The organism is Vibrio sp. 10N.261.51.F11 (genome assembly GCF_041471665.1).
GTDB lineage: Bacteria > Pseudomonadota > Gammaproteobacteria > Enterobacterales > Vibrionaceae > Vibrio > Vibrio crassostreae_C.
Genome location: NZ_JBFROW010000004.1, coordinates 110765 through 168435 on the forward strand (window position 1 = coordinate 110765; position 57671 = coordinate 168435).

Consider the following 57671-nt stretch of genomic DNA (forward strand, 5'->3'; position numbering starts at 1 on the left):
CGAGTAGCGAGTAGCGAGTAAATTTTGAAGGGTTGGCGTTTAACGTCAATCCTTTTTTATTGCCTATAACACGGCGCTAGTAGAGATTCCCTACTCCTTCCTTCGTCAGTCTAGGGAATGACGGTTAAATATGAGTTTCGTCTGGTTTGTCATCCTCAAGAGTGAGGTACGAGCGAATTGGGGATCTCTTACCTGCTAAGCTCCAAATAACAGACACAAAAAAGCGGAGCCAAATGGCTCCGCTTTTATCGATAGAATGCAAAAAGAATTACTTCTTAGTAAGCTTCTCTTTAATACGAGCTGACTTACCAGAACGCTCACGTAGGTAGTACAACTTGGCACGACGTACTGCACCACGGCGTTTAACTTCGATGCTATCAACCATTGGAGAGTGAGTTTGGAACGCACGCTCTACGCCTTCACCGTTCGAGATCTTACGAACTGTGAATGCAGAGTGTAGACCACGGTTACGAATAGCGATTACAACGCCTTCGAAAGCCTGTAGACGCTCACGGTCACCTTCTTTTACCTTAACCTGAACTACAACAGTGTCACCTGGTGCGAATTTAGGAAGGTCTGATTTTAGTTGCTCTTCTTCAAGAGCCTTGATGATGTTGCTCATTTGTATAAATTCCTAGAATAAACTGATACTAAATTTAATAGGTTACTGCTTGCTTTTCGTTAAGAGCGTTGCTCTTTAATGAATTCAGCCAGTAATTGTTCCTGTTCGTCAGTCAGAGCTAGGTTTTCCAGGAGTTCTGGTCTTCTTAGCCAAGTTCGGCCCAACGATTGTTTTAATCGCCAGCGACGAATGTCCTTATGGTTTCCAGACTTGAGTACCGATGGTACATCTTTATCGTCTAGCACCTCAGGGCGCGTATAATGGGGACAATCTAGCAAACCATTTGCAAAAGAATCTTCTTCTGCTGAAGCGAAATCTCCAAGTACACCCGGAACAAACCGAGATACTGAATCAATCAGCGTCATGGCTGGCAGTTCGCCACCCGTCATCACAAAATCTCCAATCGACCATTCTTCGTCAACTTCAGATTGAATGATGCGCTCATCTACCCCTTCGTAGCGACCACAAATAAGAAGTAAATTCTCGTTTGTTGCCAGCTCTTCAACACCTTTCTGGTCGAGTTTACGACCTTGAGGTGAAAGATAGATAACTTTCGTCTTTCCCGGTGCTGCTTGCTTGGCCGTTGTGATAGCGTCGCGCAAAGGCTGAACCATCATTAACATGCCAGGACCACCACCGTAAGGTCTGTCATCAACAGTGCGATGTTTATCATGAGTGAAATCACGAGGATTCCATGTCTCAATAGATAAAAGACCTTTTTTAACCGCTTGACCTGTTACTCCAAAATCAGTAACAGAACGGAACATTTCAGGAAAAAGGCTAATAATGCCAACCCACATGTGTTCTCTCGCTCTGTAATTTGGAGTTAGAATCCAGGATCCCAGTCAACTTCGATCCGGCGAGCTTCGCGATCAACTTTCTTGATCACTTGCTCTTCAAGGTACGGTACTAACCGTTCCTTTTGGCCAAAAGCATCTTTAAGATTTGCTTTGATTACTAGAACATCGTTCGAGCCAGTTTCTAATAGGTCAGTGACCTCACCAAGGTCGTAACCTTTAGTGGTAAAAACTTGCATACCGAACAATTCGCGCCAGTAGAATTCATCTTCTGACAATTCAGGTAACGAAGCAGGGTCAATAGCAATTTCAAAGTTAGTCATCAGTTGCGCGTCTTCACGAACATCTAATCCCGCTAGCTTACATACATAACCTTGGCCATGACGTTTCCAGCTCTCAACTTTGTACTCAACCCACTTACCCTTTAGGTTTAAATACCAAGGGCTGTAATCAAATATGCTTTCAGCATTGTCTGTGTAGGAGAACACTTTAAGCCAGCCACGAATACCATAGGTAGACCCAAGTTTACCCATGACAATTCTATTCTTTTGCTCGCTCATAGTTTCTTTACCCTTCATCGACATAAGCTATTTCTCTTTAAAAAAGAATTAAGCCGCTTTTTGAGCGTCTTTAACTAGCTTAGCTACACGATCAGATAGAGATGCGCCTTGACCAACCCAGTGGTTAACACGATCTAGGTCTAGACGTAGACCTTCTTCTTGACCTTGAGCTGTAGGGTTAAAGAAACCTACTTTCTCGATGAAACGGCCAGTTGCAGCGTTACGGCTATCCGCAACTACGATTTGATAAAATGGGCGCTTCTTTGCACCGTGACGTGCCAAACGAATGGTTACCATGTCGTCCTCTTTGCTTTCTTAATAAAATAATTAACCCCAAGTATAAGTAAATAGCTTGGGGTCTCGTGCCAAATTAAAGCCCCGGAATTTTACTCTTATTCCGGTGCAATGCAAGGGCTTTAGCTATTTTTTCACCAACATAGCTGCCGTACACTTTCTGTGACACGGCTAACACTATGAAAAGTAACGTAGCTAAAGCTTACATTTGTAGATTATCGACCAAACGGGTTAAAGCCACCACCCATTCCGCCCATACCTCCACCGCCGCCCATCATGCCTTGCATGTTGCGCATCATGCCTTTCATGCCACCTTTCTGCATCTTCTTCATCATCTTCTGCATTTGGGTGAACTGCTTAAGCATACGGTTTACATCTTGTACCTGTGTACCAGAACCAGCGGCAATACGCTTTTTGCGAGAGCCTTTGATTAGGTCAGGGCGTTGACGCTCTTTCATGGTCATAGAGTTGATGATCGCTTCCATTTGCTTGAACATCTTGTCATCAACTTTATCTTTAACGTTATCTGGTAGCTGAGACATGCCTGGAAGCTTATCCATCATGCCCATCATGCCGCCCATGTTTTGCATCTGACCTAGCTGTTCACGGAAGTCTTCAAGGTCAAAGCCTTTCTTCTCTTTGAACTTCTTAGCCAGTTTCTCTGCTTTCTCGGTATCAACGTTTTTCTGTAGGTCTTCAATAAGAGACAGTACGTCGCCCATACCTAAGATACGAGAAGCAACACGATCTGGGTGGAACGGTTCTAGTGCGTCAGTCTTTTCACCAACACCCAAGAATTTAATCGGCTTGCCTGTGATATGACGAACAGACAGAGCAGCACCACCACGCGCATCACCATCAACTTTCGTCAAGATAACACCGGTTAGTGGTAACGCATCACCAAAGGCTTTTGCAGTGTTCGCAGCATCTTGGCCTGTCATTGCATCAACAACGAACAGTGTCTCTACTGGTTTAATTGCAGTATGAAGCTCTTTGATCTCGCCCATCATCTCTTCATCGATAGCCAAACGACCCGCAGTATCGACAAGTAGCACGTCGTAGAATTTCTTCTTCGCGTGGTCGATTGCAGCGTTTGCAATATCAAGAGGCTTTTGATCAGCTGAAGATGGGAAGAAGTCTACGCCAACATCGCTTGCTAACGTTTCAAGCTGTTTGATCGCCGCTGGACGGTAAACGTCGGCAGACACAACCAAGACTTTCTTCTTGTCACGCTCAGTTAGAAGCTTAGATAGCTTACCTACCGATGTGGTTTTACCCGCACCTTGTAGACCCGCCATTAAGATAACGGCTGGCGGCTGCGCTGCTAGGTTAAGAGCCTCGTTAGACTCACCCATCACCGCTTCAAGTTCAGCTTGAACGATCTTAATGAATTCTTGACCAGGCGTTAGAGATTTAGAAACCTCAACACCCACAGCGCCTTCTTTTACGCGCTTAACAAAATCGCGGACAACGGGCAGTGCAACGTCGGCTTCAAGTAGCGCCATACGTACTTCACGCAGCGTCTCTTTAATATTGTCTTCGGTCAGACGACCTTTACCGCTGATGTTCTTCAGCGTTTTGGATAGACGATCCGTTAAATTATCAAACATAGTTTTCTCTTCGCTCAAAACTGCGACTATTACTGTGAGTATACATTAGCGCGGATTAGAGTCATACCCGTTGTAGAGCGTTAATCATCCGTGCTTGTGATGTGAGACATTATTCACTTGGAATTGAATGAGGTTCGCCATAGCCCCAAAGAGCGATGCGAGGTATAATTCGCCAATTAGTAATCATTAAAATGGATACCATGGACAGTCTTATTGCGATCGCAGCAGCCTTTCTTTATACAATGGCGATTTCCACGATCATTCCAGGTCTCGTGCACCAAACAGGAATCCGTGTAAAAACGGTGTTTATCAGCGCATTACTTGCTCTAGCTTTTCATGCTTGGTTGCTTGGCGATTTGATTTTTAATGCCAGTGGCCAAAACCTCAGTATCTTGAACGTTGCTTCATTAATCAGTTTAATCATATCTGTGGTAATGAGCGGTGCAATGCTCAAAACCCGCTTGTGGTTCATCTTGCCTGTTGTTTATAGTTTCGCAGCGCTTAACCTCATGGCAGCAACGTTTCTTCCAAGTACCTTCATCAAACATCTAGAGAATGACCCGAAACTGCTCGTACACATCTCTTTGGCCTTGTTCTCATACGCGACGCTGACTATCGGTGCGTTATACGCCTTGCAACTCGCGTGGCTTGATCACAAGCTTAAAAAGAAAAAAGCCTTAGTGATTAACCCTAACCTACCTCCTTTAATGATGGTAGAGAGACAGCTTTTCAAGATCATTCTGATTGGTAATGGTTTATTAACGGGTACTTTGCTGACTGGCCTTATCTTCGTACAAGATATGTTTGCTCAAGGAAAGGCGCACAAAGCGGTATTGTCTTTTATCGCTTGGGTTATCTACTCCATCCTTTTATGGGGTCACTACCAAAAAGGTTGGCGTGGACAGAAAGTCACTTGGTTCGCACTTGCCGGCGCCAGCATGCTCACATTGGCCTACTTCGGTAGCCGCTTCGTTCAGGAAATCATCCTGAACTAGTCTGTAAAATAAAGGCAAGGTCTCACACACCTTGCCTTTAAAATATTGAGTCCGTTAGATTCAATTGACATCTCGACCATGTTCGGTCATAAATTAATCAAGATACACAAATAGGAAAAGAATAGTTTTGGACGACATATCAACGGGTATCTTATTTGCGCTACTCGCGTGTCTCATTGTAATTTCTGGTTATTTCTCTGGTTCCGAAACGGGCATGATGTCCTTGAACCGCTACCGTTTAAAGCACTTGGCCAATACGGGTCATAAAGGTGCCAAACGCGTAGAAAAACTTCTGAACCGCCCAGACAGATTGATTGGCCTCATTCTCATCGGCAACAATCTCGTCAACATTCTTGCATCTGCGATCGCTACTATTCTTGGTATGCGCATCTACGGGGATATCGGTGTGGCTATCGCTACTGGTACCCTGACTCTCGTGATCCTCGTATTCGCCGAGGTAACCCCAAAGACCATCGCTTCTCTATTTCCTGAACGTGTCTCTTACGCGAGTAGTATCCTTTTGATGATACTGATGAAGGTGCTATCACCATTGGTGATCTTAGTGAACTTCATTACCAACGGCTTCATTCGTATCTTAGGCGTTAAAGCCAGCCATGATGCAACCGACCACTTGAGCTCCGAAGAGCTTAGAACCGTGGTAAATGAAGCCGGTAGCTTAATCCCTCAACGTCACCAAGATATGTTGGTGTCTATTCTGGATTTAGAGCACGTCACCGTGAACGACATCATGGTGCCGCGTAATGAGATTACTGGTATCGACATCAATGACGACTGGAAATCGATCGTTCGTCAACTTACCCACTCGCCTCATGGTCGCGTAGTGCTGTACCGTGACCAAATAGATGAAGTGGTCGGCATGCTTAGGCTGCGTGAAGCTTACCGTCTGATGCTTGAAAAGAACGAATTCAATAAAGAAACCCTGTTGCGTGCCGCGGATGAGATCTACTTTATTCCTGAAGCGACACCACTCAATATTCAACTGCTTAAGTTTCAACGCAATAAGCAGCGCATCGGTTTGATTGTTGATGAGTATGGCGACATCAATGGTTTGGTTACATTAGAAGATATTCTAGAAGAGATCGTAGGTGAGTTTACCACCTCAATCACCCCAAGCTTATCTGAAGAGATTACTCCGCAAAGCGATGGCAGCTTCTTGATTGAAGGCAGTGCCAATATCCGAGATATCAACAAAGGCTTACAGTGGGCACTGCCTACCGATGGCCCAAGAACGCTGAATGGTTTGATACTGGAACATCTTGAAGATATTCCTGAGAGTCACCTGAGTGTTCAGGTTGCCAGCCACCCAATGGAAATTGTTGAGCTTGAAGAGAACCGCATCAAACTGGTTCGCGTGTTCCCACAGATCGTGAACGGCTAACTGAGTTATCACTGAATCTCTGTCTCGCCCTAAAATACGTTGACGAAAAAGGCCCGGTTCATTGAACCGGGCCTTTTAGTATCTAACTCGCCCTATCTAGGGTAGCTATCAATGACTAGTCGATCTTAAGCTCTTGCAGCATAGACTCTGGCAGTGCCAGTTCATCATTCTTGTTTACAGAGATGCCTGCAGCGATGATCGCATTCGCGATCTCTTTCGCTTCATCCAAAGAGTGCATTGCCGCGGTACCACATTGGTATTCGTTCAGCTCAGGGATCTTATTCTGGTTCCCAACTTTCAGTACGTCTTGCATCGCTGCCAACCAACCGTCAGCCACTTGTTGTTCTGTAGGCGTACCAATCAGGCTCATGTAGAAACCAGTGCGACAGCCCATCGGTGAGATATCGATGATCTCTACATCTGAACCGTTCAATTGATTACGCATGAAACCAGCATATAGGTGCTCTAGAGTATGGATACCTTTCTCAGATAGGATGTCTTTGTTTGGCGCAGTAAAACGCAGGTCAAACACAGTGATGGTATCCCCTTTTGGGGTTTGCATTGTTTTAGCAACACGAACGGCAGGTGCGTTCATGCGTGTGTGATCAACAGTGAAACTATCTAATAAAGGCATTGCTCTTCTCCATGACGGCTGGCTTTAGAAAAACCAGCTTCGATTGTCTTCTAGTTCTTTGCGGCACTGTTTCAGCTGCCATCCATAATCTTTTGCTTGCTGTTCGACTTTGCGCGCCACCTTAATTAGCGATGGCTTGCTGTTGTATGACTTGCGCTTATAACCACCACGGCCTTCATGATAAGCCAGGTATTGGTTATATGGGTCCCATAGTGAGATGCCCAATTGACGACGCGTCTCGCTGGTATACCAACCGATGAACATCAATGCATCATCAAAGTTGGTTCTTGAACCACCGTTATTGGTCGCCTTTTGGAAGTCTTCCCAAGCAGGATCTTGAGCTTGTGCATAACCGTAGGCACTGCTTACACGCCCCCACGGTATAAAGCCAAGAATGTAATCTTTAGGTGGGCGCGCATCATGACGATAGCTACTCTCTTGTTTCACAAAAGCCATCGCAACGTTAATCGGCGTTCCCCATTCTTCTTGCATATCCAAGGCATCTTCATACCATGAAGGGTGCTCTCGAAAGATGCTACACAAATTATCTTGCTGCTTTGGCGGTGGCGTTGCACATCCAACCAACAGGCTAGAGACAACACCAACAGTCACTACAGGTAACCATTTACTACTCACTCGAGTAGGCTGACCTAATAAGGCTTGCTTCCTTTCCACCAAAGTCTCGCTATGCTTTTAAATACGAAAAATAATCCGCTAAGAAGCTATCAAAATCTTGAGTGCTTGCTTCTTCACTTTGTTGCTGAGCAATCACAGAACGTTGAACTTCTGCTTCCATCAACTCAGCTGAATATACTTTGTATTGGTGCGCTTTGTGTTGCTGAGCGTACGTTTTACCTAACGCGCAACCCACTTTACCTAAGCCGCCCAATTTTTTAGTCTCTTCTAGCAACTGGCCAGAAATAGTTAGCTCAGGGTTATCAATCCAAGCCTCAAGCGTATCGCATGTTTCTTGGTATGCACGACCACCTTGTTCAGCGTCCATCATCTCGGCAATAGAGCGCAGATCTTTGAAGACACGCTTCGCCCAATCTTGCAGAGACAATCGCTCACCATGACAACCGATTTGCAGCTCTAGACCAACCTGACGACCTTGTAGGATCACCTTGTTCCAGTTATCGCGCCAGCATTCAAGCTCGCAGTTATCCATCTCAGCAGAGTCCGTTAGCACACTCCACGTTAGGAATAAGTCTAGGAAGCGAACCTGCTGCTCATTGATACCAATTGAGCTGAATGGGTTTACATCTAAAGAACGAACCTCAATGTACTCAACACCACCGCGTGCCAATGCTTCAGATGGTTTCTCACCACTCTTCGCCACACGCTTAGGGCGGATTGGAGCGTAAAGCTCATTTTCAATTTGCAGTACGTTGCTATTCAACTGACGGTATTCACCATCAACCTTAGTGCCAATCTCGGCAAATTCTTCTGATGGTGTGCGAATCGCTTGATTCAAACCTTCAAGGTATTGGTCTAGGCTGTTGAAACCAATCTTCAACACACTTTGCGCACTGTTCGTGTAGCCAAGGTCGCTCAGGCGCAGTGCCGTTGCTTTTGGCAGATACAGTGTCTCGCCAATCTTTTCAAAAGGCAGGTTTGTCTCTCTTCCTTTGATGAAAGAAGAACATAGCGCAGGTGAAGCACCGAAGAAGTATGGGATTAACCAACCAAAGCGGTAGTAGTTACGAATCAAACCAAAGTAAGCATCTGACTTAGATTCACAACGCGCTTCTTCAGTTTGCTCTCCAAACAGGCTATCCCAAAAGCTTTCTGGGAAAGAGAAGTTGAAGTGAACACCAGAGATAATCTGCATCAGGCTACCGTAACGACGTTTTAGGCCTTCACGATATAGGGTCTTCATCTTACCGTTATTCGAGGTGCCGTATTGCGCTAGCTGAATGTAATCTTCACTGCCAACGTAACAAGGCATAGAAAGCGGCCATAGTTTTTCGCCGTCTAACTTGGTTTGCGTGAAGTGGTGGATATCAGACAACTGATTCAAAAGCGTCGGAACGTCGTTAGAAACAGGCGTGATAAATTCCAGTAGCGACTCAGAGAAATCGGTCGTTACCCATTCGTTCATCAACGCAGATCCCAAAGCCTCAGGGTGCGGCCCAGTAGCAAGGTGCCCATCTTCCGTGTAGCGTAATGTTTCCCTTTCAACACCACGACCAAATTGAGAGAAGGTCTTAGGGTTGGTTGCAACTTGCTTTAGTCGCGCAGCAAAATCAGTCAAAATTCAGTTCACTTATCTTATATTGTTCTGATTAGAACTATCATAAATTAGGTTGGAGGAGAAAAGTAGAGTCTCTTCCCTCCCCCTTTAATGTGTACTCTAACGAATGATTTCAAGCTCTTCTATTGGAATATCTAACTTTTCTAATTGCGGGCGAAGCGAAGTCGCGTCACCAACAACGATTATTTGATAATCATTCGGGTCAAACCATTTCTTAGATAGCTCGTTTAAGGTCTCTTTTGAAACCGTTTCAACTATCTGATTACGCTGTTGTAGGTAATCTTCATCAAGGCTCAATGCAACAATATTACTCAACAACCCCGCCTTTTGACTTGGCGTTTCGTATTTAAGTGCATCTTGTTGACCGACGGCAAGGCGCATAAATTTCACCTCTTCGTCAGTTAATCCACTTTGGCTAAACTCATTCAGCTCATTAATAAACTCTTGAATCGATGGAACCGTCGCATTCGCCCTTACCTGCGCGCTAAATACCACTGCGCCAGTTTCACGAGTACTTGCGAAGTAACCGCTTGCACCGTAAGTGTAGGCTTTGTCTTCACGTAGGTTCTGGTTGATACGGCTATTGAAGTTGCCCGCTAAGTTAAAGTTAGCTAACTGGCTCAAATACAATTCGCCCGTCGCATCAAACGGCAGGCCCTTACGAACCAAGCGAACAATGCTTTGCGGCGCACCCGGTTTATCAACTAAGTACAGGTGCTGACCAGAAAGCTCTTTAACGATCTGTGGACGCGTTAATGGTGCCGCATCGCCTTGCCACTCTTCAAAGAATTGTAGCTGTTTCCCTACCTCTTTCTTCGAGATGTCTCCCACCACAACAATATTGGCACCTTCTGGTGTGTAATGTTGCGCATAGAATTTTTTCACATCGTCTAAGGTCAATTTCGATAGAGATTCCTTAGTACCATCACTTGCACGAGCAAAAACAGTGTCACCAAACAGCACTTCACGGGTTGCTTGAGAAGCCATCCAGCTTGGCTGCTGATGCTGATACACAACGCCTTCTAGCATCTGTTTCTTAACGCGCTCAAAATCTTGCTCATCGAACTTAGGATCGAATAGAACCTCTTGCACAATCGCTAAGGTTTGAGGCAAGTTTTTCTCTAGCGTCGAGACTGAAATATCTGTGGTGTAGCTGCCCGCACTAATGCTCACGCTGCTACCAAGTTTATCTAAGGTCGCTTGTAACTCTTCAACGGTTCGTTTAGTTGAGCCTTCTTCCATCATCGAAGCCGTTAGGTTCGCTAGGCCTTCTTGCCCTTTGCGAACATAGCGTTCGCCTGCAGGCAATTGAATTTGCAGCTGTACTGTCGGCGTTTCACTGGTCACGGTACCAATTAAGTCAGTGCCATTTGCAAAGTGCATGCGGTACAACTCAGGCATGGTCGCCTCAACACCAAAGTTCACTTCTGGCATCACACTGCGATCAAAGGTATCCGGTGCCTTTCTGAAATCCAGTTGATCTTCCGTCACCTTGCTGTATTCCGGCAACGTACGTGGTGGCGTGGTAAAGGTCGCTTCACGAACCGCCAAATCGAGCTTTTTCTTAGGAACCACACTCAAGGTAACCTTGTGCTTACCTTCGATGAAATCTTGGTATGCCTTGCTCACGCTCTCAGGCGTCACCGCTCGGATTTGATCGAGTTGTGATTCAATGCGATCAGGCTGACCATAGAAGGTTTGGTTCGACGCGAGTTGCGACACCTTACCTTTAACGCTTTGCAATGCAAAAACAGCATTCGCTTCGGCCATGCCAGTGATCTGGTCTAAACGCTCTTGCTCAACGCCCTCTTTCGAGAATTGCTCCAGGGTATCCATCAGCTCTTTATTGAGAACCGTCAAATCGCCTTTTTCACCTGAGTTGCCCATTGCATACACGTACATGGTACACGCCAACTCAGCACAATCATGGAAAGAGCCAGCGCTGACGGCCTTCTGCGTTTTTACGAGGTTTTGATATAGGTAACTGTTGGTACCTGAACCTAACACGTTAGACAATGCATTCAGTGAAGCTTGCGTCTCTTCACCGCGATACGTTGTTGGCCACCCCACCAGCACCATCGGCTGACGAATATTGTCTTCTAAGGTGATGTATTTATCTTCTGTTAGAACAGCAGGTTGCTTCTCTGCCGCCTTCACTTCAGGGCCTTGAGGAATTGAACCAAAGTACTTGTTAACCCATTCTAGCGTGTCATCAACGTCGATATCACCACCAATCGTTAACACGGCATTGTTTGGGCCGTACCAACGCAGGAAGAACGCTTTAAGATCATTCACGTCAACACGGTCAAGATCTTCAACATAGCCGATTGGTTGCCAAGAGTAAGGGTGACCTTCAGGGTAAAGCGCTTCGCCCATGCGTTCCCACATCAAGCCGTAAGGACGATTTTCGTAGCTCTGCGCTCGCTCGTTCTTGACCGTGCCTCTTTGAACCTCAAATTTCTTCTGAGAAACAGCATCCAACAAGAAGCCCATTCGGTCTGATTCTAACCACAACATTTTCTCAAGTTGGTTAGAAGGAACAGTTTCAAAATAGTTGGTGCGGTCACGGTTGGTCGTGCCGTTTAACGAGCCACCCGCTTCGGTAATGATCTTAAAGTGCTGTTGGTCACCAACGTTCTCTGAACCCTGGAACATCATGTGCTCAAAGAAGTGAGCAAATCCCGACTTGCCTATCTCTTCACGTGCTGAACCGACGTGATAAGTTACATCAACATGCACCAACGGATCGGAATCATCAGGGGAAAGAATAACTGTCAGACCGTTTTCAAGCTGATACTTGGTGTAAGGAATCACTACTTTATCTTTAGAGGGCTTAACCTCTTCTAACAGAGTGACACCTTCAGGTAACGAGGAAAAGAAGGGCGTTGAGCTAGGTACATTGTAAGAACAGCCAGCAATGGCGATAAGAGAAAATGTACCAAGTAAAACCTTTTTCATAGGTTCTCCTTAGAAAAAACCGAAGTAGATAGCAGCAAGTAAGCTATAGCGAGCGGCTTTGCCAATCGCTATCAAAATAACGCTAGGGATGAATTTCATTCTTAGCCAACCCGCAGCGAGACACAAAGGGTCACCAATGATCGGTAACCAACTAAATAACAGTGTCCAGTAGCCATAGCGACTCAGCCAAGCCATAGCCTTATGACCATGCTTTTCAGATTGAGTTCGATTAGGCAACCACAAACCAATCCAATAGTTAGTCAGGCCGCCTAAGGTATTGCCTAATGTCGCCACTAGAATGATCGATGAGGTTGAAAACTGATCTAAGCTCAATGCAGCCACAAGGCTAGCTTCTGAACCACCGGGGAGTAACGTGGCACTCAAGAAGCCACTAATGAAGAGTACCCACAGCGCCGAGTCCGAGAACCACAGCGCGATATTTTCAAAAAGGGAGTTAAAAAATTCTAACACTGCCTATCAACTTTCTTGCATTTTAAGTAGCACCTTGCCTCTGGTGTGTCCGGTTTCAACCTGCAGGTGCGCCGACTGCGCCTCGTCTAATTGGTAGATACCTTGAATTTCTGTTTTGAGTAATCCGACACTGACCATGTAAAGCATAGTGTCCATTTGCTCAGGGCTTGGTTCAACCAGCATGCCTGATGCAGTAAAACCTAATAGTGTGGCTTTTTCGCAGATAAGTTCTGCAGATAGAGTCGGCACAGTCACGACTCGCGCGTCATCTTTTAGGCACTTCAATGCATCAAGCGCGGTATCGCCGCCGACCAAGTCAATCAACACATCGACATCAGATACTCTTTCTGATGCTGGTGCAAACTTATAGTTAATCGCGTGAGCACCTAGCGTCGCAAGGTAATCAAGGTTGGCTTCGCTGCAGGTTGTGTAAACCTCTGCTTTTGCTGCCACTGCAATTTGAACCGCAAGGTGACCAACGCCGCCCGCGCCCGCCAAGATAAGCACGCGGTCGCCTTCTTTCACTTCGGCTTTGTTGAGCGCTTGTGCCGCTGTTTGACTCGCGAGTGGTAATGCAGCTGCCGCTTCTAGAGTGACAGAATCAGGAACCATACTTAATGCAGCTTCTGGAACACACACATATTGGCTGTAACCGCCACCTTGCAGTGGAAAACCAATAAAGCCAGCTACGTTATCACCAACAGTAAAGCGTTCAGCCTGTTCGCCTAGCGAGACAATTTGCCCTGAAATATCGTAGCCAGGTACCCAAGGTAGGTTATCTTTGTTTTGTGCTGCCGCCCAACCAAGGCCCGCTCGGGTTTTGACATCAATCGGATTAATGCCTGAAAAGGAAACTTTAACCACCACTTCTCCAGCCTTAGGCTCAGGGATCGCACTGGTTTGAATACTTAGGTTTTCGACGCCGCCGAATTGAGTAATCGCAATCTGTTTATTTTCCATTTCCACATTTCCTTGATTGATAAAAGCCCTAGTGAGCAAGCACCCTAATTAATAAAAAGAAAGGGATGCGAAAGCATCCCTTTGACTATAAACCATTTAATAAGGCTAAGTTAACCGCTCATTCGTAAATTGACGACCAATTAACGTAACGATACATGACCCAGCAAATCCACTAGCCCACGAGAGCTAATAGAATACCCGCCGCAACCGCACTACCAAGTACACCGGCTACGTTCGGGCCCATTGCATGCATCAACAAGAAGTTCTGAGGGTTTGCCTCAAGACCAACCTTGTTCACAACACGTGCCGCCATTGGAACCGCTGATACGCCAGCTGCGCCAATCAGTGGGTTGATGTCCTCTTTCGAGAATCGGTTCAACACCTTAGCCATCAATACACCACCCGCCGTACCGATACTGAACGCGACCGCACCTAAACCTAGAATACCCAATGTTTCTAAGTTCAAGAACTTATCCGCTTGAAGCTTAGAACCAACCCCTAGACCTAAGAAAATAGTTACAACGTTAATCAGTTCGTTTTGAGCTGTTTTTGAAAGGCGATCAACCACACCCGCTTCACGCATTAAGTTACCCAAACAGAACATACCAACTAGAGGTGTTGCTGAAGGTAGGAACAAAATCGTCATCAGTAGTACAGCAAGCGGGAAAAGAATCTTCTCGGCTTTGCTAACGTGACGAAGTTGAGCCATCTTAATTTTGCGCTCTTCAGGAGACGTTAACGCTTTCATGATTGGTGGCTGAATGATCGGAACCAAAGCCATGTAGCTATAAGCCGCTACTGCAATGGCACCTAAAAGATCCGGAGATAACTTACTCGCCAAGAAGATCGCAGTTGGGCCATCGGCACCACCAATGATCGCAATTGACGAAGCATCGGCCATCGAGAACTCCATTCCTGGAACGTAGTTCAGCAAGATCGCGCCAAATAGCGTCGCGAAGATACCAAACTGAGCCGCAGCCCCTAGCCACAACGTTTTAGGGTTCGCAATCAACGCACCGAAGTCCGTCATCGCACCAACACCCATAAAGATCAGCAGTGGGAAAATACCTGTCTCAATACCAATGTAGTAGACGTAGTAGAGCAAACCACCTGGATCAGTAAACCCAGCATTTGGAATGTTTGCTAATACAGCACCAAAACCAATAGGCAGTAGAAGTAACGGTTCAAATCCTTTACGAATTGCCAAAAACAACAGTAAGCAACCAACCAGCATCATACAGATCTGGCCGAACTCAAAGTTCGCAATCCCTGTTTCAGACCATAAGGTCATCAATCCTTCCATGGTACTCCCTTACGCTAAGCTTAGTAGTGGAGCGCCTACAGTAACTGCATCGCCTTCTTTAACATTCAATTCTTGAACGATACCACCACGAGCAGCACGAACTTCCGTTTCCATCTTCATCGCTTCTAGGATTAGTAGAACGTCGCCTTCAGAAACCTCAGTACCCGCCTGAACGTTTACTTTAAAGATGTTACCCGCCAATGGAGCTGGAACCGCTTCAGCGTCAGACGCTGCTACTGGTGCAGCCTGAGCAGGTTTTGCAGATGGCGCCACCGATGTCAGTTCACCTTGTGGGCCAACTTCAACATCGTAAACTTGACCATCAACCTTCACGCTGTAGCTTTCAATACCACCAGAAGCTTGTACAGGAGCTGCAGCAACTGGAGCCGCAACTTCTAGCGTTGGTGCAGGTTCAAATGCTTCAGGATTACGACGGTTCTTAAGGAACTTAAGACCCACTTGTGGGAAGAGCGCGTAAGTCAGTACATCATCAACCGTATCTTCAGCTAGAGAGATACCCTCTGATTTCGCTTTCTCTAACAGATCCGTCGTTAACGTATCCATTTCAGACTTAAGTAAATCAGCAGGACGACAAGTAATCGGCTCTGCACCGTCTAGAACTTTCGCTTGCAGTTCAGCATCCACTTCAGCAGGAGCTTGACCGTATTCACCTTTCAGTAGACCAGCAGTCTCTTTCGTGATGCTCTTATAGCGTTCGCCCGTTAAGACGTTAATAACCGCTTGAGTACCGACAATCTGAGAAGTTGGTGTTACTAAAGGAATGTAACCAAGCTCTTTACGTACGCGTGGGATCTCTTCTAGAACTTCATCCATGCGATCGGCGGCGCCTTGCTCTTTAAGCTGGCCTTCCATGTTAGTTAACATTCCGCCAGGAACTTGAGCGATTAAGATGCGAGAATCGACACCTTTTAGCTGACCTTCCCATTTCGCGTACTTTTTACGTACATCACGGAAGTAAGCCGCGATGGGTTCGATTTGGTCTAGTTTAAGATTCGTGTCGCGCTCTGTACCTTCTAACATCGCAACAACCGTTTCGGTTGGCGTATGACCGTAAGTACAGCTCATTGAAGAAATAGCGGTATCTAGAATGTCGATACCCGCTTCAACGGCTTTAACCGCTGTTGCAGTCGATAGACCAGTTGTCGCGTGGCTATGCAGTGCTAGAGGAACGTCACACGATGCTTTGATACGTGTAATCAGCTCTTCTGCTTCATACGGCTTTAATAAACCTGACATATCTTTGATACATAGTGAGTGACAACCTAGGTCCTCTAGGCGCTTAGCCAAATCAACCCAAGTATCTGAATTGTGGACCGGACTGGTTGTGTAAGACAACGTACCTTGAGCGTGGCCACCAACGTCGATCGTTGCTTTCACTGCTTTTTCAAAGTTACGCACGTCATTCATCGCATCAAAGATACGGAATACGTCCATGCCGTTTTTATGGGCACGTTCAACAAATTTTTCTACTACATCATCCGCGTAGTGACGGTAGCCCAATAGGTTTTGACCACGCAGTAGCATCTGCATTGGTGTGTTTGGCATCGCTTTTTTCAGCTCACGCAAACGCTCCCATGGATCCTCGCCAAGAAAACGGATACACGAATCAAACGTCGCGCCGCCCCAAGTCTCAAGTGACCAGTAACCGACTTTATCCAGTTCTGCCGCAATTGGCAGCATATCTTCGATACGCATACGAGTAGCAAATAGTGACTGGTGCGCGTCACGAAGTACCACATCTGTGATAGCTAGTGGTTTAGACATGCTCATAAACTCCTTTTTAATCCTTTAAATACTACTTAGCAGTAGACGCACGGTATTGATGAACCGCGGCCGAAATTGCAGCCACTACCTGTGGACTAACAGCTGAAGGGTTTGATTGTGATTTTTGAATTTTTTTAGGTGCTGCGATCGGCTCTGGTACTTCTTCTGGTACCAGTTTTGACATCAACCGAACGAGGTAAACTAGAATAGTTAGGAAAATAAAGACAACGGACATCCCCGTTATCATTAGAGTCGCCGCATCTCCTAGCAGGCTTCCAATATTAGTCATGTTGCTTCCTTTCTTCGTCATCCTGACATACGTACAGGATTTCAGCGAATAGTGATCCCGACCCATGGATTATCTCGATTGGTAAAAGTTTGTCAATTTTGTTTAAGGTTCTGTTACGGATAACGCACACATAAGGTTAATTATTCGCCTATCAGATCACATAAATCTGTCAAATACGTCATTTTTAGATATTTAAACTGTGACTTAAACGGGGCTTTTCTGGGAATTGATATGAGAAAGGTGGAATAACAAAGAAGCAATCAAGAACTACTTTAAATACAACAAGTTAAACAACGAACAAATTTAACATTGTCGCAACAAATTTGCAGCAGACATAAAAAAAGCCTCGTATAAACGAGGCTTTTTCTAATAATGTGGCGCGCTCTGGAGGATTCGAACCTCCGACCGCCTGGTTCGTAGCCAGGTACTCTATCCAGCTGAGCTAAGAGCGCACGGTTTTAATATCAATTCATTGTTACTAACAACAGATCAATATAAGGATTTCATTCTTATAAGAAAAAAGCCCTAAATAGTGGCGCGTCCTGGAGGATTCGAACCTCCGACCGCCTGGTTCGTAGCCAGGTACTCTATCCAGCTGAGCTAAGGACGCGCAGTTTTCGATATCGGTATTCCCAATATCAGGGGTTCATAAAAGAAACCCTAAATAGTGGCGCGCTCTGGAGGATTCGAACCTCCGACCGCCTGGTTCGTAGCCAGGTACTCTATCCAGCTGAGCTAAGAGCGCACGGTTTTAGTATCAATTCGTTGTAAACAACAACTCAATACAAGGATTTCTGTTCTTATAAGAAAGAAGCCCTAAATAGTGGCGCGTCCTGGAGGATTCGAACCTCCGACCGCCTGGTTCGTAGCCAGGTACTCTATCCAGCTGAGCTAAGGACGCACGGTTTTTGATATTAATTTTCGACGAACGATTTATCAATATCAGGATTCACATTCTTATAAGAACTAAACCCTAAATAGTGGCGCGCTCTGGAGGATTCGAACCTCCGACCGCCTGGTTCGTAGCCAGGTACTCTATCCAGCTGAGCTAAGAGCGCACGGTTTTAGTATCAACTTAGTCAATACAAGGACTTTCATTCTTAAAAGAAATAAACCCTTAAATAGTGGCGCGTCCTGGAGGATTCGAACCTCCGACCGCCTGGTTCGTAGCCAGGTACTCTATCCAGCTGAGCTAAGGACGCACGGTGTTCATTCATTAAGAATGAAGTTGTGAAATATATCACATTCTTCTTGCTACGAAGAAAAAAAAGGCCATCGGCCTGTAATGAATGGCGGTGAGGGAGGGATTCGAACCCTCGATGCAGCTACAAACCACATACTCCCTTAGCAGGGGAGCGCCTTCGGCCACTCGGCCACCTCACCTAATTCATTATTCTCAAATCACTTACAAGTAAGAGAAGAGAGAATGGCGCGTCCTGGAGGATTCGAACCTCCGACCGCCTGGTTCGTAGCCAGGTACTCTATCCAGCTGAGCTAAGGACGCACATTTACATTGTCTAAATTGCTAATTTTAGACTCGCAAGAAATGGCGGTGAGGGAGGGATTCGAACCCTCGATGCAGCTACAAACCACATACTCCCTTAGCAGGGGAGCGCCTTCGGCCTCTCGGCCACCTCACCGTCTTGCGGAGGCACATATTACGTTTTACCGAAAATATGTCAAACACTTTATTGAAAAAAATTGGACAAAAACACTCAACCGTTTGCTATTTAATCAAAGCGCTTGCAAATTGAACTTATAAGATTCAAATCGCGCTTTTTCCCTTAAAAATTAAGGTGAAAGATTGGCAATAATAAACAGCCGAAAACAATTATCTAATTTCTCCAGCAGCAAGTGCTACCGCTGATGGCACAATACTACGGGATGCGTATTTTCGCCATAGGGGAAGCGAATAAATCTTGAGTTTTGCCAAACAAAATACAGAGCAACAGTTCTGTTCAACCTTGTCTGTATCTCGCAGCATCACAAAGCATTCACTTCACCACTTTGAGACCGATCCGTTATCCAACCCATCTATGTCCCAATCAGTGCTTCGGTTCCCCAAGATCAAAAAAGGCTAGCAACAATGCTAGCCTCTTCTCTACGCAAAAGTATTAGTAGTTGCCAGATGCAACGTTACCATTACCTTTTTCAGCTTGAATGCGCATGTAGATCTCTTCACGGTGAACAGATACTTCTTTAGGTGCGTTAACACCGATACGTACTTGGTTACCTTTAACGCCTAGTACAGTAACTGTTACTTCATCACCAATCATCAGTGTTTCGCCAACGCGGCGAGTCAAAATTAGCATTCTTTGCTCCTTGAGTAATCTCTAAATTTATCTAGCTACGAGAGCATTATCCAACAAAAGTTATATTTTCGTAAACTATCGATTGAGTTTATTTAACCAAAATGCACTTCTTTTTTAGGATAACCCTGTGTTTCACGCGCTACGATGTATGCATTGTGTAATATGTTAGCAGCCATATCGACTTGCGTTGGTGATATCACCAAAGTTAAAGACTGCTGCTGCAATAAGTGATGCTGTACATCAATTTCGCCTTCAGACAACAATCCATGTGAACTGACCACAATTTCTTGTGTTCGGCTTCCTACCACAGTTAACAAACTAACCTGTTCACTATTACGGATTTTCTCAGCAAAAACTAGTTTTAATTTGGCACTTATGTCTTGTTTAATAATGAGTGCTGCCCGTTCTGTTTCCTCGATCACACTACAGACTTCGATCCCCAACAGTTGGCAATGTGAAATGAAAGACGGTAAATCTTCATTCAAACACTCGATACGCACCATATCTCTTTGGATGGCGATGCCAGCAATATCATTCAAACACTGATTACCCGCGATCAATGTGCCCTCGCCTTGTTCAAAGCTTGAAAGCACTCGCAATGACACGTTGTGCTGCCATGCATACTGAACACAAGGAAGGTGCAATACCTTAGCGCCTCGGCGAGCCATCTCTTCCATAGAAGGAAAGTCTAAAGTATCTAATTTCTGAGATTGTTTTACGACTCTAGGGTCACAAGAGTAAACACCATCTACATCAGTATAGATCTGGCATTCTTTCGCCTGCAAGGCACCTGCAAGCGCGACCGCTGTAGTATCTGAACCACCGCGGCCTAATGTCGTGATATCACCTTTCGCATTGAATCCTTGAAAGCCTGCAACAATAACAATCTGGTTGTCATCTAGCAGAGCTTGAATCGGAGCAGTATCAATACGCTCAATCGCTGCATTATTATGATTAGAATCCGTGTGTATCTTGGCTTGATAGCCAGTCATCGATGTCGCTTCATAACCTAACTTGTGTAACGTCATTGCTAACAAGGCCATGGAAACTTGCTCGCCAGCCGTTAACAACACATCCAGTTCTCTAGCGTTTGGTACGCTATCAACTTGCGTGGCTAAATTAACTAACCGATTTGTTTCACCAGACATAGCAGAAACGACAACCACGATCTGGTTCCCTTCATTTTTCGCTTCAATGATTTTTTCTGCTACATGATGGATTCGTTCAATTGAACCCACCGACGTTCCACCAAATTTCTGCACGATAAGAGGCATTTTCACCCGTCCTCACCTTCCCAAGACCAATGTCTATATATGACAAAAAAACACATACTCCGCGTCAGGGCGAAGCAATAAAAAATTAACCAAGGAGTCTAACGCCACCATTAGACTTCTTGGTTAATCTCAATCAAACCTTGTTTAAACACACTTCCAATAGGCAAAATAAAAGATGCCCAATCAACTGATTGGGCATCTTTGTATCAATTACTTAAGCTTAAAGACGCTCTTCTAGCCAAGTACGCACAGATTTAAGCGCTTCTGGCAGTGCTGCAACGTCTGTACCGCCCGCTTGAGCCATATCTGGACGACCGCCGCCTTTACCGCCAACTTGCTCAGCAACCATCTTGACGAGATCACCCGCTTTTACTTTGCCGATTAGGTCTTTGGTTACACCAGCAATCAAGCCAACTTTACCGTCTGCTACGTTCGCGATCAGGATGATGCCGCTACCTACTTGGTTTTTAGCGTTATCAACCATAGTACGTAGGTTCTTGTTGTCTGCGCCTTCAATTGCAGCAACCAAAACTTTAGTACCAGAGATGTCTTCTACTTTGCCCATGATGTTTGCGCTTTCTGCAGCAGCCATCTTTTCTTTAAGCAGTTGGATTTCTTTCTCTAGCGATTTCGCTTTCTTAGCTGACTCAGCCAGTTTCTCTTCGTAAGCGTTAGCTTGAGCTTCTACTGCATCTAGTGCAGCTTCACCTGTTACCGCTTCAATACGACGAATACCCGCAGCAATACCACCTTCAGAAGTGATCTTGAATAGGCCGATATCACCTGTGTTTGAAGCGTGGATACCACCACAAAGTTCAGTAGAGAAATCGCCCATAGATAGAACGCGAACTTCATCATCGTACTTCTCGCCAAACAGTGCCATTGCACCTTTTTCTTTCGCTGACTCGATGTCCATGATGTTCGTTTCAATCACATGGTTCTTACGAACTTGTGCGTTAACTAGACGCTCTACTTCTTTAATCTGTGCTGGTGTTACCGCTTCAAGGTTAGAGAAGTCAAAACGTAGGTTATCTGGCTTAACTAAAGAACCTTTCTGAGCAACGTGCTCACCTAGCACTTCGCGCAATGCAGAGTGAAGTAAGTGAGTGGCAGAGTGGTTTAGTGAGATAGCAGCTCGACGCTCAGCGTCAACCGTTGCTTCTACTTTATCGCCCTTAGCAAATACACCTTCAACTAGCTCACCGTGGTGCGCAAATGCGTTACCTAGCTTCTGAGTGTCTTGTACTTTGAAAAGACCCGACGCTGTTTTTAGTGTACCAGCATCACCACATTGACCGCCTGACTCAGCGTAGAATGGTGTCTCTTCAAGGATGATGATTGCTTTGTCGCCAGCCGATAGTGAAGATACTTCTTCGCCGTCAACGAATAGCGCAGAGATTTCACCAGCACCTTCAGTTGCTGTGTAACCACAGAACTCAGTGTTGGTGTCTACTTTGATTGTCGCGTTGTAATCCGTGCCGAATTGGCCTGCTTCACGTGCACGCTTACGCTGTGCTTCCATCGCCTTCTCAAAGCCTTCGTCATCGATAGTAAAATCGCGTTCGCGAGCTACATCGTTAGTAAGGTCAGCTGGGAAGCCGTATGTATCGTAAAGTTTGAAAACTGTTTCGCCGTCAAGCTCTTTGCCTTCAAGTGCATCTAGTGCGTCATTAAGAATAACCATGCCGCGCTCTAGCGTACGACCAAAGTTCTCTTCCTCAATGCGAAGTACTTTTTCAACCAGCTCTTGCTGTTTCTTAAGTTCATCTGCCGCAGAGCCCATCACTTCAGCCAGTACGCCCACAAGTTTGTGGAAGAACACGCCTTGTGCGCCAAGCTTGTTACCGTGACGAACTGCACGACGGATGATACGACGTAGAACGTAGCCACGACCTTCGTTTGAAGGCATAACACCGTCAGCAATTAGGAATGAACAAGAACGGATGTGGTCAGCAATAACGCGTAGCGATTGGTTAGATAGATCGTCATGACCAACAACTTCCGCAGTCGCTTTGATTAGCTTTTGGAATACATCAATTTCGTAGTTAGAGTGAACGCCCTGCATGATTGCAGAAATACGCTCAATACCCATACCTGTATCTACAGCAGGCTTAGGTAGCGGTTCCATTGTGCCGTCAGCGTGACGGTTGAACTGCATGAATACGTTGTTCCAGATCTCGATGAAACGGTCACCATCTTCTTCAGGTGTACCAGGACGGCCGCCCCAGATGTGCTCACCGTGATCGTAGAAGATTTCAGTACATGGACCACAAGGACCTGTGTCACCCATCGTCCAGAAGTTATCAGACTCGAACTGTTTACCGCCTTCTTTGTCGCCAATGCGAACGATACGGTCAGCAGGAACACCTACTTTCTTGTTCCAGATATCGAATGCTTCATCATCTGTCTCGTATACCGTTACCAGTAGACGATCTTTTGGCAGTTGAAGAGTTTCAGTCAGGAATTCCCAAGCAAATCCAATCGCTTCTTCTTTGAAGTAGTCGCCAAAGCTGAAGTTGCCTAGCATTTCGAAGAACGTGTGGTGACGAGCCGTGAAACCAACGTTTTCAAGGTCATTGTGTTTACCACCCGCACGTACACAACGCTGAGCCGTAGTTGCTCGAGTGTAGGCACGCTTTTCGGCGCCTAAGAAGCAATCTTTGAATTGGTTCATACCTGCGTTAGTGAATAGCAGGGTTGGATCGTTATGTGGAACTAACGATGAACTGTCTACGATTTGGTGTTCTTTGCTCTCAAAGAACTTAAGGAACGCGTTGCGAACCTCATCAGTGCTCATGTACATGCAGCTCTTCCTGAAAATAGTCGAGTTAGAATTTTGCCGTATTGTAGATCATGGTTAAGGCTTCGACTAGTTTTCTTGTAGAAAAGACACCCTTGGGCAGGATTTTAGTGGGAATTCGATAAAATGAAGAATATTCCACTATATCTTGCCGTGGAAAAGCAGAACTAAATTGACAACCTAGTACCGAAGAAACTCAGTCAACGAGAGAGATTTGACCAAAGACATGCTCGACGGAGCAGATCCAATAAAAAAGCCCCGCATAAAATATGCGAGGCTTTAAATTCTTTCAAAGCGGATGCTTCTTTCAAACATCCACTCTATAAAACGTGAGCTTATAGCTCTTCGTTTTCTTCTTCTTTCTCTACGTCTTTCTCTTCAAGAACAGCAGGAGTCAGTAGTAACTCACGAAGTTTGGTATCGATCTCTAGAGCAACTTCTGGGTTTTCACGTAGGTATTTACCAGCGTTAGCTTTACCTTGGCCGATCTTATCGCCTTTGTAGCTGTACCAAGCGCCTGCTTTTTCTACTAGCTTATTCTTAACACCTAAGTCGATAAGCTCACCTTCGCGGTTGAAGCCTTTACCGTAAAGGATTTGAGTCTCAGCTTGTTTGAATGGTGCAGCAATCTTGTTCTTAACGACCTTGATACGAGTTTCGTTACCAACAACTTCATCACCATCTTTAATCGCACCAGTACGGCGAATATCAAGACGAACAGATGCGTAGAACTTAAGTGCGTTACCACCTGTTGTTGTTTCTGGGTTACCGAACATCACACCAATTTTCATACGAATTTGGTTAATGAAGATAGCCATACAGTTAGACTGCTTAAGGTTACCCGTCAGCTTACGCATTGCTTGAGAAAGCATACGAGCCTGAAGACCCATGTGGCTGTCGCCCATTTCGCCTTCGATTTCTGCTTTTGGTGTTAGGGCTGCTACTGAGTCAATAACAAGAACGTCGATTGCACCTGAACGAGCCAGTGCATCACAGATTTCCAGCGCTTGCTCACCAGTATCTGGTTGAGAAACAAGAAGTGCATCGATATCAACACCAAGCTTTTGAGCGTAGATAGGGTCTAGTGCGTGCTCCGCATCAACGAATGCACACGTCTTTCCCACTTTCTGTGCAGCAGCAATAAGCTCAAGCGTTAGCGTTGTTTTACCTGATGATTCTGGACCGTAAACTTCTACGATACGTCCCATCGGTAGGCCACCAGCACCTAGTGCGATATCTAGAGATAGAGAACCTGTAGAAATAGTTTCTACGTCCATTGTGCGGTTATCACCAAGACGCATGATAGAACCTTTACCAAATTGCTTTTCAATCTGACCAAGGGCTGCGGCTAACGCTTTTTGTTTATTCTCGTCCATTTCTATCTCCACATAATCGGTTGTCTCAACAAGCGATCTAGAATCTATTTCTAACCCACATAGGGGTGACTAATTGGCTTTTATTATACTGTTGATTCATACAGTGTCTATACCTGTATGAAAATAATTTGTACAAATGTTACTTACCTTCCATTGATAGGTAATCATAAATAACTTGCAGGGCATGGTGCGTGGCTTGTTGGCGTACTTGTGATCTGTCGCCTGTAAATACATGCGTTTCTACTTTATCCCAGCCATTTAGCGCTTTCCACGCGAAGCATACTGTACCAACAGGCTTATCTTCGGTCGCGCCACCTGGGCCAGCGATGCCACTGATTGATACAGAGATCGTCCCGTTTGAATGTTGCAATGCCCCGCTCGCCATTTCTATTACGACAGGCTCACTCACGGCGCCGAACTCCATTAAGGTTTTAAGCTGTACACCGATCATCTCTTGTTTAGCTTCATTGCTGTACGTAACAAAAGCGCGATCAAACCATCCAGAGCTGCCCGCAATATCGGTGACTGCACTCGCGACACCTCCGCCAGTGCAAGATTCAGCCGTCACTAACACGTGTTTGTGTTTAGCGAGTAAATGTCCAAGCTGCTCACTAAGGTCTTGAGTCATCTGCATCATCTGCTTCCCTTTATTTACTGTCATATCATTTGGATTCGCATCTTTTCGCATCAGCCGCTTTTCGCACGAAACGCTTTCACGTATCCTAAGCCGCAATAGAAATAAACGAAAGAAGTTAACTGTGAAAGCCGATCAAAAACATACTCCCATGATGCAGCAGTATCTAAAACTGAAAGCAGAAAACCCAGAAATTCTGCTGTTCTACCGCATGGGCGATTTCTACGAGCTTTTCTACGATGACGCTAAAAAAGCCTCTCAACTCCTCGATATTTCACTGACTAAGCGTGGCTCATCAAATGGTGAACCGATTCCGATGGCAGGTGTTCCATACCATGCGGTTGAAGGATACCTTGCAAAGTTAGTGCAACTTGGTGAGTCCGTAGCAATTTGTGAACAGATTGGTAATCCAGCACTTTCAAAAGGCCCTGTTGAGCGCGCAGTAGTGCGTATCGTGACACCGGGTACCGTAACCGACGAAGCCTTGCTTTCTGAACGCGTTGATAACCTAATTGCAGCCATTTATCACCACAACGGTAAATTCGGTTATGCGACACTTGATATTACCTCTGGCCGATTCCAACTTTGCGAGCCAGAAACAGAAGAAGCGATGGCCGCTGAGCTACAAAGAACCTCTCCGCGTGAGCTGCTGTTCCCTGAAGATTTCGAACCCGTCGATTTAATGGCAAGCCGTAACGGCAATCGCCGTCGTCCAGTTTGGGAATTCGAACTAGATACCGCCAAGCAGCAGCTGAACCAACAATTTGGAACTCGCGACCTTGTCGGTTTTGGCGTAGAAAGCGCGAAACTGGGTCTATGTGCGGCTGGTTGTTTGATCCAATACGTGAAAGATACCCAACGTACTGCCCTCCCTCATATCCGTTCACTCACGATGGATAAACAAGATCACTCGGTGATCCTTGATGCTGCAACTCGTCGTAATTTGGAGATCACGCAAAATCTTGGGGGTGGTACTGATAACACCCTTGCCGAAGTACTTGATCACACTGCGACAGCAATGGGTAGCCGTATGCTTAAGCGTTGGTTACATCAACCAATGCGCAATATATCTGCACTCGATCAGCGCTTAGATGCAATTGGTGAAATGAAAGATTTAGCTCTATTCACAGAACTACAGCCAACCTTAAAACAGATTGGTGATATCGAACGTATTCTCGCTCGATTAGCACTTCGCTCTGCTCGCCCTCGCGATATGGCGCGTCTTCGCCAAGCAATGGAATATTTGCCAGAGCTTGCTGAAACACTGACGCAACTGAAGCACCCATACCTAACTCAACTTGCTCAATATGCTTCTCCTGTGGATGAGGTTTCTGAGCTGCTTGAACGTGCAATCAAAGAGAACCCACCGGTGGTTATCCGTGACGGTGGTGTGATTGCAGAAGGCTACAATGCCGAGTTAGACGAATGGCGCGACCTTGCAGCAGGCGCAACTGAATTTCTTGATAAGCTTGAGCAAGAAGAGCGTGAACGTCATGGCATCGACACGCTAAAAGTTGGCTACAACAACGTACATGGTTTCTTCATTCAAGTAAGCCGTGGGCAAAGCCATCTTGTGCCGCCACACTATGTTCGTCGTCAAACGCTGAAAAATGCTGAGCGTTACATCATTCCTGAGCTAAAAGAGCACGAAGACAAAGTACTTAACTCTAAGTCGAAAGCACTCGCTATCGAGAAACAGCTGTGGGAAGAGTTGTTTGACTTACTACTGCCGTATCTAGAGCGCCTACAAAATATCGCCTCTTCAGTATCTCAGCTTGATGTTCTACAGAACTTGGCTGAGCGTGCAGATACCCTTGATTACTGTCGTCCAACCATGACAGAGTCTGCTGGCGTACAAATTCAGGCCGGTCGTCACCCTGTTGTTGAACAAGTGATGGACGAACCTTTCATTGCTAACCCTATCGACCTGAATGATCAACGTAAGATGCTGATCATCACGGGTCCCAACATGGGTGGTAAATCGACCTACATGCGCCAAACGGCACTCATCGCATTGATGGCTCATATCGGTTGTTATGTTCCTGCAGAAAGCGCAACCATCGGCTCTATCGACCGTATCTTTACGCGTATTGGCGCATCCGATGATTTGGCTTCTGGCCGTTCAACCTTCATGGTTGAGATGACAGAAACCGCAAATATCCTGCACAATGCAACACCAAACAGCCTTGTGCTAATGGATGAAATCGGTCGTGGTACCAGTACTTACGATGGCCTGTCTCTGGCTTGGGCAAGTGCAGAGTGGCTAGCCAATCAAATCAATGCGATGACACTGTTTGCAACGCACTACTTTGAGCTAACTGAACTACCTAACCAACTTCCAACTTTAGCAAACGTACACTTAGATGCGGTTGAGCATGGTGATAGCATTGCCTTTATGCACGCAGTTCAAGAAGGTGCTGCAAGTAAATCTTATGGTCTAGCGGTTGCAGGTTTAGCTGGCGTACCGAAAGCAGTGATCAAGAATGCTCGTGCGAAGCTGACTCAGTTAGAAGCGTTAAGTATGGAGTCGCCAACATCGAAGCCAAGCGGTGTCGATATCGCAAACCAACTGAGCCTGATCCCAGAACCGAGTGAAGTAGAGCAAGCACTAGCGAATGTTGATCCTGATGATCTAACACCTCGCCAAGCATTAGAAGAACTCTACCGCTTGAAGAAACTACTCTAGTTTAAGAAGTACTCTAGTTTAAATAGCTAAGCGCTGTGGTTCTTAGCTGAAGTAAAAGCCAAACCAGAAGCTAAAACTAAAAAACGCTGACATGAGGTCAGCGTTTTTTTATGTCGATATCGTGGAATATCGTTTAGTCGTTTTCAACGTTGAACAAGTTTTCCATGTTCAGACCTTGTTTGATCAGAATCTCACGTAGACGGCGAAGACCTTCAACTTGGATTTGGCGAACTCGCTCACGAGTTAGGCTGATTTCACGGCCAACTTCTTCTAGCGTTGACGGCTCATAGCCTAATAGTCCAAATCGACGTGCAAGCACTTCTTTCTGCTTCGGATTCAGTTCATCAAGCCAGAATATCAGTGAGTTCTTGATATCGCTATCTTGAGTTGAAACCTCAGGATCTGAATTATTGATGTCTGGAATAATATCCAACAGTGCTTTCTCACCGTCACCACCAATTGGCGTATCTACAGAGCTCACTCTTTCGTTTAGACGAAGCATCTTACTCACATCACCAACTGGCTTGTCTAGCTTAGAAGCAATTTCTTCCGCCGTTGGTTCATGATCAAGTTTTTGTGATAGCTCTCTTGCGGTACGCAGATAGATGTTCAGCTCTTTCACAACATGGATTGGCAAACGGATAGTGCGAGTCTGATTCATTAACGCACGTTCAATGGTTTGACGAATCCACCATGTCGCGTAAGTTGAGAAGCGGAAGCCACGCTCTGGATCAAACTTCTCTACGGCGCGAATTAAACCTAGGTTGCCTTCTTCGATTAGATCGAGAAGTGCAAGGCCGCGGTTGCTATAACGACGTGAAATTTTTACCACCAAACGCAGGTTACTTTCGATCATGCGTTTACGTGCTGCTTCATCACCGCGTAGAGCTCGACGTGCGTATAGCACTTCTTCTTCAGCGGTTAGTAGTGGTGAGAAACCGATTTCGCCTAAGTAGAGTTGAGTGGCATCTAAACTTTTAGACGTAACTTCAACTTCTTCTTTCGCTTCGGTTTTCTTAGTGACTGTTCGTTTTGCTTTTCCAAGAGCTTCCGGTTCCGTGGTTGCTTGGTCAAGATCGAACTCTTCTTTGGTTACTGCATTGCTTATACTCATAACGCCTCCCCCTGGCGAAATTAGCATGACATTACAACTTCATATGTCGCTAAATGACTATGTCACTCCATACAATACGTAATTTTTGCATATTGTATTTAAGGTAAATATCGTTTTGGATTAACGGATTTACCTTGGTAACGAATCTCAAAGTGCAGCCTAACACTGCTGGCTCCAGAGCTTCCCATTGTTGCAATCTTCTGCCCTGGTTTCACACTTTGCCCTTCAGATACTAATAGTCGGTCGTTGTGCGCGTATGCACTTAAGTAATTATCATTGTGCTTCACAATCACTAGATTGCCGTAGCCTCGTAGTGCATTACCCGAATAAACAACCGTTCCCCCTGCAGTAGATACTATCGGCTGACCTCGCTGTCCTGCTATGTCTATGCCTTTATTTCCTTGTTCGCCTACAGAGAAATTCTTGATTACTCTCCCTTTAGTTGGCCATAACCATTTGGATACTTTATCACTTGTTGGTTTGGTGGACGGTGTAACATTCTGTTTACCTTTAGAACCAACATACTCCTTTGATTTGGATTGTTCAACCTTCTTTGGTGGATCTTTTTTCACCACTTTGGTGGTAGTTTGAGCTGGAGCCGGTTTAGAGTTTTTGCTCTTTTGTGGTGTGGTTTTCGGTTTACTTGCCGCAGATGACGTTGTGGATGCGGCGACAGGCGCAGCAACTGCTGCTGCCGCTACCGTTGACTTACCATACGCAGGCGCATTATAGCTAGGACGCCACAACTTAAGCTTCTGCCCTGGGTGGATAGTGTAAGGAGCAGACAACTTGTTATAACCGATGAGGTCTTTAACGTCTTTATTGGTGACATAAGCAATGAAGTAAAGGGTGTCGCCTTTTTTAACTTCATAGTAACTGCCACGATAACTACCACGATCAATCGATGAGTAATTCTTGTTTAGGTTTGAAACGGGCGCAGGCGAATTCGCTGCACACCCAACAAGGGCACAGCTAAGCAGTAAAGTACTTCCTTTTAACAACTTCGAACGCATCGACTCTCTATCCACCTACACCATTAGTCTTTTATTAAGCTAGCTCACCAGGAACAAGAGGTACAAATCTCACCATCTCGATAACACTCGATAAAAACTCATCGCCGTGTCGAACGATCTTCAATAGTTGCTGTTCGTCATCACCGACTGGAATCAGTAAACGACCGCCATCTTTCAGCTGTTGCAGAAGCGCTTGAGGAATCGACTCTGCAGCGGCGGTGACAATAATCGCATCAAAAGGGGCTTTTGAAGACCAACCTTGCCAACCATCACCGTGCTTAGTTGAGATATTGTAGAAATCGAGTTGCTTCAACCTACGCTTGGCATCCCATTGTAGCGACTTTATTCTTTCAACCGAATACACATGATCAACAAGTTGAGCCAATACCGCAGTTTGGTAACCAGAACCCGTTCCGATCTCCAAGACACGGCTATCTTGTTGTAATTCAAGTAGCTCTGTCATTTTAGCAACAATGTATGGCTGTGAGATTGTCTGACCCTGACCGATAGGCAGCGCATTATTATCATAGGCTTGGTGATACATCGCCTGTGATAAAAAGCTCTCTCTCGGCAGTTGGTAAATCGCATCAAGAACCTTTTGATCCTGAATACCATTTTCAATCAGGAAAGTAATTAAACGCTCAGCTTGCGGATTACTCACTTACTTCTCCCCTAACCATGTTGCCATCGCACCCAACGACTCATGCGCCGTCAGATCAACCTGCAACGGTGTTACCGACACAAAGCCATGCTCAATCGCGTAAAAATCGGTACCTTCACCGGCATCTTGCTCTTTACCCGGAGGGCCAAGCCAATAGATATCGTGACCACGCGGGTCTTTTTGCTTGATCATATCTTCAGCGTGATGACGAGCACCTAAGCGCGTCACCTGAGTACCAGACAATTGTTCTAAGGCTAAATCAGGAACGTTTACGTTCAACAAGCGGTTGGTCGGGATTGGGTTTGCTAAATGTTGTTCGACAATACGACGAGCAATCGCTGCCGCTGTCTTAAAATGTTTTTTTCCCACCAGAGAAAACGCTACCGATTGAACGCCTAGAAAATGCCCTTCCATTGCTGCAGCCACCGTGCCGGAATAAAGCACGTCATCACCCAGGTTAGCACCGTGATTAATGCCCGTTAATACCAGATCAGGCATGTCATTCTTTAGCAGTTCGTTTAACGCAAAATGCACACAGTCGGTCGGTGTTCCTTGTACCGAATAGGTATTTTCAGTAATCTCTTGAACACGCAGAGGCTGTTCTAAAGTTAATGAATTTGACGCACCCGAGCGATTACGGTCAGGGGCAACAATGATAACGTCAGCAAGATCACGTAGCTCATTTGCCAGCTCATGAATACCTTGAGCGTGCACACCATCATCATTGCTGAGTAAAATCTTCATCTTGTATCCTTTCTTTTGTTCCCATGCTAAGCCAAGTCACTTAAATTCCAATATCAAGTGACTCAGCTCCAAGCAGAATCGTTATTGCTCGTAGGTTCTCTCTACGTGTACTTCTTCAACCAATTCGCGAACGATCGCTGTTGCGAAACAACCCGCATCAAGAGAGAACTTAAGCGTGACATTATCTTCGTTCACTTCCCAAGTTAAGTCTGTTGGTTTCAGTGACGCTTCACGGCGATCATGACGCATACGGTTACCACGAATCAGAGCCATTAGATCCGGTTCAGCATCAAGGTGTTTCTGTTCTAGAGCTTGAGACTCATCAATCGTTGGTAAGGCATTATCGCCAGCCAAAGCAACAGTTATCAAAGCAGAACCGTTCGCAATGTCTTGGTTTACAGCTTCAATGTTGTCTGCTGTTACTGCCAGTTGAGCACCGTCTTTCACCACGATATCGCCAACCAATGCTGATGCAAACGCATCTTGCTCAATACGGTCTGAAAGGATCAGGTTGTAAATCCACGAACGAGCAGCAGAAAGGTACAAGCTGCGCTTATTCTGGTTACGAGTACGAACGTTATCGCGGCCCCAACGACGAGCTTCAGATAGGTTGTTACCTTCATTGCCAAAACGCTGAGCACCAAAGTAGTTTGGCACGCCCACTTGAGCGACTTTTTCCAAACGCTTGACCACATCATCGCAATCCGTTACTTCAGACAAGGTCAACTCAAATTGGTTGCCAACTAAATCGCCTGGACGTAACTTTTTGTTGTGTCGCGCTGTCGCTAAGATTTCAATGCTTGGGTATTGTGCTAAGAACCCTGAAAAGTCAGGCTCACCTTTCGGTAGGTGAACGCTCAACCACTGTTCTGTCACAGCGTGGCGGTCTTTCAAACCCGCCCAGCTCACGTCTTTCGACTTAACACCGCAAGCTTTAGCCAGCTCGTTTGCTACGAAGCTCGTGTTTTCACCAGTTTTACGAATACGAACCATTAGGTGCTCGCCTTCACCAGCAAACTCAAAACCCAAGTCTTCATTAACGACAAAGTGTTCGGCTTTTGCTTTTAGTTTTGCTTTCGCAGTTGGTTTACCGTTTAGATAAGCCAATGAAGATAAAATATCTGACATGCTGTTCTTTTCGTGTTGGTGCTTACGCACTTTTAGTAATTAGGACCACCGCTTCACATGCGATGCCCTCTTTGCGACCTGTAAAACCTAAACGCTCAGTGGTCGTCGCTTTTACATTCACATTGCTAATGCTGGTTTCTAGGTCTTGAGCAATAGCTTGGCACATAGAGTCTATATGAGGCGCCATCTTTGGAGCTTGCGCCATGATAGTAATATCGGCATTACCAATCACGTAACCTTGTTCTTTTACTCGACGGTAAACATCTTTCAGTAGCTCACGGCTATCCGCACCTTTCCATTCGTCATCGGTATCAGGGAAATGACGACCAATATCACCCGCAGCAATCGCACCCAATAGAGCGTCACACAACGCATGAAGGGCAACATCACCGTCTGAGTGTGCAATAAGACCTTGCTCGTAAGGGATGCTTACACCACCAATAATTACCGGGCCTTCACCACCAAACTTATGTACATCAAAGCCATGGCCAATACGAATCATCATTATTCCTTATTCTGACTTAAATAGAACTCAGCAAGCGCTAAATCTTCAGGCTGAGTAATCTTAAAATTATCTGAACGCCCTGCCACTAAAGCGGGCGATAAACCTTTCCATTCAAAGGCTGAGGCTTCATCAGTAATTGAAGCGCCTTGTTGCAACGCCTCACTTAATGCCTTCCACAGAGGCTTTGCTCTGAACATTTGCGGCGTAAGTGCATGCCATAAATCGGCACGCTCAACGGTATGCTCGATCTGCCCTTGGGCACCGCGCTTCATCGTGTCACGAACTGGAGCCGCTAAAATAGCGCCCACATCATGGCTCATCGCGCCGGAAATTAGCTTGTCGATATCACTTAGCTGAACACACGGCCTTGCCGCATCGTGAACCATTACCCAATCACTAAGCTGCTGCTCAGCGATATAGTTTAGCGCAGAGAGTACAGAGTCCGCTCGCTCGCTTCCGCCTGACACTCTGATCACTTGCGGGTTCAGGTTGAGTGCTAGATCAGGGTAGTATGGGTCATCATCGCTGATCGCAACGACAATTTGAGCGACTTGTGGGTGAGACAGTAATTTCTCAATGGTGTGCTCTAAAATTGTTTTGTCGTGAATCTTGAGATATTGCTTAGGGCGGTCTGCCTTCATTCGGCTACCGACGCCCGCCGCAGGTACAACGGCAATCACGCTTTGAAGTTGAGTCGACATTAATGGGATTCCTCACCAATGATGCGATAAAACGTTTCACCTTCTTTGACCATTCCAAGTTCATGACGTGCGCGTTCTTCTATCGCGTCTAAGCCTTGGCGTAGATCGTCAATTTCAGCAAACATTTCTGCATTTCGAATATGCAGCTTTTCATTTACTTGCTGTTGAACTTGGATTTCGTTGTTCACACCGTAGTAATCAGAGATACCATTTTTACCGAGCCACAGTGTGTGTTGTAGCCAGCCAAACACTATGAGCAGTACTAAAGCAAAAATTCGCATAACACCTTTCGCCGGTTGAAAAAGAAGGAACTAGAATAAGGCACATATATACCATAATGAGCTTATTGGTGCGAGATATGTGGTGTCAGGGAATCAATAAGTCGGGGAGTCATTGTCAGGAAAACAATGAGATTCCCTACTCCTTCCTTCGTCAGTCTAGGGAATGACGAACTTTATATGTGACAAGGAGGAGCTTTAGAGCCTAGAGCTTCTTTCATTCAGTTTTCTACAGACAAAAAAATGCCCCGCATAAGCGAGGCATTCAAAAGTATTAGTGCATAATTCTAGCTAGTTGGTGCTGTAGCAAGGCAACAAAGAAGATTCAGCTATGGAGCATAGTTTCCTATGTGACTTAGTGAATCTTCTGCAGTTAACGCAGCTACAGTGCCAAATAGGACGAATTATTGACCTTTAACTTCTTTAAGACCGTTGTAAGGAGCTTTAGAACCTAGAGCTTCTTCGATACGGATAAGTTGGTTGTACTTAGCAACACGGTCAGAACGGCTCATAGAACCAGTTTTGATTTGACCTGCAGCTGTACCTACCGCTAGATCAGCGATAGTTGCATCTTCAGTTTCGCCAGAACGGTGAGAGATTACTGCAGTGTAGCCAGCGTCTTTAGCCATCTTGATAGCAGCTAGAGTCTCTGTTAGAGAACCGATTTGGTTGAACTTGATAAGGATAGAGTTAGCTACGCCTTTCTCGATACCTTCAGCAAGAATCTTAGTGTTTGTAACGAACAGATCGTCACCAACGATTTGAAGCTTGTCGCCTAGAAGTTCAGTTTGGTGCTTGAAGCCATCCCAATCTGACTCGTCAAGACCGTCTTCGATAGAAACGATTGGGAAGTTGTTCGCTAGCTCAGCTAGGTAGTGGTTGAACTCTTCAGAAGTGAAAGTTTTACCTTCGCCCTTCATGTTGTAGATACCAGCTTCTTTGTCGAAGAACTCAGATGCTGCACAGTCCATAGCAAGAGTAACGTCTTTACCTAGTTCGTAACCAGCAGCTGCAACAGCTTCTGCGATAACTTCTAGAGCTTCAGCGTTAGACTTAAGGTTAGGAGCGAAACCACCTTCATCACCAACTGCAGTGCTGTAGCCTTTAGACTTAAGAACTTTAGCTAGGTTGTGGAATACTTCAGCGCCGATACGTAGACCTTCTTTAAGAGTTTTAGCGCCAACTGGTTGGATCATGAACTCTTGGATGTCAACGTTGTTATCTGCGTGCTCACCACCGTTGATGATGTTCATCATTGGTAGAGGCATAGAGAACTGACCAGCAGTACCGTTTAGCTCAGCGATGTGCTCGTATAGAGGCATGCCTTTCGCAGCAGCAGCAGCTTTTGCGTTAGCTAGAGATACAGCTAGGATAGCGTTCGCGCCGAACTTAGACTTGTTATCAGTACCGTCTAGGTCAAGCATGATTTGGTCAACGTCAGCTTGTGCTTTAGCGTCAGTACCAACTAGAGCTTCAGCGATTGGGCCGTTTACAGCTTCAATAGCTTTAAGAACACCTTTACCTAGGAAACGTGATTTGTCGCCGTCACGTAGCTCAAGAGCTTCGCGAGAACCAGTAGATGCGCCAGATGGAGCAGCAGCCATACCTACGAAACCGCCTTCTAGGTGTACTTCAGCTTCTACAGTTGGGTTACCACGTGAATCGATGATTTCACGACCTAGAACTTTAACGATCTTAGACATTGAATGTTTCCTTCTCGTTGAATATATAAATGTCAAATTTAAAGGTAGCAGCACAACTTACGCAGCTACCTGTATTCCTTTTTACTTCTCTAACTCGCCGCGCTGGAACTCACCAGCCGCTTTAACGAAACCTGCAAACAATGGGTGACCATCGCGAGGTGTTGAAGTGAACTCTGGGTGGAATTGAGCAGCAACGAACCATGGGTGGTTCGGGTTCTCAATAACTTCAACCAGTTTCTTGTCCGCAGATAGACCCGATACTTTTAGGCCCGCTTTTTCGATTTGTGGACGAAGATTGTTGTTCACTTCGTAACGGTGACGGTGACGTTCATGGATCGTCGCGCTACCGTATAATTCGTAAGCTTTCGTCCCTTTCGCTAGGTGACAAAGCTGTGAACCAAGACGCATTGTGCCGCCAAGGTCAGATGTTTCTGTACGCTCTTCAACTTTACCTTCGCCATCAGTCCACTCAGTGATAAGACCAACAACTGGGTACTTAGTTTCAGTACAGAATTCAGAAGAGTGTGCCCCTTCCATTTTCGCAACGTTACGAGCGTACTCGATAAGTGCTACTTGCATACCTAGACAGATACCTAAGTACGGTACTTTGTTTTCACGAGCGTATTGAGCAGCAAGAATCTTACCTTCAACACCACGGTCACCAAAGCCACCAGGAACTAGGATTGCATCTAGGCCTTCTAAAACTTCTACGCCACGAGACTCAACGTCTTGTGAATCTACGTATTTAATATTAACGCTTAGGCGATTTTTCAAGCCCGCGTGTTTTAGCGCTTCATTTACTGATTTGTATGCGTCTGGTAGTTCAATGTACTTACCAACCATACCAATCGTCACTTCACCCGTTGGGTTAGCTTCTTCGTAAATTACTTGTTCCCATTCAGACAGGTCTGCTTCTGGAGCTGTGATGCCGAAACGCTTACATACAAGTTCATCAGTACCTTGAGCTTTAATAAGCTGAGGGATCTTGTAGATAGAGTCAACATCGCGCATAGAAATAACTGCATTTTCTTGCACATTACAGAACAGAGCAATTTTCTTACGCTCGTTCGAAGGAATGTTGCGGTCTGAACGACAAACTAGGATGTCTGGCTGAATACCAATAGACAGTAGCTCTTTTACAGAGTGTTGCGTTGGCTTAGTTTTCACTTCGCCCGCAGCTGCTAGGTATGGCACTAGAGTAAGGTGCATGAACATTGCGCGTTCACGGCCTAGTTCTACTGCTAGCTGACGAATCGCTTCCATGAATGGTAGAGATTCGATATCACCAACCGTACCACCAACTTCAACGATCGCGATATCGTGGCCAGCTGCGCCAGAAATTACACGCTCTTTGATAGAGTTAGTGATGTGTGGGATAACCTGAATAGTTGCACCTAGGTAATCACCGCGACGCTCTTTTGCTAGTACGTCTGAGTAAACACGACCTGCAGTGAAGTTGTTACGCTTAGTCATCTTGGTGCGAATGAATCGCTCATAGTGACCAAGGTCAAGGTCTGTTTCAGCGCCATCTTCCGTAACGAACACTTCACCGTGCTGAGTCGGGCTCATAGTGCCTGGATCAACGTTGATGTAAGGGTCAAGCTTCATCATGGTCACTTTAAGACCACGAGCTTCTAAAATAGCTGCAAGAGATGCTGCAGCAATACCTTTACCTAGAGAGGATACAACCCCGCCAGTAACAAAAATGTAATTTGTCGTCATGTTTAACCTGAAATTGGTTGAATGAGGGAAATGGACTACTTCTGGACGGGATGAAAATATACCAGAAGCCCCTTATCGCCACAACGTGAAATCTATCACACTGCTATTTTTTATTTTTTGCTTCAAATCAATTCATGATAAAAGCTTTGGTTATCTTTTCTCCGCCACTTTGACTTCATCCCACATGGAATCAAGCTGTTGTAGTGAAAAGTCAGTCAAATTTTTATCTTGCTGACGAACTTTTTGTTCCACCCCTTTAAAGCGACGCGAAAACTTGAGATTGGCTTTATTGAGTGCCGATTCTGGGTTTTTACCTAAATGTCGTACCAAATTGACCGTCGCAAACAGCAAGTCTCCCAACTCTTCTTCAACCAAATCTTCATTTGGCGTCACTTGAAGTGCCTCTTCCAGCACCTCATCGACTTCCTCTAAAACCTTATTAGCCACTGGGCCAATAGAGTCCCAATCAAAGCCATATTTCGCTACCTGTTTTTGAATCTTTGTAGCACGTGAAAGCGCAGGTAGAGAGTTTGGTATTGAGTCTAGAATACTTTCTTGAGTTTTGCCTGCCTGAGCTTTTTCTTTGGCTTTTTCAGCTTCCCAGTTGGCATTAATTTCTTCATCGCTCGCAAACTCGGTATCAGAAAACACATGCGGATGGCGGCGTGTTAGCTTTTCGTTAATGCCATCAACCACATCAGAGAACTCAAACAACCCCTGTTCTTTCGCTAACTGGCTATAGAAGATCACCTGAAACAACAAGTCACCCAACTCTTCTTGTAGGTTCGGCCAATCTTTGTTGTGAATCGCATCCACCACTTCGTACGTCTCTTCGATAGTATGCGGCACAATTGTTTCAAAATTTTGTTTTAAATCCCAAGGACAGCCACCTTCTGGATCGCGCAGCTTAGTCATAATTTGTTCTAGTTGTTCAATCGGGTGGCTCATGGTGCTTTCCTATTATTCTGTTTGATTGTTTTAATCTAATTCTTTTCTTAAAACTAAAAAAGGTGAGCAGCCAAAACCACTCACCTTTCTATTTTTCGTCATCTCCAAGAGTGAAGTATGAGCGAGTTGGGGATCTCAAACCGCTTGGCGAGATTCCCTATCACGTTCGTCCCTCACTGTAGGGAATGACATAAATGACACAAAAGGATCATCCAAGTCTCTTAACGCTCATTACATCTTTGATCTGCTCGACTCGACTTGTCACTCGGCTCAGAATCTCAATATTGGTCACTTCCAAATCGAAATCCATTACCGATAGCTGACGCTTGTAGTCGATGCGGCTCTTCATTGTCGTCACACTGATCTTCTCGTTCGAGAACAGTGAGGTGATGTCTTTCAACAAGCCATTACGTTCTAGCGCTTCAACACGCAGCGTTAGGATGTATGAGCCGACAAAGCCATTACCCCAAACGGTATCAATGATACGTTCTGGCGCATGCACGCTTAGCTCGCCTAGCTGTTCACAGTCAGCGCGGTGCACTGAGATACCACGACCTTGAGTGATGTAACCTTTAATCACATCACCTGGGATTGGCTGACAGCAACGCGCTAGGTGCGTCATTAGGTTATCAACGCCCTCAACCACTACCGCATCTTTCTTCGGACGACTCTGTTGTGCCGGCTTGTTTTCCGACTCAAGCAGTTTCTCTAGCGCTTTCTTGTCTTCTTCTTCCGCCGTTGGCTTATTCACTAGCGCATTGATGTGATTAACCACTTGGTTAATACGCAAGTCGCCACTACCAATACCTGCATAGAGTTCGTCTGGCGTATTCACGTTAAAGCGTTTTAGTGCGTATTGATCAGCATCTTTTAGGGTTGCGCCTACTTTCGCTAGCTCAACTTCCAGGATATCACGACCCGCTTCTAGGTTTTTCTCACGGCTTTGTGCGCGGAACCAAGCGTTGATTTTCGCTCGAGCTCGACCAGAATGAACAAAACCTGTGGTTGGATTTAACCAGTCACGAGATGGGTTCGGCTCTTTCTGCGTGATGATCTCAACTTGATCGCCCATCGATAGTTTATGAGTGAACGGTACGATACGCCCCGCTACTTTGGCACCGATACAGCGGTGTCCAACCATCGAGTGGATGTGGTAAGCGAAGTCCAGTGGGGTTGCACCCATAGGTAAATCGACCACATCACCACGCGGTGTAAAGGCATATACGCGGTCATCGAATACTTGGCTACGAACTTCATCCAGCATCTCGCCAGAATCCGACATCTCTTCTTGCCAATCGATAAGTTTGCGCAACCAAGTGATTTTCTCGTCGTAACCACTGCGCCCGCTTGAAGCACCTTCTTTGTACTTCCAGTGCGCCGCCACACCCAACTCAGAGTCTTCGTGCATTTGCTTGGTACGGATCTGAATCTCAATGGTCTTGCCTTCTGGGCCCAAAACCACGGTGTGGATAGACTGGTAACCATTTGGCTTAGGGTTCGCCACATAGTCATCAAATTCACTTGGTAAATGTTTGTATTTGGTGTGAACCACGCCTAGGCCGGCATAGCAGTCTTGAAGCTGGTCGGCGATGATACGTACCGCGCGCACGTCAAAAAGCTCATCGAAGTCCAAGCCTTTCTTCTGCATTTTACGCCAGATGCTGTAGATGTGTTTTGGTCGACCGCTGACTTCTGCATTGATGCTTGAACGGTTCATTTCCGCCGTTAAGTCGTCAACGAAGTCTTTTATGTATTGTTCACGTACGATGCGACGTTCAGACAGCTGTTTAGCTATCTGCTTGTAGGTGTCTGGCTGTTGGTAGCGGAATGCGTAATCTTCGATTTCCCACTTAAGCTGACCAATACCTAAACGGTTAGCGAGCGGAGCGTAGATGTTAGAACACTCTTTTGCTGCCGCGCGACGCACAGCATCAGGTGCTTTTTTCACCTCAATAAGGTTACAGATTCGTTCAGCGAGTTTGATGACTACGCAGCGGAAGTCGTCGACCATCGCCAGTAGCATGCGGCGAACGTTATCAACTTGACCCGAGGCAGCACTGCCTTCAAGAGTCACGTTTAACTGGCCTAAGGCCGCCATTTCTTCAACGCCATCGATCAACTTTACGGTTTCTTTACCGTAGCTTTCTTCAAACGCTTCGCGCTCAAAAACGCCGCTTGAGACGACGGGGAAAAGTTGCGCTGCAATTAAAGTGGCACGGTCCATGGACAAGGTGACCAAGATTTCGATCATCTCACGGCCACGCCAAAGCAAGAGCGATGCTTGCTCGTGATCTTTTAATAGCTCTTCACAGTGACGATAAACTTTAATCAGTTTATTCGAGGTTTTTGCGTCTTGATTCAATGACGCAATCCAACTTTCTAGCTCAAACTGTTCGCTTGGGTTTAAATGTGCGCTTCGTACCGCAACCATCATGCCTTCCTAGTTATTATGTTTTATACCCAATTCAATATGACTAACTGGTTCCAAGTTAGTTCGACCATATTGATATCAGCGCAGGCTTCCCTGCGCCTTTGTGATTCATTTGAAGCCTTGTTTAAGGGCCTCTAAGCCTTGATAAAGAGAGCCATCGATTCTAGATGACTGGTGTGTGGGAACATGTCCAACATACCCAGTTTGGCTAATTGATAGCCTTGTTTTTCTAAGCTCTCAGAATCTCTAGCTAGAGTAGCAGGATTACACGAAACATAAACCACACGCTTCGCTCCTAACGCTGAAATTTGATCAACGATCCCACTCGCTCCCGCACGTGCCGGGTCAAGCAATACTTTATCGAATTTCTCTTTTGCCCAAGGCTGTGAAGATAAGTCTTCTTCAAGGTTAGCTTGGTAAAATTCCGTATTGCTTAACTGGTTTAACGCTGCATTAGATGTGGCTTGCTGAACCATTTCATCAACGCCTTCTACACCAACCACAAACGCCGATTGTTGCGCGATAGGCAGACTAAAGTTACCGAGACCACAAAACAGGTCTAGCACTCGCTCATCCGCTTGAGGCTCTAGCCACTCAATCGCTTGAGCCACCATCTGCTGATTCACTTTCTGGTTTACTTGGATAAAGTGGTTTGGCTCAAACGGTAACGTCACGCCAGTTTCGCTGTAAGAAGGTGTATCGCCGACTAAGCGAACCAACTTATCGGTTTCAGGCATCGAATACAGCGCAGCGCCTTCTTCTTTTGCTAACGCAATCAGCGCTTGTTCATCTTTTTCAACCAAAGGCTTGAGGTGGCGTAGCACCATTACAGGGCCAGTATCGCCCAATACCAATTCAACGTGTCCTAAAGACGTAAGGCTGTTGAAAGTGTTCAGTAAATTTTTCAGTTTTGGCAGCAATACATTGAGGCGAGGATCAAGCACGGCACAGTCGGTGATGTTTTCAATCTGCTTACTCTGCTTCTTACGGAAACCGAATTGAAGCTGTTGTGTCTTCTTATCAACAAATAGGCTGATACGTGCGCGACGTCGATAACCGGTTTCATCACCGACAATAGGTTGTGCAACTTCAGTGTTCGCCGTTTGGTATTGGCTCATCAGGTGCGTCAGAGATTGCGATTTATGCTCAACCTGAGAAGAGTAACCTAGGTGTTGAAGGTGACAGCCACCACACTGATTAAAGTGCTTACAAAACGGCTTTAAACGCTGCTCGCTCGGCTTCAATAACTTGATGAGTTTAGCTCGCGAAAACTTACTTTTGCTCTCAGTAAGTTGAATAACCACCTGCTCACCGGGCAATGCGCCATCAATGAAAACCGGTTTATTCTTTTGATAAGCGATGCCAGCGCCATTGTGATCCATTCGTTCAACCAAAACCGATTGATGCTTGGTCTCGAGTTGAGTTTTCTTTTTTGGTTGGAAAAAACGTGCCATTGCTTGTGCCTAATGTATCTTTTAATAAGTAATTGGTATCCAGGACTCACTATTATGTCTTGGAATCATTGTCGAACGTCACGGCTTTGATTAAGCTTACCGTTCACTTAACCGCCATTGTGTGCGTTATTTTCCCATATCCAGACCTCGATGTAATTAAAGAACATGACCAGATATGGCTTAAGAGCCCGTGTAATTACCTTAACTCTAGCTCCAACCCTGATTATTGGGTTGCTATTGAGTGCATTTTTCTCATTTAACCGCTATCAAGACCTTGAAGGTCAAGTGGTTAACACTGGTACTAGCATCATTGAGCCACTTGCGATTACGAGTGAATCAGGCATGAAGCTCGAAAGTCGAGAGTCTGTTCGTCAGCTTATTAGCTATGCGCATCGAAAGAATTCTAAGCTAGTGCGCAGTATCGCGGTGTTTGATGAGCGTCATGAGTTGTTTGTAACCTCAAACTTCCACCCCGATTTTGAAAGCCTGACCTACCCCAAAGATAAACCGATCCCGCATTTAAGCTCATCGAACCTTCTCGATAATACGCTGATTCTGCGGACACCTATCATCGCCGAAGGCCAGTACATCAATTCAGCCAACGGTCAGTCTCAAGCTAATCAAGCGATCGGCTACATTGCGATTGAATTAGATCTTTCATCACTTCGATTACAGCAATATCAAGAAGTGTTCTCTGCCTTCTTAGTTCTGATTCTCGGGCTTGGTTTATCGGGCGTGTTTGCGTTCCGCTTAATGCACGATGTGACTCAACCGATCACACACATGAAAAACATGGTCGACCGAATTCGTCGAGGCCACCTAGATGTACGTATCGAAGGCAAAATGCATGGTGAGCTAGACTCACTGAAAAACGGCATCAATGCGATGGCGGTATCGTTGTCAGAGTATCACGTCGAGATGCAGCACAGTATCGACCAAGCCACATCAGACTTGCGAGAAACCCTTGAGCAATTAGAGATTCAAAACGTTGAGTTAGACATAGCGAAGAAACGAGCTCAAGAAGCAGCTCGTGTTAAGTCTGAATTCCTGGCGAATATGTCTCACGAACTAAGAACACCTCTGAATGGTGTGATTGGCTTCACTCGTCAAATGCTTAAGACTCACCTATCGAACAGCCAAACCGATTACCTACAAACCATTGAACGCTCGGCAAACAACCTGCTTAGCATCATCAACGATATCTTGGACTTCTCGAAACTTGAAGCCGGTAAATTAGCCCTAGAGAACATCCCATTTGAGTTCCAAGCCAGCCTTGAAGAGGTAGTAAACCTTCAAGCAACCAACGCTCATGAGAAAGGCCTAGAGCTGACACTGAAGATCGATCCTAAAGTGCCGCCAGGCGTGGTGGGCGATCCACTGCGTATTCAACAGATCCTGACCAACCTAGTAGGCAACTCAATCAAGTTTACCGAGCGCGGCAACATTGATATCAGCGTTGAGCTTCGCTCACAAAGCGAAGACAACATTGAGCTGCAATTCATGGTTCGCGATACGGGTATTGGTATTTCGGAGCGTCAACAAGCTCAGCTGTTCCAAGCCTTCAGCCAAGCCGACGCAAGTATCTCTCGTCGTTATGGTGGTACAGGCTTAGGTCTAGTTATAACCCAAAAACTGGTCAGCCAAATGGGCGGAGAGATCAGCCTAACCAGTCGTCTACATCAAGGGTCAACCTTCTGGTTTACGTTGAGACTATCAACGACTGATATGCCAATGACAGAGCTGATTGAGACTCAGTGTCTACAAGACAAACAACTGCTGCTGATCGAACCAAACATGCAAGCGGCATCGATTACTCAGCAAATCCTAACTCAAGAAGGCTTAGTGGTAACGTATCGTTCAGTAATGCCAGACGAGACCACCTCGTATGACTACGTTTTGCTTAACCTAGCCGCCAACCAAGAATATCAATTTGATACCGTGAGTGGTTGGGCAATTGGTGCGAAGAAGATTGCCCAAAACGTGATTATTGGTACACCAAGTACCGAGCTAGCGTTGGGTGAGCAACTAATGAAAGAGGTCGATGTTCAATGCATCACTAAACCTCTTTCTCGCAAGAAGTTACTGCAAACTCTGGTATCGAATCAGGCGCCAACCTTGATTGCACCAGCGATTGAAACACACTCAGAAGAGAAGCTTCCGCTTACTGTATTGGCGGTCGACGACAACCCTGCCAACCTTAAACTGATCACTGCGTTGCTAAAAGAACGTGTAGAAACCGTCATCAGTTGTACCAGTGGTCAGCAGGCGATAGACAAGGCGACAGATACTCAATTTGATATCATCTTCATGGATATTCAAATGCCACAGATGGACGGTGTGACGGCTTGTAAGAACATTAAGAAGCTAGCTAATAATGCGAACACACCTGTGATTGCCGTGACCGCGCATGCAATGATTGGCGAACGTGACCGACTACTCGAAGCAGGCATGGATGACTATCTAACCAAACCCATTGAAGAGCATGTTTTACAGCAGGTACTGATTCATTGGAGCCCAACCTCTGAGGTTGAGCACATCGAAAAAATAGATCCAGACCACCCTGCTGTTTCTGCTGAAATCGATAACGGTCCAGTGTCAGAAACTGAAGCCAGCGTGCACAAAAACATCATCATTGATTGGCAAGCTGCGATGAGACAAGCCGCCAATAAAGAAGACCTCGCACGCGATATGCTGCAAATGCTTGTCGACTTTATTCCGGAGGTTTATGAGGCAGCAGACAAAGCGATAGAAGACAGTGGCTACCCAGTTGAAGAGCTGATACACATTATCCACAAGATGCATGGCAGCAGTTCGTACAGTGGCGTACCAAGGCTAAAGTCGGTATGTGCGACGATAGAGAAAGAGCTGCGTTCTGGTACTTCTGTTGAAGACATTGAGCCGGAGCTTTTCGAGCTTCAAGATGAGCTAGATAAGGTTCAAGCGACGGCCATTCACTACTTGAAACCAACTAGTGACTAGATTGATTTAGCCTCAAACTCAAAGCAATAAAAAAGCAGAGCTCACAAGCTCTGCTTTTTTCTGTCTAGAGCCAAGAGCACTAGATATAAAGTAGCGATAATCTGTTTACGATTCGAGTAATACCGTTGCCACAGCGTAGTGACGCTCATCCGAGATAGTCAGATGAATCGATGTTGTGCCATTCGCCTCTGCGATTTCACGCGCTTTTTTATGCAGGCTCAGAACTGGCTTACCATGCTCATCGTTTGAAATCTCAAAGTCGTGGAAGGTCACACCCAGCGCGATCCCCGTGCCTAACGCCTTAGATGCCGCTTCTTTGGCAGCAAAACGTTTTGCAAGGTAACGCCCTTTTTGCTTCAGTTGCTGGAATACTTCAAATTCAGAATCGGTCAAAATACGCTGAGCAAAAGCGTCACCACTTCGTGACAATGCCTTTTCAACACGTTCAATTTCTGCGATATCTGTACCTAATCCAACAACAGCCATGTTTACCCTATTACCAAACTTCTATCTATTAATTCTACTAATTAGTCGCTTAAGACTTAACGCTTACTGTTTAGAAAACTAATCGTTGTTACGTGCTGTTTCCATGATTGCTTTCATGTCTGCAACGGCTTTGTTTAAGCCATCAAACACTGCACGTCCCATGATCGAGTGACCGATGTTCAGCTCGTAGATCTCTGGAAGTGCCGCAATCGGTGCTACGTTGTGGTAAGTCAGACCATGACCCGCATTGACTGTGATACCTAAGTCATCTGCATAGCTTGCGCCTGCTGCGATCTTCTTAAGCTCGTCTTGTTGATCTTCTTCTGTCTTAGCATCAGCATAGTGACCCGTGTGCAGTTCAATGAACGGTGCGCCACACGCTTTTGCAGCATCGATTTGCTCACGGTCAGCATCGATAAACAGAGATACCTTGATACCTGCTGCAGACAGTTTTTGTGTCGCCGCTTTGATCTTCTCTAGTTGACCAACTACGTCCAAGCCACCTTCAGTGGTTAGCTCTTCACGTTTTTCAGGAACCAGACAAACAAACTCAGGATTAGTATCGAGTGCAATTTGAACCATCTCGTCCGTTACGGCCATCTCCAAGTTCATGCGAGTTTGAAGTGTTTCAGCCAGAATACGCACATCGCGATCAACGATGTGACGACGGTCTTCACGCAGGTGAATAGTAATGCCATCTGCACCAGCACGTTCAGCGATTTCAGCTGCGTGTACTGGATCTGGGTATTTAGTACCACGTGCATTACGTAGTGTTGCAATATGGTCGATATTAACGCCTAAAAGGATTGAGCTCATTTTCCAATACTCCGTGCTCTGGAGAGGGCTATTGTTGGCATAAATAGCTCTCTACTTTTTAATGGTTTGCCGCCAAGATACGGCTTTAAGGCTATGCGTGTAAAGCGTTTTGCCGCTTTTAACTGCTCTTTAGTGATAAACCTACGTTCGCTGATTGCAATAAGTTCATCGCCCATAAAAGTCAGGTTATCTCGACGTACTGAAGCGATGAAACCTTTCTGCTCTCGATAGCGATAAGTCATGCTCGGATCAATCGCTTCGCCAGTGCCCGCGCAGTGTAAAAAGTCGACGCCGTAACCCATAGCAGATAATAGAGCCAGCTCAAAGCGACGCAGTGCTGGCTCAGGATTATCATTATGCGCCAGCTCTGTTAAAGCATGAAGATAGTCGTGAAAAAGTGCAGGCATCGGTACTTCCGCCATCAATACCCGACCGATAAGCTCGTTCACGTACATGCCTGAATACAGATTAATACCGGCGAGAGGGAGCCCCAAGCTGATGGGTTCAGCTTGGCGTAAGGTTTTCATCGAACCATTACCAGACCACTTAAGCAATAGCGGCGTAAAAGGTTGTAATGCACCTTTCAAATTGGAACGCTTGCTGCGAGCGCCTTTAGACATCAACGTCACCCGACCGAACTCTTCGCTGAAGACGTCCAAGATCAGGCTCGACTCACTGTATGGTCGACGGTGCAACACAAAGCATCGCTGTAACCCTTCGCTCAATCACTTACCCTTATTACAGATACAAAAAGAGAGAGTTCGCACTCTCTCTTGGATTTATCTTCAGTTCCACTTTCTTAATCTCAGAAAGTGACGTTCAATATATTATAGATCGTCGATGTAGCCTAACGAGCGAAGTGCACGCTCATCATCAGCCCAGCCAGATTTAACCTTGACCCAAGTCTCTAGGTAAACCTTACGGCCGAATAGCTCTTCCATATCGATACGCGCTTCACGACCAATCGTTTTGATCTTCTCGCCCGCTTTACCAATCACCATTTTCTTCTGGCCTGTACGCTCAACAAGAATCAGTGCATTGATGTGGAAGCCATCGTTATCTGGGTTGTAATCGAAACGTTCGATTTCAACCGTTACCGAGTAAGGTAGCTCGTCACCCGTAAAGCGCATTAGCTTTTCACGGATAATTTCAGAGGCCATAAAACGTTGCGAGCGATCAGTCACGTATTCTTCAGGGAAGTGGTGTGTCGCTTTAGGTAAATGTTCACGTACGTGCTTACGCAGTACATCAATATTTTTACCTTGCTTCGCTGAGATTGGCACTACATCAATGAAGTCCATCTTCTTAGAGACTTCCATCATGTGCTGCATGACGTTAGTACGGTCTTGAACGTTATCTACTTTGTTGATGCAAAGTACAACTGGGAAGTCAGTCTTCTTCAGTTTGTTCAGAACCATCTCATCGTCGTCAGTCCAGTGAGTACCATCGACAAGGAAGAATACTAGGTTTACATCACTCAATGAGCTGTTCGCCGCACGGTTCATCAAGCGGTTGATGGCACGCTTTTCTTCAATATGAAGTCCAGGAGTATCAACAAAGATCGCTTGGTAATCACCCTCAGTTTCAACGCCCATAATACGGTGACGTGTCGTCTGTGGTTTACGTGATGTAATAGAAATCTTCTGACCCAGAATATGGTTCAGAAGCGTCGACTTACCTACATTTGGGCGACCGACAATAGCGATGAAGCCACAGTGTTGGTTTTCCGGTAGGCCTGTTTTTTTGCTATCAGATGAAAAGAATGCATCGATATCGAAATCTTGGTTGTTATCAGACATTGCTTAGTTGCTCTAATGCTGTTTCAGCAGCCGCTTGTTCTGCCTTGCGGCGGCTAGTGCCTTTACCGATAACAGGTTTATCCACACCTGCCACTTCACACTCAACCGTAAACTCTTGGTTGTGTGCTTCACCTTTAATATTAGTCACTGTGTAGACAGGTAGAGGATTTCTTCGACCTTGCAAAAACTCTTGTAGGCGAGTTTTCGGATCTTTTTGAGATACTCCAGGCTGAATAGCATCTAGGCGAGATTGGTACCAGCTTAAAATAATGCCGCGAACCGTCTCGGTATCACTATCTAAATAGACAGCGCCGATGATCGCTTCAACCGCATCCGCTAGAATAGAATCACGACGGAAACCGCCACTCTTCAACTCACCTGGACCTAATTTTAAGTAATCTCCTAGTTCGAATTCACGACCTAGTTCTGCCAATGTATGACCACGTACTAATGTTGCGCGCATGCGGCTCATATCACCTTCGTTTACCTTAGGAAAACGGTGGTAAAGATCATCAGCGATAACAAAACTTAAAATTGAATCGCCCAGAAACTCAAGACGTTCGTTATGTTTACCTGCGGCGCTGCGGTGAGTCAGCGCCAAGTGGATAAGATCGGCATCATTAAACTGATAGCCAATCTTTCTCTCTAGTTTATCAATTGGAGAATTCATGCTCTCTCGATGTGTTATGTGATCGATTAATGAATCCCACCGATGCGATTAAAACGCACACCAGTAGGAATCCATGTTGGAAGTACACTGTCTGAACCGCGTTCGAATTCGAAGCTGATCCAAATAGCAACGGCCTTACCAACAAGGTTTGCTTCAGGGACAAAGCCCCAGTAACGGCTATCGGCACTGTTGTCACGGTTATCACCCATCACAAAGTACTGGCCTTCTGGAACGACCCATTCGTTAACACCATTGCGAGGCTGATATGCTTGCACACGATCGCGGCGCAATGGGTTAACTAAAATCTGGTGTTCTACGTCTCCAAGCTGTTCGTTCAGCTGAATCAGAGGCACACCATCTTGAATAAATTGGCTCTCTTCAACATTACTTAGTTTCACTGGTTCACAGCTACTTGTACCCTTCGCCTGAATGCAGATCTCTTTACGACTGCTGTAGCGAATCGTGTCACCTGGCATACCAACAACACGCTTAATGTAGTCGATGTTTGGCTGAGGTGGGTACTTAAATACGATTGAGTCACCGCGTTCTGGCTTGCCTGTTTCTACCAATTGAGTGCGCCATACTGGGTCTTTTAGACCGTACGCGTACTTCTCTACCAAGATGAAATCACCAACCAAAAGGGTTGGCATCATCGAGCCAGAAGGGATTTGAAACGGTTCATAGATGAATGAACGCAAGATCAAAACAAATGCAATTACCGGGAAAATGGACACACTGTTCTCAACCCACCAAGGTTGAGCCGTAACTTTTGCGCTAGTTTCAGCGTCTAGGCCATTCGATTGTGCTTCAACGTCAGCAAGCTTTTGCTGGCGCTTCTTCGCCCACACAAACTTTTCCAACGCCCATACAATGCCGGTCACTAGAGTTACGATCACTAAGATAAGCGAAAATGTATTAGCCATTGATATCCCTTAAATTTCATTTCTTTAAAAATAACGAAAGTGAAAGAGTATAACCCTTTCACTCTGCTTAATATTTCTAATCTGTATCAATCATGCTGACTAAATGCTGGGGAGATTACGCAGGAAAAATCGTTTAGTTCGAGGCGCAAAGTGCAGTGACTAGCGGGCCTAATTGCAATCTTTGCAACAAAGAAATAAACGATTTTAACCAGTAATGTTCAGCAGATAGTTAGTGCGATTGATACCTAGTCTTTTCCAACATGAAGGATTGCAAGGAAAGCTTCTTGAGGCAGTTCAACGTTACCGATCTGCTTCATACGCTTCTTACCTTCTTTTTGTTTCTTAAGAAGTTTCTTCTTACGACTGATATCACCACCATAACATTTTGCGATTACGTTCTTACGCAGTTGTTTCACTGTAGAACGAGCAATGATGTGGTTACCAATCGCTGCTTGAATCGCGATATCGAACATCTGACGAGGGATGAATTCTTTCATCTTCTCTACCAGTAGACGACCACGAGACTGGGCAATATCTTTATGCGTAATGATCGCTAATGCATCAACGGTTTCGCCATTCAGCAATACGTCGACACGTACCATGTTTGATGGCTCGTAGCGTTGGAAGTTGTAATCCAATGATGCGTAACCGCGAGACGTTGACTTCAGACGGTCGAAGAAGTCTAGAACGACTTCTGCCATAGGAAGATCATACGTCACAGCAACTTGGTTACCGTGGTAAACCATGTCGACTTGTACGCCACGCTTCTCAACACACAGTGTAATTACGTTACCTAGGTAATCAGAAGGTACCAGAATATTACAGCGTGCAATTGGCTCACGAATTTCTTCTAGGTCATTAACTGCTGGCAGTTTAGCCGGGCTATCAACGTACAGAACCGTTTTATCTGTTTTTACAACTTCATACACTACTGTTGGAGCAGTTGTGATTAGGTCTAGGTCGTATTCACGCTCTAGACGCTCTTGGATGATCTCCATGTGAAGCATTCCTAAGAAGCCACAACGGAAACCAAAACCAAGTGCTGCTGAACTTTCTGGTTCAAAGAACAGTGATGCATCGTTCAGGCTTAATTTGCCTAACGCGTCACGGAAGTTTTCGTAGTCATCAGATGATACAGGGAATAGACCAGCGTATACCTGAGGCTTCACTTTTTGGAAACCAGGTAGACGTTCAGTGCTGCCGCCTTTTGCAAGCGTCAACGTATCACCAACCGGTGCACCTAGGATGTCTTTAATACCACAAACAACCCAACCTACTTCGCCAGTATTTAGCTCTGTAGTATCGATTTGCTTAGGCGTGAAGATACCTAGACGGTCAACACCCCATACTTGGTCTGTCGACATTACTTTGATCTTATCGTTCTTCTTCAGCTTACCGTTTTTGATACGAACCAAAGAAACTACGCCAAGGTAGTTATCGAACCAAGAGTCAATGATCAACGCTTGTAGAGGCGCTTCAGGATCACCTTCCGGTGGCGGGATTGCCGTCACGATGTTTTCTAGAACATCATCAACACCCAAACCTGTTTTCGCAGAACAGCGAGTCGCTTCCATCGCATCGATGCCAACGATCTCTTCGATTTCTTCAGCAACACGTTCTGGTTCAGCAGCTGGTAGGTCAATCTTGTTCAAGATTGGCACTACTTCCAGTTCCATTTCGATTGCTGTGTAACAGTTTGCTAGAGTTTGTGCTTCAACACCTTGGCCAGCATCCACTACAAGTAGTGCGCCTTCACAAGCCGCTAGAGAACGAGATACTTCGTAAGAGAAGTCTACGTGTCCAGGAGTGTCGATAAAGTTAAGTTGGTAAGTTTCACCATCTTTAGCTTTGTAATCTAAAGTCACACTCTGCGCTTTAATTGTAATACCACGCTCGCGTTCTATATCCATAGAATCGAGGACTTGAGCTGCCATCTCACGTTCACTTAATCCTCCACAAACTTGGATTAAGCGGTCAGAAAGGGTCGACTTACCGTGGTCGATGTGGGCGATAATCGAAAAATTACGAATGTGCTTCATAGGCTTGGTGTGACTAAACTCTTTGAATAGGGATAATAAGAAAGCCGCGACGCGTCCAATCTACAGTCAGCATTGGTGGCGGCATTTCAATCAAGTTGGCAGATTCTACCCAATTTAAGGGCAAGAAGCATCATAAATTAGACGAGAGACTCACCTAGGATTCGAATCAAGACGACTTCTTGCTTGGATTTGTCTTCCATGGGTTTGGCTAACCGCTTCGCTAAGGCAATCCCACCAGCAGTAAACAGTGCTGCACTTAAGATAACAATGCCCTCGCCCCCTTGAAGTAAGGGTTGCAACAAGAGTTGTCCAAAACCAGCACCAATCATCAACATGAAAAGTGGGATGAGATAAACGATCGCCGCCGACTGAAGTAGGCTTTTTTCTGGAAAGCCAATTTCTACGACTTGCCCTGCTTTGACTAAGCTTTTGGTTTTAAGCTGCCAAAACAAAGATTTATTGCCAACTGCCTTAGTCACAATACCCGTTCCGCAGCTTTTTTGAGAAGAACAGCTGCTACAACTGGTTTGTTGTTCGCAGCTCAATTGAACAAAGTATTGCTTACCTTTTTGTTCAACCGAGCTAACGGTCGCCAGCGCGGTCATCATTGCGCTTGTACCGATTTATTAAATGTAACTGACTGAGCAATACGTTTTGCAGTTGCCGGCGGAATGTCACCAACCACAGAGATCTCTTTATCGCCAATCACTAAGCTGTGCAAGGTTCTACGCCCTTGACGCACCAGCTGCCCTTTCAATGAATGCTCATCTTTTTCCGCGATATAAACCGAAAAGTTAAACAGTCCATCACTGAAAAGCTGACTTTCAACCATTTTATCGGTCGCAGCCATTTGATAGCGGCTAAGCTCTTTTGATTTAAACCCTTCAGGAATCCACGACGCTTGCCAGTTAGTTTCACTCACTAAGCCTTCCGGTAATGATAAAACTTTCGGCAATTGAGCTTGGCTCAAGCCACCCATAGCCTCAGCAATCTTATCGTTCACCACGTAAGAGATAGTGCGGTACTGTTCAAGCACTTCGCCATCACGATCCAAAAGGTCGGCACGCAAAGGAAGATTCGTTTTTTCGTCTACCCAAACCACGTAAGAGTAGCGAAGGCCATCTTTCGGCACGACACGCAGCACTTGAGTGGTGCTACCTGCTTCACGAGAGCGACCAACTTTCACAAAGTCGTAGTACTGATTCAGAGATTCGATATCTCGATTAATCATCGGAATAACAGGCGCAACCATGCTGCCTGACTGAATCGTAAATGGCTCTGTACCCGGCTCGATGTAGCTAACTTCGTTGCCACGTCGAATGACTTCACGAACAGGGCCGCTTAGATAAACAAGGTGTGCAAGTTGTTGGTCGTCGTTAACCGCATGGCGATAAACAAGAGGCTCAATACTGCTCTTCTTTATCAAAATGTAGGAGAGTTCGTAATTTAGATGCTGACTGGCCTCGTTCATTTGATGCAACAAGGCCTTTGCAGTGGTTTCCTCTGCAAAGGCTGTTGGAGACATCAAGCTGAACAGTGTCAGTGCACTGACCAGGATTTTCTTCATTCAATGTCCGATTCTAGATGTGCATCTTGCATTGGCGATGCATCACTGTTTAATCTTAGCTGCAGCTCATAATCTTCTAACAATGCATGAACGCGTTTGCGCTGCTCTTGCAAGTTAGCTTCAGATGCTGGTTTCTCAACAGAGTCACGCGTTAAACTTACTGGTTCCGCAGAACCGGCAAATGGAATCGTCTGGAGTACAGGCAACTGCTCTGGTGCTGCAGGGTCGCTACCACCATATTGTTGAACACCTAATACAACGGCTAATGAAACACACGCTGCCACGGCAACTTGTCCAAACTGTTGTAACCACGCCGGAAGCTGACGCTTCGCTTGCTGAGGTTTAGGTTGCTCTTCAATTGGAGCAACAGTAGGTTCAACATTCACTTGGTGCAGGTTCGACATTGAACCATATGCAGGCTCGTTCTCAAGCGCTGCCGCTACACTATTAGCAATGTTCCACTCTGGAGTTTCTGGCGAATCCCCACGCATAACATCACCAATTAAATGGTAACTCTGCCAAGTATCCATGCTTTCTTGATCAGATTCTAGATCTACAATGAGAGCTTTATCGATCGTTTCACCATCCATGAGTGCCGAAAGCTTTTCTTTATCAGCCATTATTTTCACCATAATTATTACAAGTTCTAGCGTTGCAAAAGAGGTTTGATTTTCTTTTCCACCGCTTCACGAGCTCGGAAAATACGCGAACGTACGGTTCCTACAGGGCAATCCATTACTTCTGCAATCTCTTCGTAGCTCAAACCTTCGAGCTCTCGCAACGTCATTGCAGTTTTTAAGTCTTCTGGTAGCGCTTCAATCGCTCCAAAAACAACTTGTTTCAATTCTTTAGACAGCGTTAAGTTCTCAGGGTTCGATATTTCTTTTAACGCGCTGCCTGTTTCGTAATATTCTGCATCTTCTGCATCTACATCGGTTGCTGGCGGCCTACGGCTTTGGGCAACGATATGATTTTTAGCGGTGTTCACGGCAATTCGGTATAACCATGTATAGAAGGCACTCTCGCCACGAAAGTTAGGTATCGCGCGGTAAGCTTTAATAAAAGCTTCTTGTGCTACATCAGGTACATCACCGGAATTATTCACGTATCGAGAGATAAGATTACAAACTTTGTTTTGATACTTAACCACTAGTAAGTTAAATGCCTGCTTATCTCCACTCTGAACTCGCTCAATCAACACTTGATCGGTTAGCTGCTCGTTCATTCGAGCGGGTACTCCTATTGTTATAACCCTCACCTTCACAGATATGGGTACTAATTATGCGAAATGTAGTATTGACACCACCGTCTACAAGAGCACTATTGTGACTAAGCCAAATACCGAAAGTTCCAACTTTCTTAAAATTATTTGCCATTATTGTTTCACAATGTGATGTAATAAAAATAGCTATCCCTATCAATTTGGGGAAACTTGAGCAAAAGCAATGGTATTGAGCAATTAAATATTTCTAGATAGCTGTCTATATATTGATTTTGCATAGCGTTTAAGGATGACTCTGGAGAGATTATAACAGTCTTAGCCAAACTCCTAAAACAAGACAAAGTCAATTGAGAGTGGACAACTCGACTATAGCCCGGGATTTAATAAGTTTTATGAACGCAAACCGTGAACATCAGTGTGATGTATTAGTGGTAGGAAGTGGTGCGGCAGGCTTGTCATTAGCCTTACGCGTAGCAGAACATGCAAAAGTAATTGTATTAAGCAAAGGACCACGCAGCGAAGGATCGACGTATTACGCACAAGGTGGTATCGCCGCGGTGTTCGATGAGTCGGACAGTATTGAGTCTCATGTAGAGGATACTCAAATCGCTGGGGCTGGGTTATGCGAAGAAGATACAGTTCAATTCATTGCTGAAAATGCGAAAGAGTGTGTGCAATGGCTGATTGATGGTGGTGTTCCATTTGATAAAGATGAGAACAGCACAGAAGGCCAACCAAAATATCACCTCACTCGTGAGGGTGGCCACAGTCACCGCAGAATTCTGCACGCTGCCGATGCAACTGGCATGGCGATGCAAACCTCACTACAAGATAACGTCAACAACCACCCAAATATCGAGATCTTCGAGCGCCACAATGCGCTGGATTTGATCACGGAAGATAAGATTGGTGGTTCAAAAGACAAGGTGATCGGTGCCTACATTTGGAACCGTAACCAAGAACATGTTGAAACCGTGCGCGCTAAGTTTGTTGTATTAGCAACAGGCGGCGCTTCAAAGGTTTACCAATACACCTCTAACCCAGATGTTTCTTCAGGTGATGGTATTGCTATCGCTTGGCGTGCGGGTTGTCGTGTGGCAAACCTTGAGTTCAACCAGTTCCACCCAACTTGTTTATTCCACCCAGAAGCGCGTAACTTCCTACTAACGGAAGCACTGCGTGGTGAAGGTGCTTACTTGCGTCGTCCAGATGGTTCTCGCTTTATGAAGGACTTCGATGAGCGCGGTGAACTGGCGCCACGTGATGTGGTTGCTCGTGCAATTGACTTCGAAATGAAGCGCTTAGGTGCCGACTGTATGTATGTTGATATCAGCCACAAGCCTGAAGAATTCATCACAGCGCACTTCCCGATGATCCATACTCGCTTGATGGACTTGGGCATCGACATGACCAAAGAGCCGATCCCTATCGTACCAGCCGCTCACTACACGTGTGGTGGTGTCATGGTGAATAAGCAGGGTCAAACCGACCTAACGAACTTGTATGCGATTGGCGAAGTGAGCTACACCGGCTTACACGGTGCAAACCGAATGGCTTCTAACTCACTGCTTGAGTGTGTGGTTTACGCATGGGCAGCAGCAAAAGATATCGTTGAGAACATCGACCAATCTCAACTGTGCGCTGAACTGCCAGCATGGGATGAAAGCCAGGTCACCAACAGTGATGAAGAAGTTATCATTCAACACAACTGGCACGAACTGCGCCTATTCATGTGGGATTACATGGGCATTGTTCGAACGGATAAACGACTAGAGCGAGCATTGCGTCGCATTCAGATGCTGCAACAAGAAACTCATGAGTACTACAGCTACTTCAAGGTTTCGAATAACCTATTAGAACTGCGTAACTTGCTACAAGTGGCAGAGCTAATGGTTCGTTGTGCAATGCAACGTAAAGAGAGCCGCGGCCTCCACTACACGTTGGATTACCCTGAACTTGCAGAAGACAGTGGCCCAACGATTCTGACGCCAGAGAAACGCCAATCATAATAATTGGTTAAACGTGCTTAGCGAATTAGCCGTCAGCGGAAAATGATTAAACGAAAGGGAGCCGAGTGCTCCCTTTTCTTTTGTCTAACGCTTTCTTTTATCTAATACTTTCTTTCATCGAATAGTTTGGCTTCTCTAGCGCGCTCGTTGTAAGTTCGCCAGAAAATGGCGATATTCTCGCTCGCAACAGCTGTCCCGCCAAAGCAGTACCGAGTGCCCACATTCAAACTGCAATTTAACGAAGAACTGCGCCCAGATCTTATCAACGGACTTGAGTCGGTAAGTTCGGTCATTGAGTCGAATATCACCATCCTCTCTGTAATCAAAACGCCCATAGACACTATTTAGAATCACATGATTGTTTCTGAACAAGCGGATCATTAAAGCTAAGCAATAAAGGCTGGCGGCAAGTGGAATAGAAGACAGGACGATGAAAAACAAAAGGCACCCAAAAATAGTGCCTTTTGCAAATAATGCGGAATACGAAGGGTTAAGCTGAAGCTTAACGAACCTTGCTGAGGTTGTGTGCGACAATTTTATCAACCATTGATGCATGGCCTAGGTTTTCACTGCGTCCGTGGCCCATTACCCAAGTAAACAAATCTGGATCATCACACTCTAATAGAGAAACAAACTCGCGCTGTTCCTGCTCTTGCAATGAATCAAAACACTCTTCGAAAAATGGCATGATGACTACATCAAGTTCTAACATGCCGCGACGGCAACCCCATTTAATTCGTGCTTTC

The 57671-nt window shown here is 45.6% G+C and carries 50 protein-coding genes and 9 tRNA genes (1 of these 59 cut by a window edge); 5 read left to right on the plus strand and 54 right to left on the minus strand.

Going from position 1 to position 57671, the window contains the following annotated elements; translation table 11 throughout:
- Positions 1–268: 268 nt before the first annotated feature.
- From rplS to ffh, 5 genes are all read right to left on the minus strand, one after another.
- On the minus strand, positions 269–622 hold the full coding sequence (gene rplS, locus AB4351_RS02015; RefSeq protein WP_004735514.1) for a 50S ribosomal protein L19: 354 nt from the start codon (positions 620–622) through the stop codon (positions 269–271).
- Positions 623–681: 59 nt separating this feature from the next.
- The gene (gene trmD, locus AB4351_RS02020) at positions 682–1422 is read right to left on the minus strand and encodes a tRNA (guanosine(37)-N1)-methyltransferase TrmD (protein WP_017061056.1); all 741 of its coding nucleotides are present in this window, start codon (positions 1420–1422) and stop codon (positions 682–684) included.
- 26 nt (positions 1423–1448) lie between these two features.
- A complete protein-coding gene (rimM, locus tag AB4351_RS02025; protein WP_372124955.1) occupies positions 1449–2003 on the minus strand; it encodes a ribosome maturation factor RimM in 555 nt (184 codons plus the stop codon).
- 24 nt (positions 2004–2027) lie between these two features.
- The gene (rpsP, locus tag AB4351_RS02030; protein WP_004410028.1) at positions 2028–2276 is read right to left on the minus strand and encodes a 30S ribosomal protein S16; all 249 of its coding nucleotides are present in this window, start codon (positions 2274–2276) and stop codon (positions 2028–2030) included.
- A gap of 212 nt (positions 2277–2488) precedes the next feature.
- On the minus strand, positions 2489–3883 hold the full coding sequence (ffh, locus tag AB4351_RS02035) for a signal recognition particle protein (protein ID WP_010435884.1): 1395 nt from the start codon (positions 3881–3883) through the stop codon (positions 2489–2491).
- Between the two features lie 200 nt (positions 3884–4083).
- Here ffh and AB4351_RS02040 point away from each other — a divergent pair, with 200 nt between their 5' ends.
- A complete protein-coding gene (locus tag AB4351_RS02040) occupies positions 4084–4878 on the plus strand; it encodes an inner membrane protein YpjD (protein WP_019825854.1) in 795 nt (264 codons plus the stop codon).
- Positions 4879–5005: 127 nt separating this feature from the next.
- A complete protein-coding gene (locus AB4351_RS02045; RefSeq protein WP_017063233.1) occupies positions 5006–6277 on the plus strand; it encodes an HlyC/CorC family transporter in 1272 nt (423 codons plus the stop codon).
- A gap of 115 nt (positions 6278–6392) precedes the next feature.
- Here AB4351_RS02045 and luxS read toward each other — a convergent pair whose 3' ends face one another.
- From luxS to pncC, 23 genes are all read right to left on the minus strand, one after another.
- Positions 6393–6911: an S-ribosylhomocysteine lyase gene (luxS, locus tag AB4351_RS02050; RefSeq protein ID WP_372124958.1), complete on the minus strand. Its 519-nt coding sequence runs from the start codon at positions 6909–6911 to the stop codon at positions 6393–6395.
- 24 nt (positions 6912–6935) lie between these two features.
- Complete coding sequence (locus AB4351_RS02055; protein WP_017629422.1) at positions 6936–7586, minus strand: hypothetical protein; 651 nt, start codon at positions 7584–7586, stop codon at positions 6936–6938.
- Between the two features lie 10 nt (positions 7587–7596).
- Positions 7597–9165, minus strand: coding sequence for a glutamate--cysteine ligase (gshA, locus tag AB4351_RS02060; protein WP_017063229.1), 1569 nt, complete (start codon positions 9163–9165; stop codon positions 7597–7599).
- Positions 9166–9264: 99 nt separating this feature from the next.
- Positions 9265–12123 (minus strand): pitrilysin family protein, encoded by a 2859-nt coding sequence (locus AB4351_RS02065; RefSeq protein WP_017063228.1) that lies wholly within the window; start codon positions 12121–12123, stop codon positions 9265–9267.
- A gap of 9 nt (positions 12124–12132) precedes the next feature.
- Positions 12133–12594 (minus strand): YqaA family protein, encoded by a 462-nt coding sequence (locus AB4351_RS02070; RefSeq protein ID WP_017059555.1) that lies wholly within the window; start codon positions 12592–12594, stop codon positions 12133–12135.
- Positions 12595–12600: 6 nt separating this feature from the next.
- A complete protein-coding gene (locus AB4351_RS02075) occupies positions 12601–13554 on the minus strand; it encodes an NADP-dependent oxidoreductase (RefSeq protein ID WP_102319878.1) in 954 nt (317 codons plus the stop codon).
- 172 nt (positions 13555–13726) lie between these two features.
- Positions 13727–14857 carry a sodium ion-translocating decarboxylase subunit beta gene (locus tag AB4351_RS02080; RefSeq protein WP_029235759.1) on the minus strand — a complete coding sequence of 377 codons (1131 nt, stop codon included), beginning with the start codon at positions 14855–14857 and terminating at the stop codon, positions 13727–13729.
- Between the two features lie 9 nt (positions 14858–14866).
- Positions 14867–16642 carry a sodium-extruding oxaloacetate decarboxylase subunit alpha gene (gene oadA / locus AB4351_RS02085; RefSeq protein ID WP_017059560.1) on the minus strand — a complete coding sequence of 592 codons (1776 nt, stop codon included), beginning with the start codon at positions 16640–16642 and terminating at the stop codon, positions 14867–14869.
- A 31-nt stretch (positions 16643–16673) separates the two neighbouring features.
- Positions 16674–16931, minus strand: a complete 258-nt coding sequence (locus AB4351_RS02090; RefSeq protein ID WP_004741884.1) for an oxaloacetate decarboxylase subunit gamma — start codon at positions 16929–16931, stop codon at positions 16674–16676.
- Between the two features lie 375 nt (positions 16932–17306).
- Positions 17307–17383 (minus strand) — tRNA-Arg (locus AB4351_RS02095).
- Positions 17384–17464: 81 nt separating this feature from the next.
- Positions 17465–17541, minus strand: a tRNA-Arg gene (locus tag AB4351_RS02100).
- 58 nt (positions 17542–17599) lie between these two features.
- Positions 17600–17676, minus strand: a tRNA-Arg gene (locus tag AB4351_RS02105).
- Between the two features lie 79 nt (positions 17677–17755).
- Positions 17756–17832, minus strand: a tRNA-Arg gene (locus AB4351_RS02110).
- Positions 17833–17912: 80 nt separating this feature from the next.
- Positions 17913–17989 (minus strand) — tRNA-Arg (locus AB4351_RS02115).
- 67 nt (positions 17990–18056) lie between these two features.
- Positions 18057–18133: transfer RNA gene (locus tag AB4351_RS02120), tRNA-Arg, on the minus strand.
- Between the two features lie 88 nt (positions 18134–18221).
- A tRNA-Ser gene (locus AB4351_RS02125) sits at positions 18222–18314 on the minus strand.
- Between the two features lie 44 nt (positions 18315–18358).
- A tRNA-Arg gene (locus tag AB4351_RS02130) sits at positions 18359–18435 on the minus strand.
- Between the two features lie 43 nt (positions 18436–18478).
- A tRNA-Ser gene (locus AB4351_RS02135) sits at positions 18479–18571 on the minus strand.
- A 474-nt stretch (positions 18572–19045) separates the two neighbouring features.
- Positions 19046–19243, minus strand: coding sequence for a carbon storage regulator CsrA (gene csrA / locus AB4351_RS02140; RefSeq protein ID WP_004415691.1), 198 nt, complete (start codon positions 19241–19243; stop codon positions 19046–19048).
- 92 nt (positions 19244–19335) lie between these two features.
- Positions 19336–20517 carry an aspartate kinase gene (locus tag AB4351_RS02145; protein ID WP_017063224.1) on the minus strand — a complete coding sequence of 394 codons (1182 nt, stop codon included), beginning with the start codon at positions 20515–20517 and terminating at the stop codon, positions 19336–19338.
- 220 nt (positions 20518–20737) lie between these two features.
- On the minus strand, positions 20738–23320 hold the full coding sequence (alaS, locus tag AB4351_RS02150; RefSeq protein WP_372124960.1) for an alanine--tRNA ligase: 2583 nt from the start codon (positions 23318–23320) through the stop codon (positions 20738–20740).
- Between the two features lie 332 nt (positions 23321–23652).
- Positions 23653–24693: a recombinase RecA gene (gene recA, locus AB4351_RS02155; protein WP_017056586.1), complete on the minus strand. Its 1041-nt coding sequence runs from the start codon at positions 24691–24693 to the stop codon at positions 23653–23655.
- Between the two features lie 139 nt (positions 24694–24832).
- Positions 24833–25327, minus strand: a complete 495-nt coding sequence (pncC, locus tag AB4351_RS02160; RefSeq protein ID WP_029235458.1) for a nicotinamide-nucleotide amidase — start codon at positions 25325–25327, stop codon at positions 24833–24835.
- Positions 25328–25451: 124 nt separating this feature from the next.
- Here pncC and mutS point away from each other — a divergent pair, with 124 nt between their 5' ends.
- Positions 25452–28013, plus strand: a complete 2562-nt coding sequence (gene mutS / locus AB4351_RS02165; RefSeq protein WP_372124962.1) for a DNA mismatch repair protein MutS — start codon at positions 25452–25454, stop codon at positions 28011–28013.
- A gap of 133 nt (positions 28014–28146) precedes the next feature.
- Here mutS and rpoS read toward each other — a convergent pair whose 3' ends face one another.
- The 13 genes from rpoS to rlmD form a co-directional block, all read right to left on the minus strand.
- Positions 28147–29127, minus strand: coding sequence for an RNA polymerase sigma factor RpoS (rpoS, locus tag AB4351_RS02170; protein ID WP_017059027.1), 981 nt, complete (start codon positions 29125–29127; stop codon positions 28147–28149).
- A gap of 98 nt (positions 29128–29225) precedes the next feature.
- Positions 29226–30140 carry a murein hydrolase activator NlpD gene (nlpD, locus tag AB4351_RS02175; protein WP_372124964.1) on the minus strand — a complete coding sequence of 305 codons (915 nt, stop codon included), beginning with the start codon at positions 30138–30140 and terminating at the stop codon, positions 29226–29228.
- Positions 30141–30174: 34 nt separating this feature from the next.
- Positions 30175–30801: a protein-L-isoaspartate(D-aspartate) O-methyltransferase gene (locus AB4351_RS02180; protein WP_017059029.1), complete on the minus strand. Its 627-nt coding sequence runs from the start codon at positions 30799–30801 to the stop codon at positions 30175–30177.
- Positions 30802–31545, minus strand: coding sequence for a 5'/3'-nucleotidase SurE (surE, locus tag AB4351_RS02185; RefSeq protein ID WP_017059030.1), 744 nt, complete (start codon positions 31543–31545; stop codon positions 30802–30804).
- Between the two features lie 81 nt (positions 31546–31626).
- The gene (gene truD / locus AB4351_RS02190; RefSeq protein WP_017059031.1) at positions 31627–32673 is read right to left on the minus strand and encodes a tRNA pseudouridine(13) synthase TruD; all 1047 of its coding nucleotides are present in this window, start codon (positions 32671–32673) and stop codon (positions 31627–31629) included.
- Positions 32674–32695: 22 nt separating this feature from the next.
- Positions 32696–33175, minus strand: a complete 480-nt coding sequence (gene ispF / locus AB4351_RS02195; RefSeq protein ID WP_004739053.1) for a 2-C-methyl-D-erythritol 2,4-cyclodiphosphate synthase — start codon at positions 33173–33175, stop codon at positions 32696–32698.
- 2 nt (positions 33176–33177) lie between these two features.
- Positions 33178–33879: a 2-C-methyl-D-erythritol 4-phosphate cytidylyltransferase gene (gene ispD, locus AB4351_RS02200; protein WP_017059032.1), complete on the minus strand. Its 702-nt coding sequence runs from the start codon at positions 33877–33879 to the stop codon at positions 33178–33180.
- The gene (ftsB, locus tag AB4351_RS02205; RefSeq protein ID WP_010435786.1) at positions 33879–34160 is read right to left on the minus strand and encodes a cell division protein FtsB; all 282 of its coding nucleotides are present in this window, start codon (positions 34158–34160) and stop codon (positions 33879–33881) included. Before ftsB ends, ispD begins: the two co-directional genes overlap by 1 nt.
- A gap of 401 nt (positions 34161–34561) precedes the next feature.
- Complete coding sequence (eno, locus tag AB4351_RS02210) at positions 34562–35860, minus strand: phosphopyruvate hydratase (protein WP_017059033.1); 1299 nt, start codon at positions 35858–35860, stop codon at positions 34562–34564.
- An 81-nt stretch (positions 35861–35941) separates the two neighbouring features.
- The gene (locus AB4351_RS02215) at positions 35942–37582 is read right to left on the minus strand and encodes a CTP synthase (protein ID WP_017063214.1); all 1641 of its coding nucleotides are present in this window, start codon (positions 37580–37582) and stop codon (positions 35942–35944) included.
- Positions 37583–37732: 150 nt separating this feature from the next.
- A complete protein-coding gene (gene mazG, locus AB4351_RS02220) occupies positions 37733–38530 on the minus strand; it encodes a nucleoside triphosphate pyrophosphohydrolase (RefSeq protein WP_137001308.1) in 798 nt (265 codons plus the stop codon).
- Positions 38531–38738: 208 nt separating this feature from the next.
- Positions 38739–40961: a GTP diphosphokinase gene (relA, locus tag AB4351_RS02225; protein ID WP_372124993.1), complete on the minus strand. Its 2223-nt coding sequence runs from the start codon at positions 40959–40961 to the stop codon at positions 38739–38741.
- A 134-nt stretch (positions 40962–41095) separates the two neighbouring features.
- Positions 41096–42415 carry a 23S rRNA (uracil(1939)-C(5))-methyltransferase RlmD gene (gene rlmD, locus AB4351_RS02230; RefSeq protein WP_372124966.1) on the minus strand — a complete coding sequence of 440 codons (1320 nt, stop codon included), beginning with the start codon at positions 42413–42415 and terminating at the stop codon, positions 41096–41098.
- A 165-nt stretch (positions 42416–42580) separates the two neighbouring features.
- Between rlmD and barA the strand changes: the two genes are divergently transcribed.
- Positions 42581–45394, plus strand: a complete 2814-nt coding sequence (gene barA / locus AB4351_RS02235; RefSeq protein WP_372124968.1) for a two-component sensor histidine kinase BarA — start codon at positions 42581–42583, stop codon at positions 45392–45394.
- A 105-nt stretch (positions 45395–45499) separates the two neighbouring features.
- On the opposite strand, the gene acpS is transcribed toward barA, so the two are convergent.
- From acpS to rpoE, 11 genes are all read right to left on the minus strand, one after another.
- Positions 45500–45880: a holo-ACP synthase gene (acpS, locus tag AB4351_RS02240; RefSeq protein WP_017059039.1), complete on the minus strand. Its 381-nt coding sequence runs from the start codon at positions 45878–45880 to the stop codon at positions 45500–45502.
- Positions 45881–45958: 78 nt separating this feature from the next.
- A complete protein-coding gene (gene pdxJ / locus AB4351_RS02245; RefSeq protein ID WP_372124970.1) occupies positions 45959–46696 on the minus strand; it encodes a pyridoxine 5'-phosphate synthase in 738 nt (245 codons plus the stop codon).
- Positions 46693–47421, minus strand: coding sequence for a DNA repair protein RecO (gene recO, locus AB4351_RS02250; RefSeq protein ID WP_019826299.1), 729 nt, complete (start codon positions 47419–47421; stop codon positions 46693–46695). Before recO ends, pdxJ begins: the two co-directional genes overlap by 4 nt.
- 102 nt (positions 47422–47523) lie before the next feature.
- Entirely contained in the window at positions 47524–48495 is a 972-nt protein-coding gene (era, locus tag AB4351_RS02255) for a GTPase Era (protein ID WP_017059042.1), read from the minus strand.
- Entirely contained in the window at positions 48488–49165 is a 678-nt protein-coding gene (gene rnc / locus AB4351_RS02260; protein WP_017059043.1) for a ribonuclease III, read from the minus strand. The genes era and rnc overlap by 8 nt, the downstream gene beginning before the upstream one ends.
- Before the next feature lie 26 nt (positions 49166–49191).
- The gene (gene lepB / locus AB4351_RS02265; protein WP_017066013.1) at positions 49192–50088 is read right to left on the minus strand and encodes a signal peptidase I; all 897 of its coding nucleotides are present in this window, start codon (positions 50086–50088) and stop codon (positions 49192–49194) included.
- A 245-nt stretch (positions 50089–50333) separates the two neighbouring features.
- Positions 50334–52127, minus strand: coding sequence for a translation elongation factor 4 (lepA, locus tag AB4351_RS02270; RefSeq protein ID WP_017059045.1), 1794 nt, complete (start codon positions 52125–52127; stop codon positions 50334–50336).
- A gap of 137 nt (positions 52128–52264) precedes the next feature.
- Positions 52265–52735: a SoxR reducing system RseC family protein gene (locus tag AB4351_RS02275; protein ID WP_145575218.1), complete on the minus strand. Its 471-nt coding sequence runs from the start codon at positions 52733–52735 to the stop codon at positions 52265–52267.
- On the minus strand, positions 52732–53694 hold the full coding sequence (gene rseB / locus AB4351_RS02280) for a sigma-E factor regulatory protein RseB (RefSeq protein ID WP_017059047.1): 963 nt from the start codon (positions 53692–53694) through the stop codon (positions 52732–52734). The genes AB4351_RS02275 and rseB overlap by 4 nt, the downstream gene beginning before the upstream one ends.
- Positions 53691–54314, minus strand: coding sequence for a sigma-E factor negative regulatory protein (locus AB4351_RS02285; protein WP_171732419.1), 624 nt, complete (start codon positions 54312–54314; stop codon positions 53691–53693). Before AB4351_RS02285 ends, rseB begins: the two co-directional genes overlap by 4 nt.
- Before the next feature lie 26 nt (positions 54315–54340).
- Complete coding sequence (gene rpoE / locus AB4351_RS02290) at positions 54341–54919, minus strand: RNA polymerase sigma factor RpoE (RefSeq protein WP_008223963.1); 579 nt, start codon at positions 54917–54919, stop codon at positions 54341–54343.
- Between the two features lie 389 nt (positions 54920–55308).
- On the opposite strand from rpoE, the gene nadB reads away from it, so the two are divergent.
- The gene (gene nadB, locus AB4351_RS02295) at positions 55309–56925 is read left to right on the plus strand and encodes an L-aspartate oxidase (protein ID WP_017059049.1); all 1617 of its coding nucleotides are present in this window, start codon (positions 55309–55311) and stop codon (positions 56923–56925) included.
- A gap of 135 nt (positions 56926–57060) precedes the next feature.
- Here nadB and AB4351_RS02300 read toward each other — a convergent pair whose 3' ends face one another.
- On the minus strand, positions 57061–57480 hold the full coding sequence (locus AB4351_RS02300) for a protein YgfX (protein ID WP_324295273.1): 420 nt from the start codon (positions 57478–57480) through the stop codon (positions 57061–57063).
- Positions 57428–57671 carry the 3' portion of a succinate dehydrogenase assembly factor 2 gene (locus AB4351_RS02305; RefSeq protein ID WP_004735374.1) on the minus strand. Its footprint extends 17 nt past the window's final position, so 244 of the gene's 261 nt are visible here — the last part of the coding sequence; its start codon lies off the right edge, out of view; the stop codon is at positions 57428–57430. Before AB4351_RS02305 ends, AB4351_RS02300 begins: the two co-directional genes overlap by 53 nt.

Coding starts and splice junctions, on each gene's coding strand:
- rpsP (WP_004410028.1), bottom strand. CDS start 2,276: ATGGTAACCATTCGTTTGGCACGTCACGGTGCAAAGAAGCGCCCATTT.
- oadA (WP_017059560.1), bottom strand. CDS start 16,642: ATGTCTAAACCACTAGCTATCACAGATGTGGTACTTCGTGACGCGCAC.
- AB4351_RS02090 (WP_004741884.1), bottom strand. CDS start 16,931: ATGACTAATATTGGAAGCCTGCTAGGAGATGCGGCGACTCTAATGATA.
- AB4351_RS02300 (WP_324295273.1), bottom strand. CDS start 57,480: ATGCATCAATGGTTGATAAAATTGTCGCACACAACCTCAGCAAGGTTC.
- ispD (WP_017059032.1), bottom strand. CDS start 33,879: ATGTCGACTCAACTTCAAAGCGTGATTGCCGTTGTACCTGCGGCGGGC.
- nadB (WP_017059049.1), top strand. CDS start 55,309: ATGAACGCAAACCGTGAACATCAGTGTGATGTATTAGTGGTAGGAAGT.
- pdxJ (WP_372124970.1), bottom strand. CDS start 46,696: ATGAGCTCAATCCTTTTAGGCGTTAATATCGACCATATTGCAACACTA.
- nlpD (WP_372124964.1), bottom strand. CDS start 30,140: ATGCGTTCGAAGTTGTTAAAAGGAAGTACTTTACTGCTTAGCTGTGCC.
- AB4351_RS02215 (WP_017063214.1), bottom strand. CDS start 37,582: ATGACGACAAATTACATTTTTGTTACTGGCGGGGTTGTATCCTCTCTA.
- surE (WP_017059030.1), bottom strand. CDS start 31,545: ATGAAGATTTTACTCAGCAATGATGATGGTGTGCACGCTCAAGGTATT.
- eno (WP_017059033.1), bottom strand. CDS start 35,860: ATGTCTAAGATCGTTAAAGTTCTAGGTCGTGAAATCATCGATTCACGT.
- barA (WP_372124968.1), top strand. CDS start 42,581: ATGACCAGATATGGCTTAAGAGCCCGTGTAATTACCTTAACTCTAGCT.
- ffh (WP_010435884.1), bottom strand. CDS start 3,883: ATGTTTGATAATTTAACGGATCGTCTATCCAAAACGCTGAAGAACATC.
- lepA (WP_017059045.1), bottom strand. CDS start 52,127: ATGAAGCACATTCGTAATTTTTCGATTATCGCCCACATCGACCACGGT.
- pncC (WP_029235458.1), bottom strand. CDS start 25,327: ATGCAGATGACTCAAGACCTTAGTGAGCAGCTTGGACATTTACTCGCT.
- acpS (WP_017059039.1), bottom strand. CDS start 45,880: ATGGCTGTTGTTGGATTAGGTACAGATATCGCAGAAATTGAACGTGTT.
- rimM (WP_372124955.1), bottom strand. CDS start 2,003: ATGTCGATGAAGGGTAAAGAAACTATGAGCGAGCAAAAGAATAGAATT.
- AB4351_RS02065 (WP_017063228.1), bottom strand. CDS start 12,123: ATGAAAAAGGTTTTACTTGGTACATTTTCTCTTATCGCCATTGCTGGC.
- AB4351_RS02145 (WP_017063224.1), bottom strand. CDS start 20,517: ATGCCTCTTATCGTGCAGAAATTTGGTGGAACGTCGGTGGGTTCAATT.
- recA (WP_017056586.1), bottom strand. CDS start 24,693: ATGGACGAGAATAAACAAAAAGCGTTAGCCGCAGCCCTTGGTCAGATT.
- AB4351_RS02080 (WP_029235759.1), bottom strand. CDS start 14,857: ATGGAAGGATTGATGACCTTATGGTCTGAAACAGGGATTGCGAACTTT.
- trmD (WP_017061056.1), bottom strand. CDS start 1,422: ATGTGGGTTGGCATTATTAGCCTTTTTCCTGAAATGTTCCGTTCTGTT.
- lepB (WP_017066013.1), bottom strand. CDS start 50,088: ATGGCTAATACATTTTCGCTTATCTTAGTGATCGTAACTCTAGTGACC.
- AB4351_RS02275 (WP_145575218.1), bottom strand. CDS start 52,735: ATGATGACCGCGCTGGCGACCGTTAGCTCGGTTGAACAAAAAGGTAAG.
- AB4351_RS02075 (WP_102319878.1), bottom strand. CDS start 13,554: ATGGAAAATAAACAGATTGCGATTACTCAATTCGGCGGCGTCGAAAAC.
- csrA (WP_004415691.1), bottom strand. CDS start 19,243: ATGCTAATTTTGACTCGCCGCGTTGGCGAAACACTGATGATTGGTGAT.
- mazG (WP_137001308.1), bottom strand. CDS start 38,530: ATGAGCCACCCGATTGAACAACTAGAACAAATTATGACTAAGCTGCGC.
- era (WP_017059042.1), bottom strand. CDS start 48,495: ATGTCTGATAACAACCAAGATTTCGATATCGATGCATTCTTTTCATCT.
- rplS (WP_004735514.1), bottom strand. CDS start 622: ATGAGCAACATCATCAAGGCTCTTGAAGAAGAGCAACTAAAATCAGAC.
- ispF (WP_004739053.1), bottom strand. CDS start 33,175: ATGATTCGTATTGGCCATGGCTTTGATGTACATAAGTTTGGTGGTGAA.
- relA (WP_372124993.1), bottom strand. CDS start 40,961: ATGGTTGCGGTACGAAGCGCACATTTAAACCCAAGCGAACAGTTTGAG.
- rseB (WP_017059047.1), bottom strand. CDS start 53,694: ATGAAGAAAATCCTGGTCAGTGCACTGACACTGTTCAGCTTGATGTCT.
- rlmD (WP_372124966.1), bottom strand. CDS start 42,415: ATGGCACGTTTTTTCCAACCAAAAAAGAAAACTCAACTCGAGACCAAG.
- ftsB (WP_010435786.1), bottom strand. CDS start 34,160: ATGCGAATTTTTGCTTTAGTACTGCTCATAGTGTTTGGCTGGCTACAA.
- rnc (WP_017059043.1), bottom strand. CDS start 49,165: ATGAATTCTCCAATTGATAAACTAGAGAGAAAGATTGGCTATCAGTTT.
- AB4351_RS02040 (WP_019825854.1), top strand. CDS start 4,084: ATGGACAGTCTTATTGCGATCGCAGCAGCCTTTCTTTATACAATGGCG.
- AB4351_RS02285 (WP_171732419.1), bottom strand. CDS start 54,314: ATGGCTGATAAAGAAAAGCTTTCGGCACTCATGGATGGTGAAACGATC.
- rpoE (WP_008223963.1), bottom strand. CDS start 54,919: ATGAACGAGCAGCTAACCGATCAAGTGTTGATTGAGCGAGTTCAGAGT.
- rpoS (WP_017059027.1), bottom strand. CDS start 29,127: ATGAGTATAAGCAATGCAGTAACCAAAGAAGAGTTCGATCTTGACCAA.
- luxS (WP_372124958.1), bottom strand. CDS start 6,911: ATGCCTTTATTAGATAGTTTCACTGTTGATCACACACGCATGAACGCA.
- truD (WP_017059031.1), bottom strand. CDS start 32,673: ATGTCAGATATTTTATCTTCATTGGCTTATCTAAACGGTAAACCAACT.
- alaS (WP_372124960.1), bottom strand. CDS start 23,320: ATGTACATGAGCACTGATGAGGTTCGCAACGCGTTCCTTAAGTTCTTT.